The sequence below is a fragment of the Streptomyces sp. NBC_00433 genome (genome assembly GCA_036015235.1).
Classification (GTDB): Bacteria; Actinomycetota; Actinomycetes; order Streptomycetales; family Streptomycetaceae; genus Actinacidiphila.
The window spans coordinates 230,687-288,357 of sequence record CP107926.1; the positions used below are offsets into that span (position 1 = coordinate 230,687).

Annotated in this window: 46 protein-coding genes, 2 pseudogenes and 1 riboswitch (2 of these 49 running past the window's edge); of the genes and pseudogenes, 20 read left to right on the top strand and 28 right to left on the bottom strand. The window is 72.8% G+C overall.

Features of this window, described 5'->3' with window-relative positions; all coding sequences use genetic code 11:
- Nucleotides 1–1,566, top strand: partial view of an iron ABC transporter permease gene (locus tag OG900_00985; protein ID WUH88839.1) — the 3' portion only. Its footprint begins 519 nt before the window's first position; the window shows 1,566 of its 2,085 coding nt (coding positions 520–2,085); its start codon lies off the left edge, out of view; it ends in the stop codon at nucleotides 1,564–1,566.
- A 97-nt stretch (nucleotides 1,567–1,663) separates the two neighbouring features.
- On the opposite strand, the gene OG900_00990 is transcribed toward OG900_00985, so the two are convergent.
- On the bottom strand, nucleotides 1,664–2,689 hold the full coding sequence (locus OG900_00990) for an aldo/keto reductase (protein WUH88840.1): 1,026 nt from the start codon (nucleotides 2,687–2,689) through the stop codon (nucleotides 1,664–1,666).
- Between the two features lie 116 nt (nucleotides 2,690–2,805).
- On the opposite strand from OG900_00990, the gene OG900_00995 reads away from it, so the two are divergent.
- Nucleotides 2,806–3,399, top strand: coding sequence for a TetR/AcrR family transcriptional regulator (locus OG900_00995; protein WUH88841.1), 594 nt, complete (start codon nucleotides 2,806–2,808; stop codon nucleotides 3,397–3,399).
- A gap of 19 nt (nucleotides 3,400–3,418) precedes the next feature.
- Here OG900_00995 and OG900_01000 read toward each other — a convergent pair whose 3' ends face one another.
- From OG900_01000 to OG900_01015, 4 genes are all read right to left on the bottom strand, one after another.
- Nucleotides 3,419–3,664: a DUF6332 family protein gene (locus tag OG900_01000; GenBank protein WUH88842.1), complete on the bottom strand. Its 246-nt coding sequence runs from the start codon at nucleotides 3,662–3,664 to the stop codon at nucleotides 3,419–3,421.
- Between the two features lie 170 nt (nucleotides 3,665–3,834).
- Nucleotides 3,835–5,145 carry a phosphoribosyltransferase family protein gene (locus tag OG900_01005; protein ID WUH88843.1) on the bottom strand — a complete coding sequence of 437 codons (1,311 nt, stop codon included), beginning with the start codon at nucleotides 5,143–5,145 and terminating at the stop codon, nucleotides 3,835–3,837.
- A gap of 125 nt (nucleotides 5,146–5,270) precedes the next feature.
- Nucleotides 5,271–7,655, bottom strand: a complete 2,385-nt coding sequence (locus tag OG900_01010; GenBank protein WUH88844.1) for a glycoside hydrolase family 65 protein — start codon at nucleotides 7,653–7,655, stop codon at nucleotides 5,271–5,273.
- 90 nt (nucleotides 7,656–7,745) lie between these two features.
- Nucleotides 7,746–8,414 (bottom strand): pyridoxamine 5'-phosphate oxidase family protein, encoded by a 669-nt coding sequence (locus tag OG900_01015; protein ID WUH88845.1) that lies wholly within the window; start codon nucleotides 8,412–8,414, stop codon nucleotides 7,746–7,748.
- 214 nt (nucleotides 8,415–8,628) lie between these two features.
- On the opposite strand from OG900_01015, the gene OG900_01020 reads away from it, so the two are divergent.
- A complete protein-coding gene (locus OG900_01020) occupies nucleotides 8,629–9,885 on the top strand; it encodes an APC family permease (GenBank protein WUH88846.1) in 1,257 nt (418 codons plus the stop codon).
- 12 nt (nucleotides 9,886–9,897) lie between these two features.
- On the opposite strand, the gene OG900_01025 is transcribed toward OG900_01020, so the two are convergent.
- Nucleotides 9,898–10,254 carry an STAS domain-containing protein gene (locus tag OG900_01025; protein WUH88847.1) on the bottom strand — a complete coding sequence of 119 codons (357 nt, stop codon included), beginning with the start codon at nucleotides 10,252–10,254 and terminating at the stop codon, nucleotides 9,898–9,900.
- 136 nt (nucleotides 10,255–10,390) lie between these two features.
- Between OG900_01025 and OG900_01030 the strand changes: the two genes are divergently transcribed.
- The 3 genes from OG900_01030 to OG900_01040 are packed head-to-tail and all read left to right on the top strand — an operon-like array spanning nucleotide 10,391 to nucleotide 12,034.
- Nucleotides 10,391–10,840 (top strand): SRPBCC domain-containing protein, encoded by a 450-nt coding sequence (locus OG900_01030; protein WUH88848.1) that lies wholly within the window; start codon nucleotides 10,391–10,393, stop codon nucleotides 10,838–10,840.
- On the top strand, nucleotides 10,837–11,172 hold the full coding sequence (locus OG900_01035) for a helix-turn-helix domain-containing protein (GenBank protein ID WUH88849.1): 336 nt from the start codon (nucleotides 10,837–10,839) through the stop codon (nucleotides 11,170–11,172). The genes OG900_01030 and OG900_01035 overlap by 4 nt, the downstream gene beginning before the upstream one ends.
- A 52-nt stretch (nucleotides 11,173–11,224) precedes the next feature.
- Nucleotides 11,225–12,034 (top strand): SDR family oxidoreductase, encoded by an 810-nt coding sequence (locus OG900_01040; protein ID WUH88850.1) that lies wholly within the window; start codon nucleotides 11,225–11,227, stop codon nucleotides 12,032–12,034.
- An 81-nt stretch (nucleotides 12,035–12,115) separates the two neighbouring features.
- On the opposite strand, the gene OG900_01045 is transcribed toward OG900_01040, so the two are convergent.
- The gene (locus OG900_01045) at nucleotides 12,116–12,541 is read right to left on the bottom strand and encodes an SsgA family sporulation/cell division regulator (GenBank protein WUH88851.1); all 426 of its coding nucleotides are present in this window, start codon (nucleotides 12,539–12,541) and stop codon (nucleotides 12,116–12,118) included.
- A gap of 225 nt (nucleotides 12,542–12,766) precedes the next feature.
- Between OG900_01045 and OG900_01050 the strand changes: the two genes are divergently transcribed.
- Nucleotides 12,767–13,216, top strand: a complete 450-nt coding sequence (locus OG900_01050) for an SRPBCC family protein (protein ID WUH88852.1) — start codon at nucleotides 12,767–12,769, stop codon at nucleotides 13,214–13,216.
- Between the two features lie 96 nt (nucleotides 13,217–13,312).
- On the opposite strand, the gene OG900_01055 is transcribed toward OG900_01050, so the two are convergent.
- Complete coding sequence (locus OG900_01055) at nucleotides 13,313–14,197, bottom strand: winged helix-turn-helix transcriptional regulator (GenBank protein WUH88853.1); 885 nt, start codon at nucleotides 14,195–14,197, stop codon at nucleotides 13,313–13,315.
- A 91-nt stretch (nucleotides 14,198–14,288) separates the two neighbouring features.
- Here OG900_01055 and eno point away from each other — a divergent pair, with 91 nt between their 5' ends.
- Nucleotides 14,289–15,572, top strand: coding sequence for a phosphopyruvate hydratase (eno, locus tag OG900_01060; GenBank protein WUH88854.1), 1,284 nt, complete (start codon nucleotides 14,289–14,291; stop codon nucleotides 15,570–15,572).
- A gap of 24 nt (nucleotides 15,573–15,596) precedes the next feature.
- Here eno and OG900_01065 read toward each other — a convergent pair.
- Nucleotides 15,597–15,829: pseudogene (locus OG900_01065) on the bottom strand (molybdopterin-dependent oxidoreductase).
- A gap of 37 nt (nucleotides 15,830–15,866) precedes the next feature.
- A complete protein-coding gene (locus OG900_01070; protein ID WUH88855.1) occupies nucleotides 15,867–16,235 on the bottom strand; it encodes a VOC family protein in 369 nt (122 codons plus the stop codon).
- Nucleotides 16,236–16,430: 195 nt separating this feature from the next.
- On the opposite strand from OG900_01070, the gene OG900_01075 reads away from it, so the two are divergent.
- The gene (locus OG900_01075) at nucleotides 16,431–17,039 is read left to right on the top strand and encodes a helix-turn-helix domain-containing protein (protein ID WUH88856.1); all 609 of its coding nucleotides are present in this window, start codon (nucleotides 16,431–16,433) and stop codon (nucleotides 17,037–17,039) included.
- Nucleotides 17,036–18,325 carry an MFS transporter gene (locus OG900_01080; GenBank protein WUH88857.1) on the top strand — a complete coding sequence of 430 codons (1,290 nt, stop codon included), beginning with the start codon at nucleotides 17,036–17,038 and terminating at the stop codon, nucleotides 18,323–18,325. The genes OG900_01075 and OG900_01080 overlap by 4 nt, the downstream gene beginning before the upstream one ends.
- Here OG900_01080 and OG900_01085 read toward each other — a convergent pair.
- Nucleotides 18,300–18,722, bottom strand: coding sequence for a hypothetical protein (locus tag OG900_01085; protein ID WUH88858.1), 423 nt, complete (start codon nucleotides 18,720–18,722; stop codon nucleotides 18,300–18,302). The two genes, OG900_01080 and OG900_01085, sit on opposite strands and share 26 nt — an antisense overlap.
- A gap of 204 nt (nucleotides 18,723–18,926) precedes the next feature.
- A complete protein-coding gene (gene metE, locus OG900_01090; GenBank protein WUH88859.1) occupies nucleotides 18,927–21,251 on the bottom strand; it encodes a 5-methyltetrahydropteroyltriglutamate--homocysteine S-methyltransferase in 2,325 nt (774 codons plus the stop codon).
- A 161-nt stretch (nucleotides 21,252–21,412) separates the two neighbouring features.
- Nucleotides 21,413–21,630: riboswitch (cobalamin riboswitch) on the bottom strand.
- Between the two features lie 115 nt (nucleotides 21,631–21,745).
- On the opposite strand from metE, the gene OG900_01095 reads away from it, so the two are divergent.
- From OG900_01095 to meaB, 3 genes are read left to right on the top strand one after another with little or no spacing between them, the layout of a single operon-like run.
- On the top strand, nucleotides 21,746–23,587 hold the full coding sequence (locus OG900_01095; protein ID WUH88860.1) for a methylmalonyl-CoA mutase subunit beta: 1,842 nt from the start codon (nucleotides 21,746–21,748) through the stop codon (nucleotides 23,585–23,587).
- On the top strand, nucleotides 23,587–25,791 hold the full coding sequence (gene scpA, locus OG900_01100; GenBank protein WUH95575.1) for a methylmalonyl-CoA mutase: 2,205 nt from the start codon (nucleotides 23,587–23,589) through the stop codon (nucleotides 25,789–25,791). The genes OG900_01095 and scpA overlap by 1 nt, the downstream gene beginning before the upstream one ends.
- Before the next feature lie 7 nt (nucleotides 25,792–25,798).
- Nucleotides 25,799–26,788 carry a methylmalonyl Co-A mutase-associated GTPase MeaB gene (gene meaB, locus OG900_01105; protein WUH88861.1) on the top strand — a complete coding sequence of 330 codons (990 nt, stop codon included), beginning with the start codon at nucleotides 25,799–25,801 and terminating at the stop codon, nucleotides 26,786–26,788.
- A 160-nt stretch (nucleotides 26,789–26,948) separates the two neighbouring features.
- On the opposite strand, the gene OG900_01110 is transcribed toward meaB, so the two are convergent.
- From OG900_01110 to OG900_01135, 6 genes and pseudogenes are all read right to left on the bottom strand, one after another.
- On the bottom strand, nucleotides 26,949–27,623 hold the full coding sequence (locus OG900_01110; GenBank protein WUH88862.1) for a TetR/AcrR family transcriptional regulator: 675 nt from the start codon (nucleotides 27,621–27,623) through the stop codon (nucleotides 26,949–26,951).
- A gap of 42 nt (nucleotides 27,624–27,665) precedes the next feature.
- On the bottom strand, nucleotides 27,666–28,379 hold the full coding sequence (locus OG900_01115; GenBank protein ID WUH88863.1) for an MBL fold metallo-hydrolase: 714 nt from the start codon (nucleotides 28,377–28,379) through the stop codon (nucleotides 27,666–27,668).
- Between the two features lie 162 nt (nucleotides 28,380–28,541).
- The gene (locus OG900_01120) at nucleotides 28,542–29,027 is read right to left on the bottom strand and encodes a cellulose-binding domain-containing protein (protein WUH95576.1); all 486 of its coding nucleotides are present in this window, start codon (nucleotides 29,025–29,027) and stop codon (nucleotides 28,542–28,544) included.
- Nucleotides 29,013–30,077: pseudogene (locus OG900_01125) on the bottom strand (right-handed parallel beta-helix repeat-containing protein). Before OG900_01125 ends, OG900_01120 begins: the two are co-directional and overlap by 15 nt.
- Before the next feature lie 274 nt (nucleotides 30,078–30,351).
- On the bottom strand, nucleotides 30,352–30,681 hold the full coding sequence (locus OG900_01130; protein ID WUH88864.1) for a hypothetical protein: 330 nt from the start codon (nucleotides 30,679–30,681) through the stop codon (nucleotides 30,352–30,354).
- Nucleotides 30,682–31,114: 433 nt separating this feature from the next.
- The gene (locus OG900_01135) at nucleotides 31,115–31,345 is read right to left on the bottom strand and encodes a hypothetical protein (protein WUH88865.1); all 231 of its coding nucleotides are present in this window, start codon (nucleotides 31,343–31,345) and stop codon (nucleotides 31,115–31,117) included.
- A gap of 296 nt (nucleotides 31,346–31,641) precedes the next feature.
- Here OG900_01135 and OG900_01140 point away from each other — a divergent pair, with 296 nt between their 5' ends.
- The 5 genes from OG900_01140 (at nucleotide 31,642) to OG900_01160 (ending at nucleotide 37,965) form a co-directional block, all read left to right on the top strand.
- Nucleotides 31,642–33,009: a PHB depolymerase family esterase gene (locus OG900_01140; GenBank protein ID WUH88866.1), complete on the top strand. Its 1,368-nt coding sequence runs from the start codon at nucleotides 31,642–31,644 to the stop codon at nucleotides 33,007–33,009.
- A gap of 176 nt (nucleotides 33,010–33,185) precedes the next feature.
- The gene (locus tag OG900_01145) at nucleotides 33,186–34,055 is read left to right on the top strand and encodes a hypothetical protein (GenBank protein WUH88867.1); all 870 of its coding nucleotides are present in this window, start codon (nucleotides 33,186–33,188) and stop codon (nucleotides 34,053–34,055) included.
- A gap of 552 nt (nucleotides 34,056–34,607) precedes the next feature.
- A complete protein-coding gene (locus tag OG900_01150; GenBank protein ID WUH88868.1) occupies nucleotides 34,608–34,919 on the top strand; it encodes a hypothetical protein in 312 nt (103 codons plus the stop codon).
- Nucleotides 34,920–35,023: 104 nt separating this feature from the next.
- On the top strand, nucleotides 35,024–35,731 hold the full coding sequence (locus OG900_01155; GenBank protein ID WUH88869.1) for an ABC transporter ATP-binding protein: 708 nt from the start codon (nucleotides 35,024–35,026) through the stop codon (nucleotides 35,729–35,731).
- 8 nt (nucleotides 35,732–35,739) lie between these two features.
- A complete protein-coding gene (locus tag OG900_01160; protein ID WUH88870.1) occupies nucleotides 35,740–37,965 on the top strand; it encodes an ABC transporter permease in 2,226 nt (741 codons plus the stop codon).
- Between the two features lie 201 nt (nucleotides 37,966–38,166).
- Here OG900_01160 and OG900_01165 read toward each other — a convergent pair whose 3' ends face one another.
- Nucleotides 38,167–39,411: a serine/threonine-protein phosphatase gene (locus OG900_01165; GenBank protein ID WUH88871.1), complete on the bottom strand. Its 1,245-nt coding sequence runs from the start codon at nucleotides 39,409–39,411 to the stop codon at nucleotides 38,167–38,169.
- Between the two features lie 701 nt (nucleotides 39,412–40,112).
- On the opposite strand from OG900_01165, the gene OG900_01170 reads away from it, so the two are divergent.
- Nucleotides 40,113–42,542 carry a ricin-type beta-trefoil lectin domain protein gene (locus OG900_01170; GenBank protein WUH88872.1) on the top strand — a complete coding sequence of 810 codons (2,430 nt, stop codon included), beginning with the start codon at nucleotides 40,113–40,115 and terminating at the stop codon, nucleotides 42,540–42,542.
- 84 nt (nucleotides 42,543–42,626) lie between these two features.
- On the opposite strand, the gene OG900_01175 is transcribed toward OG900_01170, so the two are convergent.
- From OG900_01175 to OG900_01215, 9 genes are all read right to left on the bottom strand, one after another.
- Nucleotides 42,627–44,570, bottom strand: coding sequence for a TetM/TetW/TetO/TetS family tetracycline resistance ribosomal protection protein (locus OG900_01175; protein WUH88873.1), 1,944 nt, complete (start codon nucleotides 44,568–44,570; stop codon nucleotides 42,627–42,629).
- Nucleotides 44,567–45,802, bottom strand: a complete 1,236-nt coding sequence (locus OG900_01180; protein ID WUH88874.1) for an FAD-dependent monooxygenase — start codon at nucleotides 45,800–45,802, stop codon at nucleotides 44,567–44,569. The genes OG900_01175 and OG900_01180 overlap by 4 nt, the downstream gene beginning before the upstream one ends.
- Nucleotides 45,803–45,869: 67 nt before the next feature.
- Nucleotides 45,870–46,619 (bottom strand): thioesterase domain-containing protein, encoded by a 750-nt coding sequence (locus OG900_01185; protein WUH88875.1) that lies wholly within the window; start codon nucleotides 46,617–46,619, stop codon nucleotides 45,870–45,872.
- On the bottom strand, nucleotides 46,616–48,937 hold the full coding sequence (locus tag OG900_01190; protein ID WUH88876.1) for an amino acid adenylation domain-containing protein: 2,322 nt from the start codon (nucleotides 48,935–48,937) through the stop codon (nucleotides 46,616–46,618). Before OG900_01190 ends, OG900_01185 begins: the two co-directional genes overlap by 4 nt.
- Nucleotides 48,934–49,191 (bottom strand): phosphopantetheine-binding protein, encoded by a 258-nt coding sequence (locus OG900_01195; GenBank protein WUH88877.1) that lies wholly within the window; start codon nucleotides 49,189–49,191, stop codon nucleotides 48,934–48,936. The genes OG900_01190 and OG900_01195 overlap by 4 nt, the downstream gene beginning before the upstream one ends.
- The gene (locus OG900_01200) at nucleotides 49,188–50,570 is read right to left on the bottom strand and encodes a class I SAM-dependent methyltransferase (GenBank protein WUH88878.1); all 1,383 of its coding nucleotides are present in this window, start codon (nucleotides 50,568–50,570) and stop codon (nucleotides 49,188–49,190) included. The genes OG900_01195 and OG900_01200 overlap by 4 nt, the downstream gene beginning before the upstream one ends.
- Nucleotides 50,567–53,584 (bottom strand): condensation domain-containing protein, encoded by a 3,018-nt coding sequence (locus OG900_01205; GenBank protein ID WUH88879.1) that lies wholly within the window; start codon nucleotides 53,582–53,584, stop codon nucleotides 50,567–50,569. Before OG900_01205 ends, OG900_01200 begins: the two co-directional genes overlap by 4 nt.
- 111 nt (nucleotides 53,585–53,695) lie before the next feature.
- Entirely contained in the window at nucleotides 53,696–55,855 is a 2,160-nt protein-coding gene (locus OG900_01210; GenBank protein ID WUH88880.1) for a phosphopantetheine-binding protein, read from the bottom strand.
- The gene (locus OG900_01215) at nucleotides 55,852–56,670 is read right to left on the bottom strand and encodes an alpha/beta fold hydrolase (GenBank protein WUH88881.1); all 819 of its coding nucleotides are present in this window, start codon (nucleotides 56,668–56,670) and stop codon (nucleotides 55,852–55,854) included. The genes OG900_01210 and OG900_01215 overlap by 4 nt, the downstream gene beginning before the upstream one ends.
- Before the next feature lie 659 nt (nucleotides 56,671–57,329).
- Between OG900_01215 and OG900_01220 the strand changes: the two genes are divergently transcribed.
- Nucleotides 57,330–57,671, top strand: partial view of an ISAzo13 family transposase gene (locus OG900_01220; GenBank protein ID WUH88882.1) — the beginning only. It continues 855 nt past the right edge of the window; 342 of the gene's 1,197 nt are visible here — the first part of the coding sequence; its start codon is at nucleotides 57,330–57,332; its stop codon lies beyond the right edge, outside the window.

The following is a 57,671-nucleotide window of genomic DNA, read 5'->3' on the forward strand; positions in this document are numbered from 1 at the left end:
GCGCTCGGGCTCGGCTCGGTCACCGACGCGCTGCTCCTGCTGTTCCCCCAGCAGACCGACGGGCTCTACCAGTGGAGCCAGGGCAGCGTCAGCCAGAACGGCTTCGGCGGTGTCCAGCAGATGGCGCCGGTCGCCCTGCTCGGACTCGCCGGGCTGCTGCTGGTCGCCCGCCGCGTCGACGCCCTGTCGCTGGGCGACGACGCCGCCCGCGGGCTCGGCGTCCCGGTGCTGCGCACCCGGGTCACCGTCGTCGTGCTCGCCGCGCTGCTGTCCGCCGCCGCGGTGACGCTCGCGGGGCCGATCGGCTTCGTCGGGCTGTGCGCGCCCGCGCTGGTCCGGCCGCTCGCCCGCCGCGTCCGGGGCCTGGCACGGGCGCGGGCGGCCATGCCCTTCACGGGGCTGGTCGGCGCGGCGCTCGTGCTCGGCTCCGACGTGCTGCTGCGGGCGTCGGTGAGCGCGCAGACCGCGGTCGCGGTGCCGACCGGGGTGGTCACCAGCGTCGTCGGCGCGGTCTTCCTCGTCGTCATGGCGCTGCGCACCCGCGACGGCGGCGCGGCCGCCGCGCCGGACCGGCTGCGTATCCCGAGCCGGGCGGCCTTCACCGCCACGGTGGCCGGGCTCGCGGCGCTGCTCGTCGCCGTGGCGGTCGCGGCGGTGCTGCTGGGAGACACCAAGCTGCTGCTCGGCGACGTCGTCAACTGGGCACAGGGCCGCGGCGACCACGTCGTCACCTTCGTCCTGGACACCCGGGTGCCGCGGGTGCTCGCCGCGCTGCTGGCGGGGGCGGCGCTCGCCCTTTCCGGGACGCTCGTGCAGGCCGTCACCCGCAACCCGCTCGCCGACCCCGGCATCCTCGGCGTGTCCGGCGGGGCGGGCCTGGGCGCCGTACTGCTCGTCACCACCGTGCCCGCGGCGGGCTCGTGGAGCGTGGCCGGTGCGGCCTTCGCGGGCGCCGCGGCGACCGCCGCGCTGGTCTTCGGGCTCGCCGCGCGGGGCGGCTTCCAGCAGGACAGGCTCGTGCTGGTCGGGGTGGGCGCGTCGGCCGGGACGGCGGCGCTGATCAGCCTGCTCATCGTCCTCACCGACCCCTTCAACGCGACGAAGGCGCTGACCTGGCTGTCCGGTTCGACCTACGGGCGGACGCTGCCCGATGTGCTGCCGGTCGCCGCGGTGCTGGCCGCCGGCGCCGCCGTCGCGGTCGTACGCCGCAGGCGGCTCGACCTGGTCTCCCTGGACGACGACACCCCGCGGCTCCTCGGGCTGCGCCTGGCGCCGGCCCGCCTGGGCCTGCTCGCGCTGAGCGTCCTGCTCAGCGCGACGGCCGTGGCCGCCGCGGGCACGATCGGCTTCGTCGGGCTGGTCGCCCCGCACGCGGCCCGCGCCCTGGCCGGACGGCGGCACGTCCGGGTCGTCCCGACCGCGATGCTGCTGGGCGCCACCCTCGTCTGCGCCGCGGACCTGCTCGGCCGTACGGTCATCGCCCCCGCGCAGCTCGGCGCGGGCCTCATGACCGCGGTCGTCGGGACGCCGTATTTCCTCTACCTGCTGGTCCGCACCCGCCGGTAGCGCCACCGGGTCGCGGGAGCACGGCGTCGTCCCTGGTCCCCCGGGGCCGGCACCCGGTCCGGTGCGGCCCGGACCGGTGCCCGCCCCGGGGTGCGTGTCAGGCGGCGGAGCGCTCGGCCTGCGGGCGGCGCAGGGCCTGCTGGGTGAGGCCCGTCGAGGTGTAGCCCATGTCCAGGACGCCGACGTCGCGGCCGGGGGGCACGATCGCGTCGATGCGGTCGAGGACGTCGTCGGACAGGGTGGCCCCGGCGCTCGCGAGGAGGTCGTCGAGGTGGTCCATGGTGCGCGGGCCGATGATCGCGGAGGTGACCGCGGGGTGGGCGATCGCGAAGGCCATGGCCAGGTGGGTCAGCGGCATCCCGGCCTCCTGGGCGAGCGGGATGAGCTGCTCGACGGCGTCGAGCCGGCGTTCGTCGCCCATGTGGGCGAAGCCGAATCCGGCCCGGTGGGTGTCGGGCTCCTGTCCCTTGCGGTAGCGGCCGGTGAGCAGGCCGCCGGCCAGGGGGCTCCAGACCAGGGTGCCCATCCCGTGGCGCCGCGCGACCGGCAGCACCTCGCGTTCGATGGCGCGGTCCAGGATCGAATACGGCGGCTGCTCGGTGCGGAAGCGGTACAGGCCGCGCCGCTCGGCGACCCACTGGGCCTCGACGATGTCGGACGCGAGGAAGGTGGAGGAGCCGAAGGCCCGTACCTTGCCCGCCCGCACCAGGTCGGTGAGGGCGGCGAGGGTCTCCTCCACGTCGGTGTCCGGATCGGGCCGGTGCACCTGGAAGAGGTCGACGTGGTCGGTGCCCAGCCTGCGCAGCGAGTCGTCGAGCGCGCGCTCCAGCCAGCGCCGCGAATTCCCGCGCTGGTTGGGGTCGTCGCCCATGGGCAGATGCGCCTTGGTGGCCAGGACGACGTCGTCACGGCGACCCTTGAGCGCCCTGCCGACGATCTCCTCGGACTCGCCGCGTGCGTAGGCGTCGGCGGTGTCGACGAAGTTGATGCCGGCGTCCAGCGCCCGGTGGATGATGCGGACGCAGTCGTCGTGGTCGGGGTTGCCGATGGCGCCGAACATCATGGCGCCCAGGCAGTAGGGGCTGACCTTGATGCCGGTCCGGCCCAGGGTGCGGTATTTCACGGTGCTCCTCAGGGGTTGGGGTGTCCGCCGCACCGCGATACGCTCGGTAAACGGAACAGCGTTCCACTGGTGACGACAATACGGAACATCGTTCCGGTTAGCAAGGAGGACGACCCGTGGGCGACGAACCGACCCTCGCCGGGCAACCCCGCCCGGCCGTGCGCGCCGACGCGCAGCGCAGCATCGACGCGCTGCTCGCCGCGGCCGCCGAGGTCTTCGCCGAGGCCGGGGTGGACGCCCCCGTACGGCAGATCACCGCGAAGGCGGGAGTCGGCGCGGGCACCCTCTACCGCCACTTCCCGCAGCGCTCAGACCTGATCGCCGCCGTCTTCCGCCATGAAGTCGACGCCTGCGCGGCCGTCGCGCCCACCCTGGCCGCGCGGTACGAGCCGCTCGAAGCCCTCACCCGGTGGCTCCAGCGCTTCGCGGGCTTCATCGCCACCAAGCGCGGCCTCAGCGCCGCCCTGCACTCGGGCGACACCGCCTACGACAGCCTGCCCGGCTATTTCCAGCAGCACTTCGAGCCCGCGCTCTCGGCACTCCTGGACAGCGCGGCGAAGGCCGGCGCCATCCGCTCCGACGCCGACCCGTGGGACCTGCTGCGCGCCATCGGCAACCTCGCCGTGCCCGCCGCCGACGACGACGGCGGCCACACCGAGCGGATGATCGCCCTGCTCGTCGACGGCCTGCGCTTCGGCGCCCGGACCTGACCCGTCAGCCGGTGAGCCGTCAGCTCTCACGCCGGGCGTGCCGCAGCAGCACGTGCACGACCCGGACCACCGCGAGAGCGCAGGCCACTGTGCCGCCGGTGCGCAGCAGGAGGGTGTCGACGGCCGCGGGAAGGTCCCAGACCACGACGGGGCCGACGAGAGTCGCGAAGACCACCGCGCCGAGGAAGCACCCGCTGAGCAGGGCGTAGCCGATCTCGACGGTGGTCGCGTCGCGCTCGGCCTGGCTGTGTGTCCCTGAGGGCATGGGTCAAGGATCGCACCTCCCGCCACCGCCGGTCCATGGCCCGGGAATTCACGGCGTGTCAGGCGGGCCGGCGGGTGCGCGCGGCGCCCCCCGCCGGCCCGGTGGGTCACTCCTCGGCCGCCCCGGCCCGGGACCGCGGGTGTGTCGGAGGCGCCGGGCCGTCAGACCTGTCACCCGGCCGGGACCAGATGGCGGGTGAACCAGTCGGCGGCGAGTTCGCCCACCTCGGCGAGGGTGCCGGGCTCCTCGAACAGGTGCGTGGCGCCGGGCACCAGCGCGAGCCTGTTCTCGCAGCGCAGTTGCCGCTGCGCCTGCCGGTTGAGGTCGAGGACATGGCGGTCCAGGCCGCCGACGATGAGCAGCGTGGGCGCCTGGACACCGGGCAGCCGGGGTGCCGCGAGGTCGGGGCGACCGCCGCGGGAGACGACCGCGGCCACCCGGTCGCCGAGGCCGGCCGCCGCGTAGAGCGCCGCGGCGGCGCCGGTGCTCGCGCCGAAGTAGCCGACGGCCCGGTCCTGGGCCTCGGGCTGCCCGCCCAGCCACTCGGTGACCTGGGTGAGGCGCCCGGCCAGGAGTTCGGTGTCGAAGACGTTGGCCCGGTCGCCGGCCTCGGCCTCGGTGAGGAGATCGAACAGGAGGATGCCCAGGCCCGCTTCGACGAGCGCCGCGGCGACCCCGCGGTTGCGGGGGCTGTGGCGGCTGCTCCCGCTGCCGTGCGCGAAGACCACGATGCCCCTGGCGCTGTCGGGCACGGTCAGCTCACCGGCGAGGCTGCCGCCCGCCGTCGGGATGCCGACCTCCCTGCGCGCCGCCCGGCCGTTTCGCCGGGGCTCGCTCCCGTCGAGGTCGCGCTGTCCCGCCCTGGCCAGGCAGGCGGTGACCTCCGCGTCGGCGGTCTGCGTGAAGTCCTCGTAGAACAGGCCGATCGCGTGGAAGGGGCTCGGTGTGTCCACGCAGATGTACTCGTCGGCGTCGCCGGCCAGCCGGTCGGTCCAGTCGGTGGGGGCCACGGGCACCGCGAGGACGACCCTGCGCGCGCCTCGCTCCCGGGCGATCCGGCAGGCGGCGCGTGCGGTGGACCCGGTCGCGACGCCGTCGTCGACCACGACCGCGGTCCTGCCGGCGAGCGGCGCGGGCGGGCTGTCGCCCCGGTAGCGGTGGGCCCGCTGCCGCAGGACGCCGCGCTCCCGCCGCTCGACGGCGGCCAGGTCGTCGGCGCCGACCCCGGTCTTGCGTACGACCTCGTCGTTGACCACCCGGGTGTCGCCCTCACCGATGGCGCCCATGCCCAGCTCCGGCCGGCGGGGCACCCCCAGCTTCCTGACGACGCACACGTCGAGCGGTGCCCGCAGGGTGCGCGCCACCTCCTCGGCGACGGGCACACCGCCCCGGGGCAGGCCGAGGACGACCACGTCCCGGTCTTCCAGGTGTCCGCAGCGCGCCGCGAGTCTCCGGCCGGCGTCCTGTCGATCGTGGAACACGGCTCTTCGTCTCCCCTCGGCTCAGGGGCCCGTACCGGTGCGGCACGGGACCGCGGCGGGAGCCGGCCTGCCGGCGGACCGGGCGGCGAGGCGGCCCGCCGTGCCCCCGCCCTTTTCCACGCTACTCACCCGGAGAGGTCCGCGGCGACCTCCTGACCGGGCGGTACGGTCAGCGGCCGGTCGCCGAGGACGACGTCGAGCGGCTCTCGGCCGGAGTCGGGGACGCTGATGTGCAGGCGGCCGTCGCGCAGGACGAGGCCGACCCCCCAGTGGCCGCGGTAGCGCAGGGACAGCCGGAAGCGGGAGATCTCCGGCAGCGGCACCGGGTCGAGCCGCAGGGCGTCCGCACACGGCTCCAGGCCGGTCAGCCCCCGCTGGACGAGGTCGAGGGTTCCGGCCATGGCTCCCAGGTGGATGCCCTCGGCGGTGGTGCCGCCCTGCACGTCGGCCACGTCGCCGATGAGCGCTTCGCGGACGTAGTCCCATGCCTCGCCGCGGCGCGAGCGGGCCAGCACCCAGCCGTGCACCAGGCCGCTGAGGGTGGAGCCGTGGCTGGTGCGGGCGAGGTAGTGGTCCACGGTCGCGGTCCACGTGGTCTCGTCCAGCCGGTGGCCGAGCCGCGCGAAGAGGGCGGACAGCTCGGCGGGCGGGAAGAGGTAGCCGAGCATGAGCACGTCGGCCTGTTTGGACGCCTGGTAGCGGTTGACGCTGTCGCCCTCGGCCTCCAGGACGCGGTCGAGCCGGCGGATGTCGCCGTAGCGGGCCCGGTAGCCGTCCCAGTCCAGCTCGGCGAGGTCGCCGTAGCCGTCGAACTGGCTGATGACGCCGTCGTGGAAGGGCACCCGCAGCCGGCGCGACACGTCGTCCCACCGGGACAGCTCCGCCTCGTCCAGCCCCAGCCGCTCGAACAGCTCGTCCCTGCGGACCGCGGGGAGTGCGCCGGCCAGCTCCAGGGCACGGGCGAGGACCCAGGCCGCCGTCACATTGGTGTACGCGTTGTCGTCGACGCCGGGTGCCGGGGCGTCGGGATAGGCGTCGTGGTATTCGTCCGGGCCGACGACGCCCCTGATGCGGTAGCGCCCGAAGGCCGGGTCCCAGGCCGCGGTGTGCGCCCAGAACCGGGCGATCTGGAGCAGCATCTCGGCGCCCTCGGTGTACAGGAACCCGGTGTCGCCGCTGGCGAGGCCGTACTGCCACACGTTGTAGGCCACCGCCGAGCCGACGTGGTGCTGAAGGTGGGTGTGGTCGGGCAGCCAGCGGCCTGATCGCGGGTTGAGGTGCAGGCGCTGCGTCTCCTCGTGTCCGTCGCTGCCGCTCTGCCACGGGTACATCGCCCCCGGGCGCCCGGCGGCGGCCGCGGCACGGCAGGCGGCGTCCAGCCGGCGGTGGCGGTACATCAGCAGGGCCCGGCAGACCTCGGGCAGGTGCAGGCCGAGGAAGGGCAGCACGAACAGCTCGTCCCAGAACACGTGGCCGCGGTAGGCCTCGCCGTGCAGCCCGCGGGCCGGCACCCCCACGTCCAGGGCGGCGGTGTGCGGGGACAGGGTCTGCAGGACGTGGAAGCGGTGCAGCCGCAGGACGTGGCCGGCCTCGCCGGGCACGTCGAGCCGGGTGCTCCGCCACAGGCGGTCCCAGGCCGCCGCGTGCGTGTCGAGCAGGCCGGCGAAGTCCGGCGCCCGGGTGACCCGGTCGAGTGCCGCCTGCCGCGGGTCGCCGATCGCCGGGTCGCGCGAGGTGTGCAGGGCGACGGTCTTCTCGACGGCGACCGCCCGGCCGGGGAGCACGGGCACGGTGATCCGGTGGAAGAGCGCGTTCCCACCCGGCGCGAGCGTGGCGGCGCGGGCCTCGCCCTGCGTGGCGCGGCTGCGGGCGGCCATCGCGATGCCGACGCGTGAGTCGGTGGTGCGGCAGGTCAGCCACACCGTGTCCGTGCCGGTGGCGCCGGTGCGGTGCTCTGTGAGGTGCGCTCCCGCGAGGTCGCTGTAGCGCTCCACCCCGGCATTGCGCACGTTTCCGTCGAGTCCCGCCTCGATCTCCAGCTCGCCGCCCCACCCGTGGGCGGTGACCCGGGCCCGCTGCGCCGCCAGGTGCGGGTCGCCCATGTGGACCAGGCGGGCCTCCTCGATCGTCACCTCGCGCCCGTCGGGGTCGCGCAGGCGGGATCTGCGGGTCAGCACGCCGCGTCGCAGGTCGACGGTCTGCTCGTGGGCGAGCACGGTGCTGTCGTCGGCGCCGAACCAGCGGCCGCCCGCCGCACGGACCCGCAGGGGCAGCCAGTTCGGCAGGTTGACCATGTCCTCGTTGTCCACCTCGCGCCCGGCGACCTCGGAGGTGAGCCGGTTGTAGCAGCCCGCCGCGTACGTACCCGGGTAGTGCGCGGGCCCTGCGGTCGCCTCGGCCATCGCGCCGCGCGTGGCGAAGTATCCGTTTCCCAGGGTGCACAGCGCCTCGCGCAGCCGTTCTTCTGCCGGGTCGTAGCCCTCGTAGCGCCAAGTCCACTCCGGCCCCATCAGCGGTTCCTTCCGGTGGCCGTCGGGTCAGCCGCCCGTCCGGCACGCACGCGTCGCGGGCGGCGCGGTAGGGGGCAGGAGCGGGGGCCGTCACATGGACGAGACGCGGCGGCCCGTGACCTTGCGGGGCCTGATACGTATCCACAGGGGGCGGTCGCCGCCGGCCCACGGCTCGGTGGCCAGCTCCGCGAGCCGCCCCGCCGCCTCCGGATCCCCGACGTGCTCGGGATTGCCGGTGACCAGCACGCTCCAGCCCTGGCGGAGCTGCTCGTCGAACCAGTCGGCCTGGAAGGACATCGCGACGTCGGGCGACGGGTCCGCCGTGGTGCCCGGCGCCGTGCGGTAGGCGATCGTATGGGCGTCGACGGCGTAGTTGACCGGGACCACGGCGGGGCCGGGGTCGACGGGGAAGGCCACCCGGCCGAGACCGTGCGTACCGAGCTTGTCCCAGCACTCGGATTCGGTGAGCCGCACCAGGACGGGGCGGTCGGCGGGCCCGTCCTGGCCGGGAGGCAGGTCCGCGCGCCCCTCCAGCAGCTCCTCGTAGGTCATGTCGAGGGCGGCCGCGATACGGACGTAGCCGCCGCGGTCGAAGTCGGGCCCGGCGTCGAGCACCTGTTGCAGATAGCGCGGGGCCATGCCCACCCGCGTCGCCAGGTCCATCTCGCCCACGCCGAGCTGTCTGCGCCGTTCGCCGATTCGCTGGGCCAGAACCCTCGGCTCGATGCCCTGCTCAGCGGCTTCCGGCTTAGCGTCCACAGCGGACCACCCTCCTGTCCGGCCTGACTACCAGCTTCGCCCACCGAGCCGGCTTACGCCATCCGGGGGGCGGCGCGGGCACCGCGCGGCAGTCCCTGCCGGGCCGCGCACGGCGCGCTCCCACGCACCCGTCCGTACATCTCGCTCCCTTATCGTGCCCCCGGTATCGGGATCCTTTCCGGCCCCGGAAGGGCCGTCGCACCAGGAGTGAGTTATGGACACGTCATCGGCCGGCAGCGCCAGTGGGGAGCTGACGCGGCGCCTCGGGGTGTCCGACGCCGTGCTGATCGGGCTCGGCTCGATGATCGGCGCCGGGATCTTCGCCGCGCTCGCCCCCGCCGCGTCGGCCGCCGGGTCCGGGCTGCTGCTCGGGCTGGCGCTGGCCGCCGCGGTGGCCTACTGCAACGCGACCTCCTCCGCGCGGCTGGCGGCGCGCTATCCCCGGTCGGGCGGCACGTACGTCTACGGGCGGGAGAGGCTCGGGGACTTCTGGGGGTACCTGGCCGGGTGGGGATTCGTCGTCGGCAAGACCGCCTCCTGCGCCGCGATGGCCCTGACCGTCGGCACCTACGTGCTGCCGGGCCAGGCCCACGCGGTCGCGGTGGCCGCGGTGGTGGCGCTGACCGCGGTGAACTACGCCGGGGTGCGCAAGTCCGCCCTCCTGACCCGCGGGATCGTCGCGGTCGTACTGGCGGTGCTGGCCGCCGTGGTCACCGCCTGCCTCACCTCGGGCTCCGCCGAGGCGGCCCGCCTGGACATCGGCACGGACGCCACGGCCGGCGGGGTGCTCAGGGCGGCGGGCCTGCTCTTCTTCGCCTTCGCCGGCTACGCCCGCATCGCGACGCTCGGCGAGGAGGTCCGCGACCCCCGCAGGACCATCCCCCTCGCGATCCCGCTGGCGCTGGGCATCACCCTGGTCGTCTATGCGGCGGTCGCCGTCTGCGTGCTGCTGGTCCTGGGCCCCGGCCGCCTCGCCCACTCCCCCGCCCCGCTGGTCGAGGCGGTCCGCGCCGCCGGGGTGCCCGGCCTGGCGCCGGTCGTGCGGGGCGGAGCCGCCGTCGCGGCCCTCGGCTCGCTGCTCGCACTGATCCTGGGGGTGTCGCGCACCACCCTGGCGATGGCGCGCGACCGGCACCTGCCGCACGCGCTGGCCGCCGTGCACCCCCGATTCGACGTCCCGCACCGCGCCGAAGTCGCCGTCGGGGCGGTGGTCGCCGTCCTGGCCGCCACGACGGACGTGCGCGGCGCGATCGGCTTCTCCTCCTTCGGCGTGCTGGCCTACTACGCCGTCGCGAACGCCTCCGCCTGGACTCTCACCCCGGAAGAGGGCCGCCCGGCGCGTGTCGTGCCGATCGCCGGCGCCGCGGGCTGCCTGGTCCTGGCCTTCGCCCTGCCGCTCTCCTCCGTGCTGGCGGGTGCCGCGGTGATCGCGGCCGGGGCGGCCGTCTACGGCCTGCGTCGCCGCGGCTGAAGGGAGACCGGCCTACCGCTGTGCCAGGTCACCGGCGCGCGGGGGCGCCGAGCGGGCGGACTCTAGGGTCGGGTGGATGTCGAACAGCCGGTCCATGCCGACCAGTTCGAGAAGCTTTCGCAAGGCGGGCTGCGGTGCGGCGATCCGCAGCTCGGTGAGCCGGCTCGCGGCTATCAGCACGCGCAGGAAGCTCGAGTCCCCGAAGGTGACGGCGCTCGCGTCCAGGACGACGACCGGCGACTTCGCGGCGGCGGCCCTCAGCCGGGCGGCGAGGGGCTCCAGGTTCTCCACGTCGAGGTCTCCGTAGGGCGCCACGACGGGGACGGCGGTCTGTTCGGACCGCTGGGGCGGCATGGATTCGATGGTCACGCGTGGCGTATGCCCAGGCCGGGACGTGTCATGCCGGCCGGTTCGCGCGTCGGCCGTCACGCAACATGAGGTTGCGCGTCGTCGGGCGGACGGCTAACGTCATGCGCAACCGTTGGTTGCCCATGGGAGGTCCGTAGTGGAGTTCGGAGAGCTGGCACGCGAGATCCGCATCGACGCGGCGCCGGAGATCGTGTTCGACGTGGTGAGCCGTCCCGAGCACATCAGGATGTGGTGGAGCGACGACGCGTCGTTCGAGCCCGCGGCGGGCGCGGTCGGCGAGCTGGTGTGGGGCGACCGCGCCGCGGTCGAGAAGATAGCGGTGGTCGAGGTCGATCCGCCCCGCAGGTTCGCCTTCCGCTGGGTCGCCCCCGCAGGCCGGCTGCCCGACGCGGGCAACTCCCTCCTGGTCACCGTCGAGCTGGAGCCCTCCGGCGACGGGACGATCCTGCGGCTGACCGAGAGCGGCTGGCGGGAGCGCGGCTGGGAGGCCGCCGTACTCGAGGAGGCCTTCCACGACCACGAGCGCGGCTGGGACGTCTTCCTGTCCAGGCTGCGCGGCTACGCCCCCTCGGTGGTGGCACGGTGACCGCCGTCGACGACGAGCTGTGGTCGGCGATCGGCGACCCGACCAGGCGCCGCCTGCTCGACCTGCTGCTCGCGGAAGGGGTCGGCACCCCGACCGGCCTGAGCGACCGCCTCCCGATCTCGCGCCAGGCGGTGGCCAAGCACCTGGGCGTCCTCGATCGCGCGGGTCTGGTGCACGCCACGCCGATGGGCCGCGAGCGGCGCTACGAGGTCGACGAGGCGCAGCTCGCCCGAGCCGTCCGCCAACTGAACGAAGTCGGCAGGACGTGGGACGCGCGGCTGAACCGCATCAAGCGCATCGCGGAACAGATCCAGCGCCAGGAATCCGACTGACCGTCGGGCCCGCGCACCTTTCCGAAGTACCGACCATCCGTGGAGGACGCACATGAGTGGACCGCTGCTTGCCGACAGGACCGCCGTGATCTACGGCGGCGGGGGCGCCATCGGCGGCGCCGTCGCCCGGGTCTTCGCCCGGGAGGGCGCGAGGGTCTTCATCGCCGGGCGGAGCCAGGCGAGGCTCGACGCCGTGGCGCGTGACATCGCGGCCGCGGGCGGGACGGCCGAGACCGCACAGGTCGACGTTCTCGACCAGCGGGCGGTCGAGGACCACGCCGACGCGGTCGCGGCGGCGGCCGGCGGCATCGACATCGCCCTCAACGCCGTGAGTGTCATGCACGATCAGGGGACCCTGCTGGCGGACCTCTCGCTGGAGGAGTTCATGCGGCCGATCGACGGGTTCCTGCGGACACTGTTCATCACCAGCAAGGCGGTGGCGCGGCACATGGGCCGCGAGCGCCCCGGCGTCATCCTGACGCTGTCCGAGCCGGGCTCCAAGCTGGCCGTCGGCGGCATCCTGGGGCACAGCGTGAGCGCCGCGGGCAAGGAGGCCTTCTCGCGGGTCCTCGCGGCGGAGCTGGCGCCGGGCAACATCCGGGTCGTCTGCATCCGCCCGCACGCCGTCGTGGACGCGCCGGCGGCGGGTTCCTACACCGAGGAACTCTTCGAGCCGATGGCGGCGGCGGCCGGGCGGTCGGTCCAGGAACTCCTCGAAGGCGGCATGGCGCAGGGGACGCTGCTCAAGCGGCTGCCCTCGCTCTCCGACGTCGCGGAGACGGCCGCCTTCCTGGCGTCCGACCGGGCCGGGGCGATCACCGGGACGGTCGCCAACCTGTCCGCGGGGGCACTCGTCGACTGAGCCCGCCGCCGCGGCGCGGTGTCGCACCGAGGTGCCGGTCACCGGTGGACCGTGACACGGTGGAAGGCGTCCCGCGGTGCCTCAGGCCTCGGCCGTGATGACCGCCAGCTCCGAGTCGAGGGCCTCGGCCACCTGGCCGAGGTCGCCCTGCACCCGCGCCCGCAGGGCGTCCACGAACGAGATGACGTCCTGCTCAGGCAGGCGTACGCACACGGCGGGGAAGGGCCCGAGGGTCACCTCCACGCAGCGGATCCCGGTCGAGCCCCAGGACGGCCGCACCTGTACGTCGCCCTCGCCGACGGCCGCTTCCCGGCCCTCGGCGAGCACTTCCCAGCCGAAGGTCCAGGCGATCGGCTCCTCGCCCGGAACGCGCAGGACCATTTCCACCGCCAGCGGGTCCCGGGAGCGGTAGACGAGGTCGACGGCCACCAGCGCCACCCACTCGTCCGGTATGTCCAGTGCCGCCACCGTGTCCACCCGAACAGTCGCTTCCTCGCCACGGCCCATGCCGCATCCTCCCTGGCTCACTGACGCGTCGACGGCCCGCGACGTCGCCCCGGAACGGTTCCGCCCGTCGGCGGTCCACCGGTCGGCTGTCCGCTCGACGCCTCGTCAAACCGGCCTGGAGGAAGCCTCCGGCGCCGCCCGGCGCACCGCGGCCGGGGTGTGTCGGCCGGAGGGATGCGGGCACGCGGGGACGCAACGGAACAACTCACCGGAAGGAGTCCGCAGATGTCGACCATCGAGGAGTCGGTGGAGGTCGCTGTTCCTGTCGGCACCGCCTACAACCAGTGGACCCAGTTCGAGGACTTCCCGAAGTTCATGGAGGGTGTCCACCGCATCGAGCAGCGCACTCCCACCCTGACGCACTGGGTCACCAGCGTGGACGGTGTGCACCGCGAGTTCGACGCCGAGATCACCGAGCAGATCCCCGACGAGCGGGTCGCCTGGACCACGGTCGACGGCGAGGCCAGGCAGGCCGGCGTCGTGACCTTCCACCGGCTCGACGCCTCGCACACCAAGGTGATGCTCCAGATGGAGCACGATCCGCAGGGCATCGCCGACACCGTCGGCGACAAGCTGGGCTTCGTCCGCCGCCAGACCAAGGGCGACCTGCGCAGGTTCAAGTCGTTCATCGAGTCCCGCGGCAGCGAGACGGGAGCCTGGCGCGGCCAGGTCTGAGCACCTCGCGGGCCGCGTGCTCCCCGGACGCCGGGGGCACGCGGCCCCTTGCGGTCTCCCTCGCCGGAGGTGGGCACCCACATCGGCGGCCCCCGGTCACACCGTCCGCCTGACCTCGCGGCCGGCGGCTGCCGTGGCCAGTCGCAGGGTCCGCTCGACCGCCTCGGGGATGTCGCCGACGGGGAAGTGCGCGTGGTGTACGACCCCGTCCGGGCCGGTCACGAGGATGAGCCGCTTGAGGCGGAGCCGGCCCGCGCCGCGGAAGGTGGGCAGGCGCAGGGCGGCGGACAGGTGGTGCCGGGCGTCGGAGAGCAGCGGGTAGGGCACGGACTGGGCGCGGGCGAAGGCGGCCTGTTCGATCGGGAGTTGGGTGCTGACGCCGTGCACGGCCACGCCTGCCCGCCGGAAGTCGGGCCACGCGTCGCGGAAGAGCAGGTTCTCCAGGGTGCATCCGGGGGCGCCGGGGATCGGGTCGCTGCCCCAGTCCACTCCGGTGCCGGGGTAGGTGAACAGCACGGTGGCGGCGGCGCCCGGGTCGGCCGGCGGCCGGTCGGGGCCGTCTGCGGCGGGCAGCAGGAGGTCGGCCGGCAGCCGCGTGCCGGCCAGGGAGTGGACGCGGGAGTGCTCGGCGCCGGACGGCGCGGCCGTCGCGGTGGCGGTGCCGTCGCCCAGGACCCAGCGGTCGCCCCAGTCCTGCATGGCGACCAGTAGCGGCAGCAGGGCCAGGCCCGAGTCGGTGAGCAGGTATTCGTACCGGACGGGGCGGCGCTGGTAGAGGCTGCGGCGCAGGACGCCGCGGGCGACGAGCTTGCCGAGCCGTTCGGTCAGGACCTTGCGGGACAGGCCGAGTTCGGCGGCGAGGGCGTCGAAGCGCACGTGGCCGCGGGCGATCTCGCGCAGCACGAGCACGTTCCACCAGTCGGCCAGGACGACGGCGGCCTGGGCGATCCCGCAGTTCTCGTCGGCGTTGTGCATCTTCATCACCGCAGAGTACATTCCTTTTCGGAACTCACTTTGTTCTCGGGGGGAACTTATATCCCGCCGTGCGGACCGACCGTCGGGAGTAACTGCCATGACCGCCATCACCCGGATCGTCGCGCGCGAGATCATCGACAGCCGGGGCAACCCGACCGTCGAGGTCGACGTCGAACTGGCCGACGGCTCGACCGGCCGCGCCGCCGTGCCCTCCGGCGCCTCCACGGGCGCCAGGGAGGCCGTCGAGCTCCGCGACGAGGACCCGGCCCGCTTCCACGGAAAGGGCGTCCGGCGTGCCGTCGACGCCGTCAACGACTCCATCGCGGACGCCGTGGTGGGGCTGACGGCCGAGGACCAGGCCGCCGTGGACGCGGCCCTGATCGAGCTGGACGGCACCCCGGACAAGGCCAGGCTCGGCGCGAACGCGATCCTCGGCGTCTCGCTGGCCACCGCCAAGGCCGCCGCGCTCGCCCACCGGCTGCCGCTCTACCGCTACGTCGGCGGGGTGGACGCGCGGCTGCTGCCCGTGCCGATGATGAACATCGTCAACGGCGGCGCGCACGCCGACAACCGGCTGGACTTCCAGGAGTTCATGATCGCCCCGATCGGCGCGGCCACCTTCGCCGAGGCGGTGCGGATGGGCTCCGAGGTCTTCCACACCCTGCGCCGCGACCTGCTGTCGGCCGGCCACAGCACCGGCGTCGGCGACGAGGGCGGCTTCGCCCCGGATCTGCGGAGCGCCGAGGAGGCGCTGGACTTCGTCGTCCGCGCGATCGAGCGGACCGGCTACAAGCCCGGCGCGGACATCACCGTCGTCATGGACCCCGCCTCCTCCGAGTTCTTCCGCGACGGGGTCTACGACTACGTCGGCGAGGGTGTACGCCGCAGCGTCGCCGAACACGTCGACTACCTCGCGAAGCTGGTCGCGGACTACCCCGTCGCCTCCATCGAGGACGCGATGGCCGAGGACGACCGCGACGGGTGGCGGCTGCTGATGGCGCGGCTCGGCGAGCACTGCCAGCTCACCGGCGACGACGTCTTCTGCACCAACGAGACGCTGCTCCGCGAGGGAATCCGCGACGGCGTCGCCAACTCGATCCTGGTGAAGGTCAACCAGATCGGCACCCTCACCGAGACGCTGGCCACCGTGGGCACCGCCCACCGCGCCGGCTACACCGTCGTCATGTCCCACCGCTCCGGCGAGACCGAGGACACCACCATCGCCGACCTCGCGGTGGCCACGGGCTGCGGCCAGATCAAGACCGGCTCGCTGTCCCGCTCCGACCGCACCGCCAAGTACAACCAGCTCATCCGCATCGAGGAGGAGCTGGGCACCCAGGCACGCTACGCCGGCCGCGACGCACTCGGCCTGCGCCGCTAGGGCCCGGGAGCCCGTGGTCCCGCCGGCGATGAGGAAGCGCGGCCAGCCTCGCGCCGCCCTGGATCGAACCCGGGCTCCGCGCCGCGCAGCACGTCGGAGAGCAGCGGACCCTCGAACCGGTGGCGCCGCGCCCCGCTGGTGGCGCACTCCAAGCCGACCCGGGCACGCTGCCGGGGCCACGCCCGCAGATCCGCGACGCTGAGCCGGGCAGGTCGGGCGGCGTCCCCGGTCAGGTCGAGCCGCGCGTGCCCGGCCACGGCTCCTGGAGCCGTGCGACACGCCCCCGGAACACCGTCACCCGGCCGGGATCGGCTGCGTGAGGTTCACCGGGTTGCCGTCGGGGTCCTTGATGTGGGCGACACGCTGTCCCCACGGCATGTCGGTGGGGCCGCCGCTGATCGAGCCGCCCAGCGCCACGACCCGGCCGAGGGTCTCGTCGACGTCGTCGACATCGATGCTGAGCAGGATCCGCGGCGCCGCCCCGGTCCCCGGGTCCTCCTTGGCCACCAGGCCGAGGTCGGTGTCGCCGATGCGCAGACCCAGATAGAAGGCCGGGCCTTCCGCCGGTACACGGAAGGTCTCCTCGGCGCCGAACAGTTTCGTATAGAAGCCGAGCAGAACATCCTGGTCGGCGGTCACGATCACGGGCTGGATGGTGGACATGGCACTCCTGTCGAGAACGGTCCTGTCGCTTGATAGACCGTTCGAAGGCGGAGAACTCATCGGCGGAGCCGTCCCGCCGACCGGCCACTGGTCGGCGCCCTCCCACCGGCACACCCAGGCCGGCCCCGCCGGCCCAAGGACGCCGGGGGGCAGGGGCGTTGACTCCCGGGAATCGTGAAAGGATACTTTCACGCCATGGATGCCGACAATCTGCTGGGCGACCTGACGATCACGGACCCCAGGGCGATGCGCGCCCTGTCGCACCCGGTGCGGCTGGCGGTCCTTGACCTGCTTCGCCGTGACGGTCCGGCGAGCGCCACGGAACTCGCCCGGGAGATCGACGCCTCGCCGTCGGGCATCAGCTGGCACCTGCGCCATCTGTCCGGCTTCGGTCTGGTACGTGACAGTGAGCCCGGCCCCGACCGGCGCTACCGGCGGTGGGAGGCGGTGGCCCGCGGTTTCCGGTTCGAGGTGCCGGAGGATACGAACGACGTTGAGGGCAGGTCGGCCGCCCGGCTGCTGTCCGAGCAGATGTTCCTGCAGGCCGGGGAGACGCCGGCCCGCTGGATGGCCGAAGTCGAGCCAGTGCTCGATCCGGTCTGGCGCCGGCTGGCCGGCCTGGCCAACACCCGGGTGGTGCTCAGCGCGGACGAACTCGCCTCCGTCGAGGCGGGGATCGAGCGCCTGCTGGCCCCCTACGTGACCCGCGACGCGGCCGACTGGCCGGCGGACGGCCGCCGCGTGCGGCTGATGCGCTACGTCCTGCCGGAGGGCGCCGGGCTGCCCGCGAGGGGCGACCGGTGAGCGACGCGGCGCCCCTGTCGCTCTGGCGGGACCGGCGCTTCATACGCTTCTGGTCGGCGCAGACCGTCTCCCAGTTCGGTGACCGGATCACCGAACTCGCGCTGCCGCTGATTGCGGTGACGACGCTGGACGCCTCGGCCAACCAGGTGGCCTGGCTGACGGCGCTGGTCTGGACACCGAATCTGGCAGCCGTCGTGCTGGGCGCCTGGGTCGACCAGCGGACCCGCAAGCGCCGGCTGATGGTCGCCGCCGACCTGGCCCGCGCGCTGGTGCTGCTCAGCCTGCCGGCGACATACCTGGCCGGAGCGGTGACGCTGGCGCAGCTCTACGCCGTCGCGGCGCTCACCGGGACCGCGGCGGTGCTGTTCAACACCTCCTACTCGGCCTTCTTCGCCCACCTGGTGCCGCGAGCGTCCTACGTGGACGCCAACAGCAAGCTCAGCACCAGCCGTTCGGCCTCCTTCGTGGCGGGCCCCGCGATCGGCGGCGCGCTGGTGCAGGCGCTGAGCGCCCCGGTGGCCGTCCTCGCCGACGCGGGGTCCTTCCTGGCCTCCGCCTTCCTGGTCGGACGCATCCGCACCGAGGAGCCGCCGCCCTCCGCGGCGCACCCCTCGGTGCTGCGCAGGGCGAGGGAGGGGCTGGCCTTCGTGGTCCGCCACCCGGTTCTGCGGGCCACCCTCGGCTGCGCCGCCACCGTCAACTTCTTCACGTTCATCTCCGGCACCGGTCTGCTGGTCCTGTTCGCCACCCGCGACCTGCGTCTGACGGCCGGCGGGATCGGCCTCGCACTCGGCGTGGGAGCGACCGGGGCACTGCTGGGGGCGGTCATCGCACCCCGGATGTCCCGCAGGTGGGGCGTGGGGCCGAGCATCGCGGTGGGTGCGGTGCTGTTCCCGGCGCCTGTCGCCGTCGCGGCCGTCGCCGGCGGGCCGCTGTGGGTACGCGGCGGAGCACTGGCCCTGGCGGAATTCCTGGCCGGGATCGGGGTGATGTTCTTCGACATCAACCTCAACTCGCTCCAGACCGCCGTCATCCACGACGGCATCCGCAGCCGGGTCTCCGGCGCGTACAGCACCGTGAACTACGGTGTGCGCCCGATCGGCGCCGTCGTGGGCGGCGTGCTCGCCACCGCGGTGGGACTTCGCCCGACCCTGCTGCTGACCGCCGCCGGCGGCGCGCTGTCCGTGCTGTGGCTGGTCTTCTCGCCCGTGGCGCGCATCCGCACCCTGGACCAGGCGCCCGCCGTCGCGGCACAGCGGGCTACGCGGTCTTCAGCGGCTCCTTGAACGCCTTGCGGACCACCGGTCCGGCCAGGGGGATGATCGAGCCCATCACCTTCGCCTTGAGAGAGGTGGGATGCCGTTCGAGTTCGACGTCGATGCGGCTGCCGCCGTCCGTGGGGGTCATGCGGTAGTTCCAGCCGCCCGTTCCGAAGGGAATCGACTCGCGCGTGGTGACGGTGACCGTGTTCTGTGACGGGTCCCATTCGTAGCGTGCCCGCTCCCACGACTTGGCATTGCCCTCGGTGACCTCCGCCCATGTGTCCCCGCGGTCGTGGACCTGGAAGTGGTCGGCGTCGATGGAAGGCCACTCGTCGACACGCGAGGGGCTGAAGTTGGTCAGGACCTCCATCGCCTCGGACGGACTCATCGAGGAATTCAGATGAAAATGCAGGGTTGCCATGACCTGATCTCCTTGATTCGGGGAGACCGACTCGCAGTCCCGCTGCTCTTCTCGGGACGGATTCGGGCAGGCCTGCCTTCTGACGGCCCTCTTCCATGGTGCGCCTCCGCCCGGCTCCGCGCACCGGCAGCGGGATCCGCCGGTGCGCGCAGCCGGCGGGGCCGGAAAGCGCCGTGCGGCTTGCCGGCCCCGAAAGCGGTCGGGTCAGGAGGACCGGTCGGGCAGCTCCGCGCGTACGGTGCGGGCGGCCGCGACGAGGTTCGCCAGGGAGGCGCGGGTCTCGGGCCAGGTGCGGGTCTTCAGGCCGCAGTCGGGGTTGACCCACAGGCGGTCGGCCGGGATGGCCTCAAGACCCTTGCGGAGCAGGGCTGCCGCCTCGTCGGCACCGGGGACGCGCGGGGAGTGGATGTCGTAGACACCGGGGCCGGCTTCGCGGGGGTAGTGGTGGGCGGCGAGTTCGCCGGCGACCTGCATGTGGGAGCGGGCGGCCTCCAGGCTGATCACATCGGCGTCGAGGTCGTCGATGGCCTGCACGATGTCGCCGAACTCGGCGTAGCACATGTGGGTGTGGACCTGGGTGTCCGGGCGCACCCCGGCGGTGGTGAGGCGGAAGGCCTCGGTGGCCCAGGCCAGGTAGGCGGGGCGGTCGGCGGCGCGCAGCGGCAGGGTCTCGCGCAGCGCGGGTTCGTCCACCTGGATGACGGCGGTGCCGGCGGCTTCGAGGTCGGCGACCTCGTCGCGCAGGGCGAGGGCGACCTGGCGTGCGGTCTGCGCGAGCGGCTGGTCGTCGCGGACGAAGGACCAGGCCAGCATGGTCACAGGACCGGTCAGCATGCCCTTGACCGGGCGGGGCGTCAGGGACTGCGCGTAGGCGGTCCAGCGCACGGTCATCGGCTCGGGCCGGGAGATGTCGCCGGCCAGGACCGGCGGCCGTACGTAGCGGGACCCGTAGGACTGCACCCAGCCGTGCCGGGTGGCCAGGTAGCCGGTGAGCTGCTCGGCGAAATACTGCACCATGTCGTTGCGCTCGGGCTCGCCGTGCACGAGGACGTCGAGACCGGCCTGCTCCTGGAAGGCGATCACCTCGGCGACGGCGTCCCGCATCCGCTGCTCGTACGCGGCGGCGTCGATCCGTCCCGCGCGCAGGTCGGCGCGGGCGCTGCGCAGGTCGTCGGTCTGCGGGAAGGACCCGATGGTGGTGGTCGGCAGCGGCGGCAGCCCGAGCCGCTCGCGCTGGGCGGCGGTGCGCCCGGTGTACGGCTGGGAGCGGCGGCCGTCGGCGTCGGTGACGGCCGCCGTACGGGCGCGCACGGCCGGGTCGTGGGTGATCGCGGATCCGGCGCGGGAGGCGAGGTCCGCCCGGTTGGCGGCCAGTTCGGCGGCGACGGAGTCGGTGCCGGCGGCAAGGGCGCGGGCCAGGGTGGCGATCTCGGCGGTCTTCTGCCGGGCGAAGGCGAGCCAGCGCCGCACCTGCGGGTCGAGGTCGGTCTCGGCGGCGGCGTCGAGCGGCACGTGCAGCAGCGAGCAGGACGCGGCGACGTCCACCCGGTCGGCGAGGCCCAGCAGGGTGGCCAGGAGGGACAGCGACTTCCCGTAGTCGTTGATCCAGATGTTGCGGCCGTCGACGACGCCTGCCACGAGCCGCTTGCCGGGCAGGCCGCCGGCGGCCGCGAGGTCGCCCAGGTTCGCCGCCGCCGGTCCGGTGAAGTCCACGGCCAGGCCCTCGACGGGGGCCTTGGCCAGCACCGGCAGGGCATCGCCGAGGCGGCCGAAGTAGGTGGCGACCAGGAGTGCGGGCCGGTCGGTGAGGGCGCCGAGGTCGCGGTAGGCCTCTTCGACGGCCTTGAGTTCGGCCGGGCTGCGGTCCTGGACCAGGGCCGGTTCGTCGAGCTGGACCCATTCCGCACCGGCGGCGCGCAGGTCGGCGAGCACCTCGGCGTAGACGGGCAGCAGCCGGCCGAGGAGCGCGAGCGGGGCGTATCCGCCGCCGACGCCGGGGGCGGGCTTGGCGAGCAGCAGGTAGGTGACGGGGCCGAGCAGCACGGGGCGGGCTTCGAGTCCGAGGGCGAGGGCCTCCTTCAGCTCGGCGACCTGTTTGGCCGAGTCCGCCGTGAAGGTGGTGGCGGGTCCCAACTCGGGCACCAGGTAGTGGTAGTTGGTGTCGAACCACTTCGTCATCTCCAGCGGCGCCACGTCCTGCGTCCCGCGGGCCATCGCGAAGTAGCCGTCCAGGGCGTCGGCGCCGACCGCGGCGCGGTGGCGCTCGGGGACGGCGCCGACCATCACGCTGGTGTCCAGCACGTGGTCGTAGTAGGAGAAGTCGCCGGTCGGGACCTCGTGGACGCCGGCCTCTGCCAGTTGCCGCCAGTTCTCCCGGCGCAGGCCTGCCGCGGCCTCCCGCAGGGCGTCGGCGCCGACCCGGCCCTTCCAGTAGCCCTCGACGGCCTTCTTCAGTTCCCGGTGCCGCCCCTGCCGGGGGTAGCCGTACACGGTGGCCCGTGCTGCCGCGGCTGCGGTCTTCGGTGTCACGGAACTCTCCTTCGCGAGCTGTCTCCTGGGACGTCCCGGTGGCGGGAGGAGGGCGCGAAGGCATGACGACCGGCCGGGAGCCCCGACCGCGCGCGGAGCGCGGCGGACCGCCTGGCGTTCACCGACCTGCCCTCGAGGTCACCGGGAACTCCGCGCACGACCGTCGTACGCGGGCGACAGGCAGGTCTTCGGACTCGCGGGCGCATCCGCCGAAGGCGGACACCTACTGGCCGTCGCTTCCCAGGCCCGGCCGGGCCCAGTGCTCATGACGGCGGTCGTTCCCACTCACCGCTGCGGGGCAGTCCCGGATTTGCACCGGGTTCCCTCTTGCGACGCGCCTGCCTGGCGGGCAGGGCGAACCGGTCACCCCCTCAGGATAGGGGGCCGCCCGCGGTTCCGGGCGCCGCCGCGCGTACGGCGACAGCCGAGGTCAGCCCGGCGCCTCCAGGGCGTCTTTAGAAACCATCAAGGGGGCAGGCCTTAGCATCGGGCGCATGACGGTTCTGCCTGACGACGGAATCCCGCTCGGTGCCGAATTCCCGGCCGGCACCCACGAGGAGTGGCAGCAGCTCGTGGCGGGTGTCCTGCGCAAGTCCGGCAAGGACCTGTCGGGCCCCGAGGCGGAGCAGGCGCTGTCCACCGCGCTGGACGACGGCCTTGTCGTACGCCCCCTCTACGACTCCGGCACCACCGCTCCCGACCCCGGCCTGCCCGGCTTCCCGCCCTATGTGCGCGGGGGCCGGCCGGTGGGCGGCTGGGACGTACGCCAGTGGCACAGGGCGCGCACGGCCGAGCGGGCCAACGAGGCCGTGCTCGCCGACCTGGAGGGCGGCGCCACCTCCGTGTGGCTCTCGCTGGGCGCCGAGGGCCTGCCCCCGGCGGGCCTGGAGCGCGCTCTGGAGGGCGTCTACCTGGACCTGGCGCCCGTCGTGCTCGACGCGGGCCCGCAGCTGCGGGCCGCGGCCGACGGGCTGCTGCGGCTGTACGACCGGCAGGGGGTGGCCCCGCAGGCGGCGCGCGGCAATCTCGGTGCCGATCCGCTGGGCCACAGCGCCCGTACGGGGCAGGCCGCGGACTCCGGCGACGCCGTCGCCCTGGCCCTGCGGATCCACCGGGCCTACCCGGGGCTGCGGGCGCTGACCGTGGACGCCCTGCCTTATCACGAGGCCGGTGCGTCAGCCGCCCAGGAACTGGGCTGCTCGCTGGCCACCGGGGTCGCCTACCTGCGCCTGCTGACCGCGGCGGGACTGAGCGTCGACGACGCCTGCGGCCAGCTGGAATTCCGCTACGCGGCGACCGCGGACCAGTTCCTGACCATCGCCAAGCTGCGGGCCGCCCGCCGCCTGTGGACCCGGGTCGCCGAGGTGTGCGGGGCGCGGGAGGCCGCCCCGCAGCTCCAGCACGCGGTGACCTCGGCGGTGATGATGACCCGCCGCGACCCCTACGTGAACATGCTGCGCACCACGCTGGCCGCCCTGGGCGCCGGTGTCGGCGGCGCCGACTCCGTCACGGTGCTGCCCTTCGACCACGCGCTGGGACTGCCCGACGACTTCGCCCGCAGGATCGCCCGCAACACCTCCTCCATCCTGCTGGAGGAGTCGCACCTCGGGCGGGTCGCCGACCCGGCCGGCGGTTCCTGGTACGTCGAGCGGCTCACCGACGAAGTCGCCCACGCCGCCTGGGACTTCTTCCAGCAGCTGGAGCGGGCCGGCGGCCAGGAGGAGGCGCTCCGCTCCGGCCTGGTCGGCGAACGCGTCGCCGAGGTGTGGGCGGCGCGCACCCGGGCGCTCGCCACCCGGCGCGAGCCGATCACCGGGGTCAGCGAATTCCCGCACCTCGCGGAGCGGCCCGTCGAGCGCGCCGCGCCGCCCGCCCATCCCGCGGGCGGCCTGCCGCGCGTACGCCGGGACGAGGCCTACGAAGCGCTGCGGGCGCGCTCCGACGCCCATCTGGCCGCCACCGGGAGCCGCCCCGCGGTCTTCCTGGCGGCGCTCGGCCCCGAGTCGGCCCATGCCGCGCGGGTCTCCTTCGCCTCGAATCTCCTCCAGGCGGGCGGGGTGCTGCCGGTGCACGACCCGATCACGGTGGACGCGGCCTCGGCCGGCGAGGCGTTCGCCGCCAGCGGCGCCCGTATCGCCTGCCTGTGCTCCAGCGACGCGCTCTACGACGAGCAGGCCGACGCCGTCACGGACGCGCTCAGGGCGGCCGGGGCGGAACGGGTCCTGCTCGCGGGCCGTCCCGGCAAGGGGCCGGACGTCGACGGCCACCTCTTCCTGGGCTGCGACGCGGTCGCCGTCCTGACCTCGGTCCTCGACCGCGTGGGAGTGACGGCATGATGCAGATCCCGGACTTCTCGCAGATCCCGCTGGGCCCGGGAACCCCGCCGGGGGCCACCCACGAGCAGTGGCGCCAGGCGGTCAAGCAGGCCACCGGCAGCAGCGCGGCCGATCTCGTCTGGGAGACCCCGGAGGGGATCGCGGTCAAGCCGCTCTACACCGGCAGCGACCTGGAAGGCCTGGACTTCCTCGGCACCTACCCGGGTGTGCCGCCCTACCTGCGCGGCCCGTACCCGACGATGTACGTCAACCAGCCCTGGACGATCCGGCAGTACGCGGGCTTCTCCACCGCCGAGGAGTCCAACGCCTTCTACCGCCGCAACCTCGCCGCGGGGCAGAAGGGCCTGTCGGTGGCGTTCGACCTCCCCACGCACCGCGGCTACGACAGCGACCACCCGCGGGTGACCGGGGACGTCGGCATGGCCGGTGTCGCCATCGACTCGATCTACGACATGCGGCAGCTCTTCGACGGCATCCCGCTGGACCGGATGACCGTCTCGATGACGATGAACGGCGCGGTCCTGCCCGTCCTCGCGCTCTACATCGTGGCGGCGGAGGAGCAGGGGGTGCCGCCGGAGAAGCTCGCGGGGACCATCCAGAACGACATCCTCAAGGAGTTCATGGTCCGCAACACCTACATCTACCCGCCGCTGCCCTCCATGCGGATCATCTCCGACATCTTCGCCTACACCTCGCAGAAGATGCCGCGCTACAACTCGATCTCCATCTCCGGCTACCACATCCAGGAAGCCGGGGCCACGGCCGACCTGGAGCTGGCCTACACCCTCGCCGACGGGGTGGAGTACCTGCGGGCCGGCCAGGCCGCCGGACTGGACGTCGACGCCTTCGCGCCCCGGCTCTCCTTCTTCTGGGCGATCGGCATGAACTTCTTCATGGAGATCGCGAAGCTGCGCGCGGCCCGGCTGCTGTGGGCCAGGCTCGTCAAGCAGTTCGACCCGAAGAATCCCAAGTCGCTCTCCCTGCGCACCCATTCGCAGACCTCCGGCTGGTCGCTCACCGCGCAGGACGTCTTCAACAACGTGACACGCACCTGCGTGGAGGCGATGGCCGCCACCCAGGGCCACACCCAGTCGCTGCACACCAACGCCCTGGACGAGGCGCTGGCGCTGCCGACCGACTTCTCCGCGCGGATCGCCCGCAATACGCAGCTGTTGATCCAGCAGGAGTCGGGCACCTGCCGGGTGATCGACCCGTGGGGCGGCAGCGCGTATGTCGAGCGGCTGACCAATGACCTCGCCCGGCGGGCGTGGCAGCACATCCAGGAGGTCGAGGCCGCGGGGGGCATGGCACAGGCCATCGACGCCGGCATCCCCAAACTCCGCATCGAGGAGGCCGCGGCGCGCACCCAGGCCAGGATCGACTCCGGGCGCCAGACCGTCATCGGCGTCAACAAATACCGCGTCGACTCCGACGAGAAGATCGACGTCCGGTCGGTCGACAACTCCGCCGTCCGCGCGCAGCAGGTGGACAAGCTGCGCCGGCTCCGGGCCGAGCGCGACGAGGGCGCCTGCCAGGACGCCCTGCGGGCGCTGACCGAGGCGGCGGGACGGGAGCCGGGGCCGGACCTGGAGGGCAACCTGCTGGCGCTCGCGGTCTCCGCGGCCCGCGCCATGGCGACGGTCGGTGAGATTTCCGACGCACTGGAGAAGGTCTACGGCAGACACGCCGGCCGGATCCGTACGATCTCCGGTGTGTACCGCAACGAGGCCGGCCACTCCCCCGCCGTGGACGACACCCGGGCGCTCGTCGAGCGCTTCGCCGAGGCGGAGGGCCGCCGGCCGCGCATCCTCGTCGCGAAGATGGGGCAGGACGGGCACGACCGGGGCCAGAAGGTCATCGCGACCGCCTTCGCGGACCTGGGCTTCGACGTGGACGTCGGCCCGCTCTTCCAGACGCCGGCCGAGGTGGCACGGCAGGCGGTCGAGGCCGACGTGCACGTGGTCGGCGTGTCGTCGCTGGCCGCCGGGCACCTGACGCTCGTGCCCGCGCTGCGTGCTGAGCTGGCCGCCGAGGGCCGCGAGGACATCATGATCGTGGTGGGCGGGGTCATCCCCCCGCAGGACATCCCGGCGCTGCACGAGGCGGGCGCCGCGGCGGTCTTCCCGCCCGGCACGGTGATCCCCGACGCCGCGTACGACCTGATCGGCCGGCTCGGCGCCGCGCTGGGCCACGACGGGGCGTGACCCCGACATGGACATCGACGTCGACGGCTACGTCCGGGGCGTACTCGACGGCAGGCGCGCGGTCATCGCGCGGGCCATCACGCTCGTCGAGTCCCGCCGCCCGGACCACCGGGGAGCGGTCCAGCAGCTGCTGACCGAACTGCTGCCGCACAGCGGCGGCGCCCGGCGGATCGGGATCACCGGTGTCCCCGGGGTGGGCAAGTCCACCTTCATCGACGCCTTCGGCAGCATGCTCACCGCCCGCGGGCACCGGGTCGCGGTCCTCGCGGTCGATCCGTCCTCCACCCTTACCGGCGGCTCCATCCTCGGCGACAAGACGCGTATGGAACGCCTCGCCGTGGACCCGTCGGCCTTCGTCCGCCCCTCCCCGAGCGCGGGCACCCTGGGCGGGGTGGCCAGGGCGACCCGGGAGTCCATGGTCGTCATGGAGGCCGCGGGCTACGACGTGGTGCTGGTGGAGACCGTGGGCGTCGGCCAGTCCGAGACGGCTGTCTCCCGGATGGTCGACTCCTTCCTGCTGCTCACCCTCGCCCGCACCGGCGACCAGTTGCAGGGCATCAAGAAGGGCGTCCTTGAACTGGCCGACGTGATCGCCGTCAACAAGGCGGACGGCCGCCACGAGCAGGACGCGCGCTCCGCGGCCAGGGAGCTGTCCGGCGCGCTGCGCCTGATGCAGCCGGCCGACGCGGAGTGGACCCCGCCGGTCCTCAGCTGCAGCGCCCTGGAGTCGGCCGGCATGGACACCGTGTGGGAGCGGCTGGAGCAGCACCGCACCCTGCTGGACTCGGGCGGCAGGCTCGCCGCCAAACGGCGTGACCAGCAGGTCGACTGGGCCTGGAGCATGGTGCGCGAGGACCTCCTCGGCCGCCTCCAGGGCCACCCGGCCGTCAGAGCCCTGGCCCCGGAGCTGGAACAGCAGGTCAGGGACGGGAAGATGACCGCGGCACTGGCCGCGCAGCGCCTCCTCGGCGCGTTCGACGGCAAGGCGGAGGACTGAGCGCGCCTGCCGCCCGGTCAGCCTGCGGGCACCGCAGCGCATTTAGGCGTCTCGGCTGGTGGTGCGCACCGCGGTGACCGTTCTGCCACTGGACGGTTGGGGAATCGCCTGTTCAACGGGGTTGGCCCAGGCCGGCTTCGTGCCGCTCGGCGATGATCGGTCACGTTCCCGCGGCACCGGACGGCCTGGCTGCGGGCTCGTGGAGTCTCGCGATCGAGCTGATGAGCTCTGTCTCGGCTTGAGCGAGGTCCGGCCACGGGAACTGGTAACCGTTGCGCAACAGAACGAAGCCGTGCATGGCCGCCCACAGCAGCGTCGCGGTGGACAGGACGTCGGTCACGTCGGAGGATCCGTCGGCGACGCAGAGCCGGATGCTCTCCATGAGGTAGGCGAACGGCCCGGCGTCGGGGTCGCGGGTGTCCGGCTCGTCCGCGGAAGTGGGACGGGGTTCCTCTCCGCGAAGGAGCCGGTTGCGCTGGAAGAGCAGTCCATAGAGATTCGGGTTGTCGACTCCGAAGGCCATGTAGGCGCGGCAGCCGGCGACGAGCCGGTCCCGAGGCGCCTCGATTCCCTGTTTCGCCTCCGCGATGCAGCGGCCCAGTTGGGCGAAGGTCTCGACGGTGACGGCCTGCACGATCTCGTCGGGACCGGTGAAATGCAGGTAGATCGACTGCGGTGCGATGCCGATCCGCCGCGCCAGCCCCCGCAGGGTCACCGAGCTCGCGTAGCCGTCCTCGACAAGGATCTCCCGGGCGGCCGACACGATGTCGCCGCGCAGTGCCTGCCCCGCGCCTCGGGCGTTGCGTCGTCTGGTCCCGGCGGCCTCTTCGCTCACGGCCGTAACCTTACGCCGTTGCCGGACCGGGGCGAACCCGCGTCAGCCGAGAGGGTCGGGGACCTGGTCGGCAGTGGCCGCGGCGCGCAGCAAGGCGGTGTCGTCCCCACGGAGCGGCTGCCCGTGGCCGAAGCAGACGGTGTCGACGTCGATGTCGGCGAAGCGGCGGAAAGACGCGCCGGCTCGTGGCCGGTCCAGGTTGAACGGCCCCAGGATGACCTGGCCCTGGTGCTCGGTGGCGATGTCACCGGTGAACAGGACGGCCTCGTTCGGGAAGTGCAGCGCGATACTGCCGTCGGTGTGGCCGGGAGTCGACAGGACGCGGGCGTCTATCGCGTCGAGGACCTCGTCGTCGTCGAGCTCGCGGTCGACGCGGGACGGCGGGGCGTCGGGGATGCCGCCGGCTATGTGGGCGTAGAGCTCCTCCTCGGCATGGCTGAGGGCGGGAAGCGAGCCGTAGCCGTCCCCACGGATGATCGGGGCGTCGCTGCGGTGCGCCCAGATGCGTACATTCCGCCAGCCGGCCAGTTCGGCGGCGGACCCGGCGTGGTCGGGATGCCAGTGCGTCAGGATGACGTGGGTCAGCGACTCCCGGTCCAGGCCCCAGTCACGCAGAGCCTCGGTGAGGATCTTGCCCTGCCCGGCTATGCCGGTGTCGACCAGCACCGCGTCCGGCCCCCGGCGCAGCAGGTATGCCTGTCCGGGCCCGTTGTCGAGCACCATACGCAGGTCAGGACGCAGGTCAACGATCTTCACAGCAGTCTCCCATGATCAAACCCGATGGATGCGTGGGGCAGCCGTGAGCTTCCACTAGCCTCACGCCCTTCACCTCACAGGCGTGATGTTACGCGCGTGATCTTGAGCTTGGCAATGCCCCCCACCTGTACCCGAGCCCGGGACCTGTCGTCGACCGGGTGGTCAGCCCGCGGCGCAGACGGTGCCGTTGAGGGTGAAGGGGGCGGGCTGGGCGAAGTTTCCGGTGTAGGTGCCCTGGAAGCCGAAGGACTGGCTGCCGCCCGCCGGTATCTGGGCGTTGTACGAGACGTTGGTGGCGGTCACCGCGCCGGAGGAGGGGCTGATGGTGGCGTTCCAGGTGCTGGTGACGGCCTGGCCGGAGGGCAGGGCGAAGGCGACCGTCCACCCGTTCACGGCGGTGGAACCGGTGTTGGTCAAGGTGATGTTGGCGGTGAATCCGCCGGGCCAGGTGCTGGGCACGTAGACGGCCGTGCAGCTCGGGCCGGTGCCGGTGCCGCCGGTGGTCGACCCGCCGTTCGTCGAAGTGCCGCCCGTAGTGGCGCCCGTGGTCGTCCCGGTGCTCGTCCCGGTGGTTGTGGACCCGCCGGTGGTGGTCGTTGCGCCGGTGGTCGTGGTGCCACCGGTGGCGGGGTTGCCGCCGAAGGTCACGTTGAGGGTGCCGTCGGAGCCGAAGGACCAGCCCAGCGCCCCGCTGTACTTGCCGCAGCGCGACCCGTTGACGCCGGACCAGAACTGGTTGGAGCTGTCGGCGTCGCCGACGACCTTGTCGTTGGTGCCCGAGCCGCTGCGGCACGAGGTGTTGCTGCGGAAGGTGGACGTGCCCGCGTCGAAGGAGAAGTTGCGCTCGGTGTTGTTGATGCCGACGTTGCCCGAGACCGTCATCGCCCCGGGGTTGCTGTTGTACGTGAAGCCGTGATGGCCGTTGTGGTAGGCGATGTTGTTGCGGACGATGTGGTTGACCTTGATGTCCTCGCCGCCGAGCTTGAAGCCGTTGCGGTCGCCGCTGCCGGCCTGGCCGCCGTTGGACAGCGTGCCGTTGTCGTACGACAGGGAATTCTCGATGGTGACCGGGCCGATCGGGCCGGTGTCGGACTTGGTGTACAGGTCCCAGCCGTCGTCGATGTTGTTGTGCGAGACGTCGTAGCGGAAGACGTTGCCGGTGCCGACGGTGAGCTTGGCGGCGAAGCCGTCCGCGTCCTCGCCGTCGGAGTCGGCGTTGTCGTGCGACTCGGAGCTGATCACCAGGTTGTTGGACGGCCAGCCGCTGATCGAGGTGCTGGAGTCCGCCCGGGATATCTGGAGGCCGGAGTCGCGGTTGAAGGCGGTGACCGTGCGCTCGATGATGTTGTTGCTGCCCCCGACGGAGATGCCGTTGTCGCCGGCGTGCTCGACCGTCAGCCCGTACAGGTGCCAGTACGAACCATTGAGTTCCAGGCCCCGGTTGGCGGAACTCTCGCTCTGCGCGGAGAAGTTCAGCACCGGGGTCTCCCCGGGGTATGCCGAAATCTCCTTGCGGGCGCTGGACGTGCCGTTGTTGCCGGCGGCGATGGTGACCTTCTGCGCGAGGTTGTATGTGCCCCCACGCAGGTAGACGGTGCCGCCGGCGGTGATCCGTGTGACCGCCGACGCCAGCGTGGTGGGGTCGGACTGCGAACCCGACGCGCCGGCCGTGCCGGACGGTGCGACGTAGAGCGCGTTGCTGTTCACGGCAGGGGCCGCCTGCGAGACCGCGGGGTGCAGCACGGTCAGACCGGCTGCCGCGACCACCGCCGCGGCAGCGGCGGCGAGGCTGCCTGTACGCAGCCGGGACCTGGCGGGAGAGCCCCCGGGGTCCGGCGGGCAGGCAGGGAGGATCCGAACATGCTTCATGGTGGCGAGACCTTTCGAAGGGCTGGGTGGGTCCGGGGTGCGACACGGGCCGCCGCCTTCCCGCCGGACGGCCCGGACGTGCCGGTCCGGCCGGAGGCGGCGGTCACTGCGCCGGGTTCCAGCCGTCGCCGCCCGCGAGGCAGGCGGCGGCTGTGAAGGCGGCGGCGTTGGCTGCGGGCAACTGCGAGCGGGCGGAGTCGACGGTCGCGCCGGGGCCCGTGTCGGCGTGCTCGCCGTAGCGTCCCGGCGTCCAGGCGGCGCCGGAGACACCGGTCCACGGCCCCTCGGTCCTGATCGCCGCGGGCAGTGTGCTCTGCCGGTCGCCCTCCGTGGCCAGTGCCACCGCCTGGGTGCCGGTCGCCGAGGGGTTGGCCTGGCGGCTGGACAGGTCGCGGAAAGTGAGGTGCTGCGCGGTGAAGCCGTCGGCCTTCACGTGGACGGTCGCCTACCCCTCCGTGCCGTACGTCCCGCCGCCGGCCGCGTTGACCGCGGCCTGGATGGTGGAGAACTGCGCCCCGGAGCGCGCGACGGCGAGCGCGGCACCGACGGCGGGACGCACCCCGCGTACGCGGGAGCGGCGGTCGGGCCGAGGGCACACAGCGCGCCTGCCGGCGCCGAGGTCAGGGCCGGCCCGCAGGACAGGGAAAACATCTGACCGTCCTCAGAGGTGGGGGGTGAGGCACGATGAATTGCGTGAGCGCTAACACTCACTACTGCCGTATCGCACTGCGAGCGGGCGCGGCACGGACGGAAGCGCTTCAGGTGACGAAGCTAGGACCAACTCCCGCTACTGACAAGACATCGGGCGTAGATCGTCGAAGCGCTTCGACCCCCGGAGTGCTCGACACGCCCGCGACAGGCGCGGCTCAGGCCCAGCGGTGGCGGAAGCCGGCGGCCAGGGCCGACGAGGGTGGGCGGTGGCGCCGGGGTCCGGTCCTTCGGCTGTCGAGCCCGATCGCCGCGAAGGCATGGAGTCGTGCCCCGGAAAGGGTGACGGCCTCAAGGAGGTCGCAGGCGAGGAGGGCGCCGACCTGGGAGCGCGGGAAGTCTGCCGATGTCCGGCGGCGGGCGACCAGGTCGGTGCCGGCGGAGCACACACGGCCGTCGCCGGGTCGCCGCTGGGTGTCTTGGCACCAGGGGGGCGTCCACACCGAGCCGGTGCGAATCCTTGACAGGTCGCGGGCACTGGGGCAGCGTCATTGTCCCGAACCCACTGGGTCACGAGCGTGGAGTGACGGAAGCCGATCACAGAATGTTAGCGCTAACAATCCCGGGCGAACCGACGACGGGCAGGAGGATCCCGGGAGACGAGAACCTCACATCCGCTTCGAGGCGTACCACCCCACGTCCGGACCCAGGTTGGCCAACGACAGCCCGTGGAGGAAGAGATCCCATGCTGCGATCCTGGTATCTGAAGTTCCGCCTGCTCAGCCTGCTCCTGGCGGTCGGCGCCGCGTTCGGGCTGGGTCTGCCCGCCGCGCCGCAGGCTGCCGCCGCCTCACTGACACAGATCACGAACTTCGGCACCAACCCGACCAACCTGCAGATGTACGTGTACGTGCCGAACAACGTCAAGGCCAACCCGTCGGTCCTGCTCGCGCTGCACGGGTGCCAGGGCTCCGGGCCCTACCTCTACTCCAGCACCGATTTCGGATCGCTGGCCGACCAGTACGGCTTCATCGTCATCTATCCCTCGACGAACCCGGGCGGCAGCTGCTGGGACGTCTCGTCCAACCAGGCGCTGACGCGCGGCGGCGGCAGTGACCCGGTCGGGCTGATGTCCATGATCACGTACACCGAGCAGCACTACGGCGGGAACCCCAACGCCGTCTACGTCACCGGCGAGTCGTCCGGCGGGATGATGACCAACGTGATGCTCGCGGACTACCCGGACGTGTTCAAGGCGGGCGCGGCGTTCATGGGTGTGCCCTACCACTGCTTCTACACCGGCACGTCGCGCGGCTGGAACGGGCCTTGCGCCGGGGGCCAGGTGTCCATGACCGCGCAGCAGTGGGGCGACATGGTGCGCAACACCGCCGATCCCGGCTATACCGGGCCGCGCCCCCGCGTGCAGCTGTGGCACGGCACCGCCGACACCACGCTGAACTACAACAACCTGGGCGAAGAGATCAAACAGTGGACGAACGTCCTCGGGGTGAGCCAGACCCCGTCGTCGAACGACACCCCGGTCACCAACTGGAACCGCACCCGGTACAACAACAGTTCGGGCACTACGCAGGTCGAGGCCTACAGCATCGCCGGCGCCGGGCACCAGTTGCCGATCCAGGGCACACCGATGGCCGCCTATGCCATTCACTTCATGGGGCTGGACGGCGGCGGCTCCACCGGCGGCGGAACCGGCGGCGCCACGGGGGCGCTGCACGCGGTGGGTGCGGGCAAGTGCCTGGACGACCCCAACTCGACCACGGTGCTGGGCACCCAGCAGCAGATATACAGCTGCTCCGGTGGGGCCAACCAGACCTGGACGCACAACTCGTCGAACGAGCTGACGGTCACCGTCGGAGGCAGCACGCTCTGCCTGGACGCCAATGCCAAGGGCACCACGAACGGCACCAAGGTGGTCACCTGGTCCTGCAACGGTCAGCCCAACCAGCAGTGGAACATCAACTCCAACGGCACGGTCACCGGCGTCCAGTCCGGCCTGTGCCTGGATGTGACCGGAGCTTCCACCGCCAACGGCGCCCTGGTCGAACTCTGGTCGTGCAACGGCGCCAACAACCAGCGGTGGACTCTCGGATAGCCGATTCCGACGCACCTCTCGTTCAGCCACCCGTAGCCGCCCGACGGCAGGCGCCGGGCGGCAGTCCGGAGGAGGCCGCAGCGACGGTCTCCTCCGGGTACGGGTGCGCGCCTGCTCCGGCGAGCGGGCTTCAGCGGCGGCGCAGGCGTTTGTCGGTGATCGGCGGGGTGGGGTCGATGGAGAAGTCGCCGGGATTCACGTCGACGCCGGACGGGGTGCCGTTCGGCCGCTTCGCCAACGCGGCCGACTACCCGCCGGGCACCAGCAAGTGCACCGGCGGCAGCATGGTCCGCACCGCACAGCAGTGGGGTGACGCGGTGCGGGCGGCCTACCCCGGCTACAACGGCCCGCGGCCGCCGATCCAGTTGTGGCACGGCACCGCGGACAACCTCGTGCCGTACCAGCTGCTGCAGGAAGACATCAAGCAGTGGACCGACGTCTTCGGGCTCAGCCAGACACCCACCTCCACCGACACCCCGCAATCCGGCTGGAACCGCAGCCGCTTCGCCGATTCCTCGGGCAGGGTCGACGTCGAGGCGTACAGCATCCAGGGCGCCGGCCATGAACTGCCGCGTACGGGTATGGCTGCGTACGCCATCCACTTCTTCGGCCTCGACGGCACCACCGGCACGACCGGCGGCACGTCGTCGGGTACCTCGACCGGCACGAGCACGGGCACGTCGACCGGCTCCACGTCGGGCACGTCGAGCGGAACGTCCTCGGGCACCACGTCCGGGACGACCTCGGGTACGAGCACGGGTACATCCACAGGTTCGACCGGGGGGAGCACCGGCCGGGGCTGCACGGCCGCGTACCGGACGGTCTACTCGTGGCAGGGCGGCTTCCAGTCCGAGCCGACTGGTCCGACCGGCTATGTCGGGCCGGTGGGCCGTGAGCGAGGTCAGCGGCGACCAGTCCACCGGGTACTGCCCGGAGGTCACCTCCTGGGCGGAGGTCGCCCGCGCTGCGCCGGCCGATCGTCCTCGGAGGCGGAGTTCTCTGGTGGAGAGAACCACGGGCTCCGGAGGACTCTGCGGTCCGGGTGACCCTGCCGGCTGTCCGGTTCCGCCCGGGACGCGCGGCGCGCCGGCCTCGAACGCGCTGGGACCGCCGTTGAGAACGGTCGCCTGAGTCTTCACCGCGCCACACCACCGGCGAAGTGGAATCCGGCGCCCACCCGACGCGAAAGCCGGGCCCTCCGTCTGCCCCGGCCTCGAATAGAGCCCGCCACGCGGAAACGGAATACACATCGGCGAACTGACGGCTACTCATATTTTCCCCTCCTCCGAAAATATCTTCCCACGGCGGCTGATGCGGCCTAGGATCCTGTGCTGTCGCAAGCCGGACTACTTGGAGCGCCAAATTACTTTCATCAGGTGGCGTCGTTTCCGCCACCTGAATCGCGGACGCCTGGTCCGTCTCAATGCGGCAGATCCGGCTGTGATCGGTGGTCTCCGATCGCACCTACTGGGCAGCACCATCGAACAGGAGAAAACGTGCAGACGGTCAAAAGGTTTGGGACGGTCGCGGCAAGCGTCGCCATCGCGGGAGCCCTGTTGGGGAGCGGTGCCACGGCACACGCCAACGCCGGGGAGAACGTGACCTCCGTGTATGGCCTGCAGTGCTCCGGCAGCGCGTATTCCTACTGGGTGTACAGCTTCAGCCTGCTGAGCAACAACAACGCGAACGTCGGCGTCAGGGACGGCTGCTCCGACGGCAACGGCGTCTACTCGCTCTACGACCGCGTCAGCAATCACGGCCTGCGACTGGACGACACCAACGGCTACGGAACGACCGTGTACAGCAGCAGCAGCACCAGCAACTACGTGCAGAAGGTGACAGGCTGCCTCAACATCTCCCTGACTCCGGACCAGTGCGGCCCGGACGACCGACCGGGCGACGGCCGCTGATGTCATGAACGTCGGGGGCAGAGGCCACGACGCCCTGCCCCCGGACGCTCCTTCGCGACGCGATCGCGGAGGCCGTTCGCAATATCTACCCGAAAGCGCGCCAAATGACCGATCTCGACGCTGGGCTCCCACCCGCTCCCGTATTGAAGATACGGGACCTCCACTTCACCATACGAAAGCGTTCGCTTTTCGATGGCCTGAATCTCAGCGTCAGCCCTGGTGAATCGGTTGCGATCACAGGGCCGAGCGGCTCGGGTAAAAGCACCTTGCTGTCATCGGTCCTCGGCCTGGTAAAGCCCGACAGCGGACGCATTCTTGTCGCGGGCACCGACGTCACGAAGCTGCGGCGCGCGCAACTGGCGAAGCTGCGGAGTGAGACCATCGGCGCCGTCTTCCAGTTCGGCGAACTGCTTCCCGAACTGAGCCCCCTTGACAATGTGGCCCTGGCGGCGCTCCTGTCACGGTCCGACCGCAGGGGGAGCTTCGAGCGGGCCCAAGCCCTTCTCGATGAGCTGGGCGTACCGCGGGCGACCACGACGCAGGAGCTCTCCGGCGGCGAGCACCAGCGCACCGCCGTGGCCCGCGCGCTCATCAACTCACCCACGCTGCTCCTGGCTGACGAGCCCACCGGCGCACTGGACCCGGATACGGCGGAACGCACCGCGGAGCTGCTCTTCGGCCTTCCCCGACGTCACCGCTGCGGACTGCTGCTCGTCACGCATGACAGGCACGTGGCGGCGAAGGCCGACAGGATCCTGCATCTGGAGGGGGCCGCGCTGGTTCCCGTCGGCGGGCGGGCGACAGTGGCATGAAAAAGGTGATGAGAGGCGGTCTCCGGCGGCGCCTGCTGTACATAGGGCGCGAGGCGGGGCGTCGTTCTGAAGCGGCACCCGCGCGGTTCGCGGCCCTCGCTGTCTCGACCTTCGTCCTCGCGCTCTGCATGGGTGCCCTCGTCTTCGCGCACGCCGCTTACCACGGCAAGGAGGTGCGGCGAGAGGCAAGAACTCCGGTCCGGCAGGCCCAGGGGGTCGACGCCAGGGAATCCACCGCATGGCTGGTCGGTTCGGACGACCTGAAGGACCGACGGGGTTTCACCATCGTGTACATCGAGCCGCACACGGCCGATGCCCCGCTCCCTCCCGGGGTGGGCCATTGGCCGAAACCGGGCGAGGCCGTCCTTTCACCAGGGCTGCTCGCGGCCGGCGCGCACGAGGGAATCGCCACCCGCTACGGACGGCTTGCCGGGACCATCGGACGGGAAGGCCTCGAAGACCCGGGCGAGTGGCTCGCCTACATCCGCCCGGCGGTGGACATGAAGGTCGAGCGCCCGGTCGAGCTGGTCACGGGGTTCGGCCCCGAGGCAGGCGTGCCCAACGACGGCCTGCAGCCCGGTACCGCACGCGACGACGACAAGCCGGAGTGGATGTTCCAGGCCCACCTCATGGGCCTCCTGCTCCTTCCGGGCCTCGTCCTGCTGTTCGTCGGCATCTACGCCGGAGCCCACGGCCGTGATCGCAGACGTGCGCTGACGGACGCGCTGGGAGGTATGCGGCGTGACCGAGCGCTGCTTGCCATCGGGGAGACGGCACGGCCGACGATCCTCGGCGCTGTCGCGTCGGTTCCGGCCATCGCCGCGATCATGCTCAACGATGTCAGGATTCCGTACGTCGGCTACGCACTCGCGTCCGCGGACCTGCGCCAGTACGCCGAGGTCGCCCTCCTTGCTCCTCTTGCCGCACTCGCCATCGCACTCGGCTCCGCGGTCATCGCGGACCTGATGACAGGCCGGGCGCGAGGGAACAGGTTCCGCGCGATGCCCCGCGGACTGTGGCAGCGGCGCATCGCGATGCTGTGTCCGCCGGCGATCCTGCTCGCAGCACGCGGGCCGGAACTGGCCGGCCAGAACAGCGAGCACCGGGTGTGGATCACCTGGATCGGTCTTGCGCTTGTCGTGCTCACCATGCCCGCGGCGGTCACCGCCGTCGTCGTCGGGCTGGGGCGGGTCCTGGAGCGAAAGGGCCGGGAGCGGGGCTGGGCCGGCGCTCTGATCGGAGGCCGCCGGATCAGTTCCTATCCGGCGGCCACGGCCCGCCTGATCACGGGTGTCATCGTCGCGCTCATCGTCTTCACCCAGGCCATCGCCTGGCAGGGGCTCTTCGGAACGTACAACACCCAGATCGAGAACGTCCTCGGCGACTCCGACAGGAGCATCTCCGAGATCGGCCCCAGGGGAACGGTGTCCGTACCCGACATCGAGGCCTTTCTCCGGCGTCTGCCCGCGGGAAGCGCACCGATCGTGGTGACCCCGCCCAGTGGTGAGAGCGGCGGACCGATCGCGGTACGGGGTGGCTGCCCCGCTCTGCGGAGTCTCCGTCTGCCGTGTCCGGCCGCCGCGGTTCGCGTCGACCAAGTGCTCGACCGTCGTATGCAGCAGCTGATCCGCTGGGACGGACTGGGTGGTACGTATCTGGAGGTCACGCGTGCCGACCAGGCCGGACTCGCGCGGCAGTCGGATCCACCGAGCCAGACCAGCACCCTGGTGGTGATAGGGACCGGCGCCCGTGGTCCCTCCGCTCCCGCGCTCAAGGAACTCTCGTTCAGGACCTTCCCCCGTGGTGCCCAGGTTCGATTCCCCGGGGAGGAGTGGCTGACCAACAGCATCCCCGACCGCGACCAGGGCCGATGGGTGCGGTTGTGCGGTGTGCTGGGCATCGGAATCCTGGTCCTGGCCATCGGAGTGAGCGCAATGGCCGAATTCCTGCGAAATGGCCGCGCGCTGGCTCCGTTGACGGTTCTGACCGGGGGGCACCGCGTCTTCAGCAGCAGTGCCGCCTGGGCGATCACCGCACCGCTCGCCGTCGCCGGACTCCTGGGTACGGTGGTCGGCTCCTGGCTGGCCAGACCGGTTTCGAGACCGGGAAGCACCACGTACATTTCCGCGGAACTGATGGCATCGACCGTTGCCGTGGTCTTGGCCGTATCCGCCGCGTCGGGCCTGTGGGCGGCCGGTGTCGCCTGGAGACAGGCACGTACCTGGCGGGCATGACATGGACAGCGCCGGCGCTCGAGCGCAGTACGCGAATCGGTGATCCGTCCACGCGCACGGACGGAGGAACAGGGGACTGAGCCGGCGTTTCCAGCCCGCAGGCCATGGCTCGGTGCCCACCTCGGATCGTGACCCAAGAGGTCCTGACCGCGAGCGGCCGGCTGCCCTGCGCGGTCGTAAGAACGCCCCCTGGGGGTCCGCTCAGGCTTGGGACGGGTGACGTGGGGCAGCCCCGTGCCGGTCGCGTTCACCTCCCGCGGTACCGGGACCGTGCCATTCGCAGAACACCACGGTGGCGTCGTCCTCCAGGCGGTCGTGGTGGTACTCCATGACGGCGTGCATGAGGCGGCGCAGGGTCTCGTCGACGGGGAGGTTGTCGGCGTGGTGGCGGATGATGAAGTCGGTGAACCGCTCGACCCCGAACTCCTTCCCGTCGGTGTCGCGGGCTTCGGTGATGCCGTCGGTGAACAGCAGCAGCCGGTCCCCGGGCTCCAACTGCTCGGTTCTCTGCTCGACAGGCAGGTTGAACCCGCTGCCCATCGGGCCGGCAGGCGGGCAGTGCAAAGTGCTGGCCCAGCGGCCGCCGCGGATGAGGACCGGCAGCAGGTGGCCGCGGTTGACCCAGCTGAACTTCCCGGTGTCCAGCTCCAGGTCGGCGAGGATGCCGGTGGCGTAGCGGGTGTGACCGAACTGCTCGACCAGGGTGTCCTCGATGGCTCTGCTGGCGTCGGGGATGGTGGCGCCGGCGCGGCGGTGGCTGCGGCAGGTGGCCATCGCCAGTGCGGCGGTCAGTCCGGCCGAGGTGTCGTGTCCCATGGCGTCGAACACCGCCAGGTGCAGTATGCCGTCGGCCAGCGCGTACTCGAAGGCGTCCCCGGCCACCTGGTAGGCCGGCTCCATGAACGCGCTCACCGTGGCCCGGCGGTCGGAGAACGTGCGCGGCGGCATCATGGACCACTGCAGTTCCGCCGGCACGCCCATCGGTCGGACGCGGGTCAACCGGGCGTGGGAGTCGCTGTTGGCCCGCTTGGAGACCAGCAGCAGCCCGGCCATCGACGCCAGCGCCCGCGCCACCTCCTCATCGGGCCCTCCCCCGCGGCCCGGACCGGACTCGACGTGCAGGACACCCAGGCGGTGGGTGCCGTCGCGCACCGGCACCCAGCACGCCCCGCCGCTCGCCGGCGAGGTGATCTCGGTGAGCTGGTAGGCGCGGCCGGGCAGGGTGCCCTCGATCCGGTACTCCTGGCCGCCTCCGCCGGCGTCCAGGCCGATCCCGGTGACCTCGCGGAGCACTTCCTCCTGGAGGTCCGCGACGAACAGCCGGACGCCTCCCGCGCCCGCTTCCTTCGCCGCGGTGTCCAGCAGGCGGGGCAGCTGGTCGAACGGTGCGGTGTGGCTGGCCTCCAGCAGCCCGGTCAGGGCCCGCGCAAGGCGCTGCGGCGTCATCTCCACCGCCGTAGCCCTGAACTCGTCGCGCCGCTCTCGAACTCTTCCGCCATGACCCCACTCCTTGCAAGCGCAAGACCACCCGGGGCCCGCGTATCGACCAGTACATGCCACCGGGCCCACAGGCCTCCAGCCCGCAAGAACGACACCGGCGCGACCACGCCCGTCCCGGCTCCTCCACGGGCAGCCGGCCGGCCGATCGCCACAAGCCTCTCACCTGGAACCGGCCCCACCAATCAGCCCCCACCACATGGAGTCCCAGAACGGCCGACGGCGTTCGCCGGCTCGGTCTCGCCGGGCGCCACGAACGGGAGCGCCTGCATCACGACGAACCGCCTCCTTCTCCTCCGGCCGTGCGGCCGAACAGCGGAAGCGACCTGCCATTACGCACTGAATCCAACATGGTCGAACAACAGGTCCGGACAAAACCCTTGACCAGCCGTCAGGGGCGCTCCTACGATCAGCCACCGCTTGAGCAACACAGAGCACCACACGCATCGGCTGCCTTATGGCACCAGGCGACGAACACCACGAAAAGCACCGCAGGCAGCAGCCGTCACCCGTGCCGGAAACGCCCATGAGAGCGCTAACACTCGCACGACTCCGCTGGACCCGGATCCGGACGGGTACCGACCCGTGGTCCGGCGCAGGCGCACCTCGGGCCGACCGCCGGGCCATACCTCAGCAAAGGATCGTGGCATATGAACACACCTCGATGGCGACCGCGCCGAGTGACCTCCGGCAGGCGATGGCTGCGCCTGGGGATGGCGCTTCTCCTCAGCGCTGCCGCCGGCACCGGGGCCGTGGTGGCCGCCGCACCCGCGGCACAGGCGGCCACGGCGATCACCGTCAACGGCGCCTCCACCGGCCGGGCCTTCGACGGAGTGGGTGCGATCAGCGGCGGGGGCGGCAACTCCCGGCTGCTCATCGACTACCCGGCGACGCAGCGCTCGCAGATACTGGACTACCTGTTCAAGCCGGGTTACGGCGCCGCCGTGCAGCTGCTGAAGCTGGAGATCGGCGGCGACGCCAACTCCACCGACGGCGCGGAGCCGAGCATCGAGCACGCGCGCGGTGACGTCAACTGCAACGTGGGCTACGAGTTCTGGCTCGGCGAGCAGGCTGTCGCCCGCAACCCGAACATCAAGATCGTCGCTCTGCCCTGGGCCGCGCCCGGCTGGATCGGCGGCGGGAACTTCTGGTCCCAGGACATGATCGACTACGACGTCCAGTGGCTGGACTGCGCCAAGCAGCACGGGCTGCCGGTCAGCTACATCGGCGGGTGGAACGAGCGCGGGCACAACAAGACCTGGTACGAGAACCTGCGCACCGCCCTCAACTCCCACGGCTACAGCGGCGTCCAGATCGTCGCCGACGACAGCTTCGGGTGGGGCGCTGCGGACGACGCCCAGAGCGACCCGGCGTTCAAGGCCGCGATCGGCGTGGTCGGTGCGCACTACCCGTGCGGCTACCTGGGTGCCGCGACTTCGTGCTCATCCAGTTCCAATGCCGTCGCGAGCGGCAAGTCGCTGTGGGCCAGCGAGTTCGGCTCGCAGGACTACATGACCGGTTCGGCCCCGTACATCCGCAGCATCACCCGCGGGTACCTGGACGGGCAGATGACCGGATTCATCAACTGGCCGCTGGTCGCCGCGCTCACCCCGAACCTGCCGTTCGCCACCGACGCGCTGGCGGTGGCCTCCTCGCCGTGGTCGGGCGCCTACCAGCTCGGCAAGAGCCTGTGGGCCAACGCCCAGGTCGCCCAGTTCGCCCAGCCCGGCTGGCGCTTCCTGACCGGCTCGGCCTCCGGCTACCTCGGCGGCAACCGCGCCAACGGCAGCTACATCTCGCTGAAGTCCACCAACGGCACCGACTACTCGACGATCTACGAGACGACCACCGCCTCCGCGGCGCAGACGGTGAACATCAACGTGACGGGCGGGCTCAACACCGGCACCGTCCACGTGTGGTCCACCGACCTGGGCTCGTCCAGCTCGTCGAACTGGTTCGTCAAGCAGTCCGACGTCACGCCGACGGGCGGCAGTTACTCGCTGACGCTGCAGCCCAACCGCATCTACTCGGTGACCACCACCACCGGCCAGGGCAAGGGGACGGAGGCCGGCCCGGCGTCCGCGCCGCTGGCGCTGCCGTACACCGACACCTACGACTCCTACGCCTCCCGCGCCGAGGCGAAGTACTTCTCCGACATGCAGGGCTCCTTCGAGGTACGCCCCTGCGCCGCCGGCAGGACCGGCCAGTGCCTGCAGCAGGTCACGCCGTCGCGGCCGATCGAGTGGCAGGACGACAGCGACGCCTTCGGCCTGCTCGGTGACACGTCCTGGAGCAACTACAAGGTCAGTACCGACGTGAACTTCCAGCAGGCCGGCACCGTGACCCTGCTCGGCCGGGCCAACACCCAGCAGCGGCCGCAGTCGCACCAGGCGGCGTACCAACTGCGGCTGAGCAACACCGGATCCTGGTCGATCGTCAAGAGCACCACCTCCGGCACGCTGACCACCCTCGCGTCAGGCAGCCACGCCTCGCTGGGCCTCAACACCTGGCACACGGCCTCGCTCAGCTTCACCGGCAGCCAGATCAGCGCCACCCTCGACGGCGCCGCACTCGGCTCCGCCTCGGACGGCTCGTACGGCTCCGGCCAGGTCGGGCTGGGAGTCGTCGGCTACCAGACCGACATGTTCGACAACCTCTCGGTCACCGCGACCAGCGGCGACGGCGGCGGTGGCAGCACGGGTCCGATCAGGGGCCAGGCGTCGAGCCGCTGCGTCGACGTCCCCAACGCCACGCAGACCAACGGCACCGTCACCGAGCTGTGGGACTGCAACAGCGGCGCCAACCAGAACTGGACCCTCACCTCCGCCAAGCAACTGACCGTCTACGGGAGCAAGTGCCTCGACGTGAGCGGGCGCGGCACGGCCGACGGCACGGCGGTCGACATCTACGACTGCAACGGCGGCACCAACCAGCAGTGGACGCTGAACTCCGACGGAACGATCGTCGGCACCGGCTCGGGCAAGTGCCTGGACGCCACGGGCAGTGGCACTGCCAACGGCACCCTGCTGGAGATCTGGACCTGCAACGGCGGTGCCAACCAGAAGTGGACCCGCAGCTGACATCCGGGTGATCCCTTCGGAGCGCGCCCCGGGGACGGCCCCGGGGCGCGCTCGCGACGACAGGATGCGAGCCGGCGCCCGCGCTCAGCGGTCCGAAAGGAAGAGCATGTACGCGGTGCGGTCGAACGGGTTCCCGTCGGTTCGGGCGCGGCGCGGGGGCGGGTCGGTCGTGACCGCCTTGTCGCCGTCCGTGTACGACGTCCACGAGGCGCCGCCGTTCGTCAGCGGCGGGAGGAGCCGGCGTACCCCGGGGAGCGTGCGCAGCGGGATCCGGCCCTCGATCAGCCAGGCGTCCGACTCCTGGCGGCAGGATTCGATCTCCGCCTCGCTCCTGGTCAGGAGGCTGGTCACGGCCCCGAAACCGTCCGCGGGCAGCTCCACCCAGAAGCGGTGCAGCGGCTCGTACACCGCGGTGCCGGCCTGCGCCAGCGCCTGCATCAGTACATAGGGCGTGACATCCCTGAAGTCCCCCGCGGCGGAGAACGGGCGCGCCCAGAAGCCGCAGTGGGTCATCGTGACGCGGATGTCGACCACCTGCCAGCCGTAGCACCCCTGGGACAGGGCCGATCCGATCCGGTCCCGCACCGCGTCGTGGAAAGCCGCGGGCAGCGCCCCCGACTCGACGGTCCGGTGGTAGGTCGTGCCGCGGCCCGGCTCGACCCGCAGTCCCACGGTGGCCAGGAAGCCGTTCCCGATCAGCTCGACGGCCGAGCCCGCGCCGACGGGCCTTTCCAGGTGGACGATGGCCGGCAGGTCGAAGGCGGCCTCGACGCCGAACTCGTCCGCCAGGGTCTGCTGGAGCACTTCCTGCTGGACATGGCCGTACAGGTGGAGGACGGAGCCGCCGTCAGGTCCCTGCTCGGCGCGGATCGTCGGGTCCCGCTCGGCCAGCGTGAGCAGGGCCGCGCGCAGGGTCGGCGCGCTCAGCGGATCCGTCGGCCGTACCGCGACCTGAAGGCTCGGCGGCGGGAACTGGCGTCCCCGGACCGGGGCGTCCGCGATCCCGAGCCGGTCGCCGACGCGCAGGTCCGCCGGGCCGCCGACGGCCGCGATGTGGCCGGCGGTGAGCCGCTCGCGCCCGGTGCCGGGCGGGGCGACCACGTCGAGGCCGCGGATCCGCTCGCGGGAGGAGGAGCCGTCGGCCCTGTGGACGTCCACGTGCTGCCGGGCGGTCAGCGTACCGCCGAAGCAGCGCACCAGCGGACGCCTCTCGCCCCGCTCGTTCCGGCCGACGGCGAACACGGAGGCGGACAGGTCACCGCCGCCGGGCGGCGGCTCCAGCAGTTCCGCGAGCACCCGGCGCAGGGTTCGGATGCCGGCGCCGGTGATGGCCGAGCCGAAGACGACCGGGTGGACCAGGCCGGCGGCGGTCTGGCCGCGCAGCGCACGGAGCAGGTCCGCGGGCTCCGGGCAGCGGTCGGCGACGAGCCCTTCCAGGATCTCCTCGTCGTTCTCGGCCAGGGCCTGGGCCCACTGCCACCGCGTACCGGCACCGGTGGGTTCGGCCGGCTCGAAGTCCGCGTCGGCCGTGCCGGTGCGCACCGGTACGCCCATGGCGAGCGGCCGCAGTCCCAGCTTGCCGGACAGCTCGCCGAGCAGTTCGGGACCGGACGCGCCGGGCCGGTCCAGCTTGTTGACGAACACCACGGTCGGCAGCCGCAGCCGCTCGATGACGCGGTACAGCCCGCGGGTCCGCGGCTGCACTCCGTCGGTCGCGGAGACCACCAGGATCACCGCGTCCACCGCCGTCAGGGCACGCTCGACCTCGGCCACGAAGTCGGCGTGCCCCGGGGTGTCGACCAGGTTGTACTGGCGGTCGCCGTCCTGGAAGGACGCGACGGCCGACCGGATGGTGATGCCCCGGGCGCGCTCGATCGCGTCCGAGTCGGTCTGCGTGGTGCCCTGGTCGACGCGGCCCATCCGGCTGATCGCGCCGCACTCGAAAAGCAGCCGCTCCGTCAGACTCGTCTTGCCCGCGTCGACATGGGCGAGGATGCCGAGGTTGAGCACGCCGGCGGCGGGCCTCAACGCTCCGCCCCGCGTGCCGTCACCGGTGGCCTCCCGGGGTCCGGTGCGCCGGGAGCGTCCCGCACCAGCGCCTCCGCCGACCGCATTCCGGCCAGCACGCCGAGGTAGACCTCGGTGAGTTCGGCGGAGTCCCGGATGCGCCGGTGGGCGGCCAGGCGGCGTTCGGTGACGGTGAGGTCGGCGGCGGCGAGGGTCGCCGCGTAGCCTTCCGCCAGCATCCCGTCCCGGCGCCGGGCGAACTCCTCCAGTGCGGCGTCCGCCGCCCGGTCGGACCCGCACCGCCCGGCCAGCAGGCCCGCGAGGGACTCGGCCTGCCGGAAGGCGTCGGTGATGCCGCGGGCGGTGATGCTGTCCTTGTGGTGTCCCGCGTCGCCCACCAGCGCCCAGCCGCGCCCGGCGGGCCGGCGGAAGAAGTTCCGCTGGTCCCCCGTGCCGGTCAGCCGCAGGTCCGGCTGTCCGGACCGGAGCCGGTCGTGGAGGTCGGGCGCCAGGGTGCTGATCGTCCCCAGGTGGAATCCCATCGGATCGGTGCGCGCGCGGGCGAAGTCCGCCTGGGGAGCGTAGGTGGCGACCAGCGAGATGTCGTCATGGGTGGGGATGACGCTGAGGTAGGCGTGCTGGGACTCGGCCAGCCGCACCTGGTCGCCGCCCATCCGCCAGCCGGTGTAGTAGACGCAGGTGCGGCGCGGGTGCTCGGTGGTGGTCGGCGAACCGCACCGGCGGGCCAGCGTCGACCGCATGCCGTCGGCCCCGACGACGACCCGGCCCCGCTCCTCGGAGACGGTCCCGTCGGGACCGCGCAGCAGCGCGCCGACGACCCGGCCGTCCCGCCGTACCACGTCGACCAGCTTCGTCCGGGCCCTGAAGCGCGCGCCGGCCGCCCGGGCCGCGTCGGTCAGGAGCCGGTCGAGTACGTGGCGCCGGGGCGCGAGGGCGTAGTCGATGCCGTCGTAGCCGGGCAGCGGGCCGCCGACGGAGACCGTCCCGATGGTGTGGGTCAGGCGGCGCAGCGGGGGGACGCCGGTTTTCAGCAGTGCCTCCAGGACTCCCCACTCGGCGAGTCTGGCCACTCCCGGTTGGTGGATGTAGAGCGTGGACATGGTGTCGGAGGGGAAGTCCGCCTGGTCGACCAGCAGGACCCGCTGGCCGGACTCGCTCAGGAGGAGGGCGGTCGCCGCGCCCGCGCAGCGAGCGCCGATCACCAGCACGTCGTACATGGCATCGTCCTTCACGGAGCCTCTCCAGCGGGTTGTCGTCGGGGGCGGGCGCGGGCGGGCGCCGAGCCTGCGCGGGCCGGCATCAGTCCCATCCCGAGCGGGAGATGATGGCGTCCGCGACGTCGTCGGTGTGGTCGAGCAGCAGGTTGTGCCCGCCGGGCAGCCGGTGGAGTTCGAGCCCGCCGGTGGTGAACCCGGACCACCCCCGGAAGTCCGGTTCGACGACCGTCGTGTCGGCGGTGCCGAGGAAGCCGACCACCGCGGCCCCGATCCTGGCGCCGCCCTCGGACCGGTAGGTCTCGATCGCCTCGTAGTCGGCGCGCAGGGCGGGCACGAGCAGTTCCAGCAGCTCGTCGTCCTCAAGGATGAAGTCGGGTACGTAGCCGTCGGCGGCGACCCGCCTGATGAACGGGCCGAGGGGCCACCGCCACACCCCGTCGCGGGGGATCCGGTCGGGCGGCTCGTGGGCGGAGACGAACAGCGTGCGGACGTCGGTGTCCGCCAGCCGGCGGACGATCTCGAACGCCACGACGGCCCCGGAGCAGTGGCCGTAGACGGTGATCGGCCGGCCGGCGGCATGCCGGACGAGCGCGTCCGCGGCCTGCTCCGCGATCAGGTGCACATCGCGGAGCGGCTCCTCGTACAGCCGGGCCTCACGGGCCGGCAGCCGCACCGCGACCGCGGTGGCGTGGCGCCCGATCCTGCGGCTCAGGTCGCGCACCGCGGCCGCGCCGGCACCGGCGTGCGGCACGGCGTAGAAGACCTCGTCGCGGCCGGCCCGGGGGGCGGAGGCGATCTCCACCAGCCACGGGCTGCTCTGCGGTCCGGTCATGGCCGCCCCTTCTTCCCGGCGACCAGCGCCGCGAGCGCCGGCCGGTCCACTTTCCCCACCGGGTTGACGGGGAAGGAGGGCACTTCGACCAGGTGGTCGGGGACCATGTAGGCCGGGAGCTCCCGCGTCGCGAAGTCGCGCACCTGCCGCTCGGTGACGCCGCCGGAACGGTAGAACGCGGCGAGCCGCTGTCCGCCGGGACCGGGCACGGCCAGCACCACCGCGGCCCGGACGCCGTCCATCCGGGTCAGCACGTTCCGCACCTCGCCCAGTTCGATCCGGTAGCCGCGGATCTTGACCTGGTCGTCGGCGCGTCCGAGGAATTCGATCAGGCCGCTCCGCCACCAGCGGGCCCGGTCACCGGTCCGGTACATCCGGCCGCCGGGCGCCGGCGACCAGGGGTCGGGCACGAACTTCGCCCCGGTCAGCTCGGCGTCCCCCGCGTAGCCCACGGCCAGGCAGTCCCCGCCGATGTAGAGGTCGCCGGGCACACCCACCGGGCACGGGGAACCGCCCCCGTCCAGGACGTAGTAGCGCGCGTTGTCGATCGGGACGCCGTAGGGCACGCTCGGCCACGCCGGATCGAGGTCGTTGGCCAGGAAGTGGTTCGACCACACCGTGCACTCGGTGGCGCCGCCCAGTGCGACCACGTCCGCCGTCGGGAACTGCGCCCTGATCTCGCCGGGCAGCGTCAGCGGGATCCAGTCCCCGCTCAGCAGCACCAGCCGCAGCGGCGCGCCGTCGAGGTCGTCGCGGAGGCCGAGGAAGGGCGTCACCATCGCGAGCATCGCCGGCGCGGAGTCCCAGATCGTGATCCGCTCCTCGACCAGGAGGTCCAGCAGGACGTCGGGTTCCCGCAGCTCCTCCTCCCCCGCCACGCGGAGGTAGCCGCCGGCGGCGAGGGTGCCGAAGATGTCGAACACCGACAGGTCGAAGCAGAAGGAGGCGACCGCGAGCAACCGGTCCTGGGGACCGATCCCGTAGGCGCGCCGCAGCCAGGCGATGAGGTTGACCACGGGCCGGTGCTGCACGACGACGCCCTTGGGGACCCCGGTGGAGCCCGAGGTGAAGATGACGTACGCGGTCGACTCCGGGGTGGTCGGCGCCGGCAGCGGCACCGCAGGCCGGGTCGCGATGTCGGCGCCCGTCCAGAAGGTCCGCGCCCTGGGGGCGCCGGCCGGGTCCGCCACCGTGACGGCGACGTCGAAACGGTGGCCCAGCGCGCCGCCCAGCCCGGTCCCGGCCCGCTCGTGCACCTCCACCCGCGCCACCGCGGGCAGCACCTCCGCGAGGCGTTCGAACGACGCCCGCGACAGTGCGAGGCCCGCGTTCTCCTCGTGGTCGAGGTCGACCAGATCGCCCAGGAGCACCCGGCCGCCGGGCCGCAGCAGCCGGACCGCGGCGTCCAGCACGTCGTACAGGTATTCGGCGTCGGGGAAGAACTGCACCACGCTGGACATCACCACCAGGTCGAACCGGCCGGTCACCAGCTCGCCGACCCGGTGGGCAGGGCCGACGACCCCCTCGATCGCGGGCCGCCCCTCACCGTGGCGCTCCAGCACCTTGCGCACCGACACCGGGGAGATGTCCATCGCCACGTATCTGTTGGCGCCGCCGGCCAGCTCGTCCACCAGCTCACCGGAGCCGCAGCCGATCTCCAGGACGTCCGGCCGCCGCGGGGCGCCCGCGCGGGCCAGGCCGGCGACGTGCGCGCGGTACGCCTCGACGTCGTGGAGGCGGTAGGCGTCCGTGCCGCGGGCGTTGAACCCCGCGGCGCGGACCCGGTCGGTGTCGTCGACGATGTAGTCGAACAGGTCGGCCACCGCCGTCTCGTCGAGCGCCGCCGCGGGCTCGGGCCGGTCCGGACGGCCGGGGCAGACCACCCCGCGTACGGAGGGCACCTCGGCGGCCAGTCGCTGTGCCTCCCGCTGCCGGCCCGCCCCGGAGACCACGCAGGCCACGCCGAGATCGGTGAGCAGCCGCTCCGTCCTGGCCCGGGGCCACGCGGGATCCAAGGGCACGTACGCGGCCCCCGCTTTGAGGATCGCGACCAGGGAGACCACCGCCCATGTGTCGCGCCGGCTGAACAGCGCGACGTAATCGCCTGGTTCGACGCCGGTCTCGGAGAGCAGGCGCGCCATGCGGTCGGACGCCGCGTCGAGTTCGCGGTACGTGAGCCTCGTTCCGTGGGCATCGCCGACCGCCGGAGCGCCGGGGTCCCGGGCGACGGCCTCCCTGATCAGGTCCGGGAGGGTGGCGCGGTCGGGGAAGGGCGCGGCGGTCTCGTTCCACTCCGGGTCGGGGTAGGTCGTCGTCATCGGATCCCCAACTGCTCCGCGACGGCCCGGCCGACGCCGCGCACGGTGGGGGCGGCGAAGAAGAGCCGCAGGGGCAGCCGGACCCCCACCCGCTTCGACAGCGCGGCCATCGCCTTCGCCACCAGGAAGGAATTGCCGCCGACGGCGAAGAAGTCCGAGTCGGGCCCGAAGTCCCGGTGCTCCAGGACCTCCTCCCAGACGTCCTGGACCATCGACGCCACGTCCTGGAGGCTCATGTCGACTTGCTCGGTCATGGCCGGTCCCCCTCCTGTCCGATCACGCTGCCGTCGGGTGAGCAGAGCCTGCCGACCTGGAGGGCGGGGACGCGGCCGTCCGCCGCCGCTGCCGTACCGCCCTCCGCGACCAGGTATTTCCGCAGGTCGTCCAGCAGGGACCAGATCCGGCCCGCGGGCAGCGCCGGCTGCGCTGTCGCGCCCGCCGCGTCCCGGCTGGGAAGGGACAGCCCGAAATGGGCGTCCGGGGCCTGCTGCGGGCCGGCCCACACCTCCAGCGCGCCGCAACCCGACCCGGGTGCGCACCCCACCCGGACCCTCCAGCCGCGGAGCCCGTCCAGTGCCCACAGGTCCTCCGGGTCGACGGCGTCGCCGCCCAGGTCGCCCGGCCGGGCGTTGGCCAGTCCCCGCCAGACGGCCGGTCCGCCGCCGCTCTCGATGTGGCGGCGGACGGCCGGGACCGGCGCGCCGTCAGCCGTCAGCTCACGCGGGCTCGTCCCGGGCGGCGGGCATCCCACATGCAGGACGGCGTCGAAGCGGAAGACGTTCATCTCGTTGCGGTAGCGGCCCCGTTTGGGCGCGGCCTCGACAGCGGTCACCGCGTCGAGGCCGCCCGCCAGCGACTTGACATAGGCGGGCGACAGGCCGAGTTCGAAGTCCCGGCGCTGGTGCCGTTCGAGGTCGAACTCCGCGCCCGCGTCGCCCGCGAGCTGCCGGTAGTAGGACGGGAGCAGGGTGGCGTCACGCAGGTCCCCCAGGAAGAGGTGCCCCCGCGGCGCCATCAGGCCGATCGCCCTGCCGAGGACCTGCTCCAAGTACCGCACGCTGGGGAAGTACTGGGCCACCGAGTTCACGATCACCAGGTCGTAGCCGCCCGACTCCGAGGCGGGGAGCCCCTCGTGCGCCGCGCCCTGGTGGACGCGCACGCGGACACCGGTGCCGGCCCGGCCGGCGATCGACCGCAGCGCACGGACCGACGCGGCGGCGAGGTCGGTGGCCACGTACTCGTCGAGGGGCGCGGCGGCGAGCAGGGCGCCCATGACCAGCCCGGTCCCGGCGCCGATCTCCAGGACGCGGCGCGGTCGCAGCGCGGTGATCCGGTCCACTGCCGCGTCGGTCCACTCGCGCATCTGGACTTCCGGCACCGGCTTGCCGGTGAGGCCGTCGATCCAGCCGACCAGCTGCCGGGCGGGTGCGTCCCCGCCGCGGTCCGCCCCCTGGTCGTAGAGGTCCTCGAACAGGTAGGACCATCCGTCGACCGTCTCGTCCACGGCGGCCAGCGGCTGGATCTCGATACGCGGCGGCGGACCGGGCAGCAGGCGCGCGGCGGCCACCCGCGGGTGGGCTTCGAGCAGGCGGACCCAGGTGTCCTGGGGCGTCCGCGGTCCGGCGTAGGTCATCGCGCCACCTCCGCGGGCCGGCGCGCCTGCGCGGTCAGCCGCTCGAAGTAGGAGCGCATGGCCGCGAGGAGCTGCCTGATCCGGTCCTCCGCGTACCGGTCCGCGCTGAAGGTGACGGAGAACCAGAGCCGGTCGTCCGCGATCATCGCGCCGATCTCCAGTTCGTGCGGGCGGATCATGCGCGGCGCGCGATCGTGCTCGGGAAAGCCCGCGAAGGTCAGCGCCCTGTCCCTGCGGTCGGCGCCGGTGACCGAACCGAGGTAGGTCACCCCTACGCGGTTGCGGCGCGGGGCCAGGTCCTTGGACATGAAGGCGAGCAGTCCGTATCCGAGGCCGCCGCGGGGGACCCCGCGCAGGGCGCTCATCGCGCCGTCCAGCTCCCGCAGCGGCGCCGGGTCCGGGGCCGGCAGCGCGAGGGGGAACAGGGCGGCGAACCAGCCGACGGTCCGCGACAGGTCGATCGTCTCGGCGATGTCGTTGCGCCCGTGGGTCTCGAAGTCGATCAGCAGCGGTCCGCCGTCGGTGACCGGCCGCAGCGCCGCCGCGGCGCCGGCCAGGACGATCTCGGTGAGCGTCGCCCCGGTCGCGGCCGTCACCTCGGAGCGCAGGGCGCGGGTGGCGTCCAGGTCCAGGGACTCGGCCAGGGTGGCCTGCGAGGCGACGTCGTTCCTGCCGGCCGGGCGGTCGACCAGGACGCGGCTGGGCGCCGACTCGACCACCCGCCGCCAGTAGCGGGCCTCGGACCGTACCTCCGCGGAGCCGGCGGCCGTCTCCAGCGCCCGGCCCCACTGCTGGTAGGTCGATCCCTGCGGGAGGAGCTCGACCGGCTCCTCGCGGGCCAGCTGCTCGCAGGCGGTGACGACGTCGTCGGCGAAGATGCCCATGGAGGCCGGTTCCATGATGAGGTGGTGGGCGGCGACGAGCAGCTTCCTGCGGTCCCCGGGCAGGGTGAACAGCGCGCAGGACACGAGCGGTCCCCCGACCGGGTCCACCGAGGACTGGCAGGTCCGCACCGCGCGGTCGAAGGCCGACTCCGCGCGGTCGGGCGCCATCGGGGAGAAGTCGAACACCCGCAGGACGTCGCCGGGCCGGGCGGCGGCGTAGGACTGGGTCCACTGCCCTGTGGCGGAACGGCGGAACCGCAGCCGGAAGGCGTCGTGGTGGTCGAGGGCCGCGTCGATCGCGGCGCTCAGGAAGGACGCGTCGACTCCGGGGGCGACATCGAAAAGGTTGCTGTAGTTGTAGTGGCCCGCCTCCGGGTCGGGGCCGGTCAGGAACCACGACTGGATGGGGAGCAGCGGCACGACGCTGTCCGCGGCGGCCGCCGCGTCCCCGCCGGCCGCCGGCGCGGCCGCGCCGCTGCCGGGTGCGCCGGCGACCTCCGCCACGAGCAGGGCCGCGAGGTCGGCCACCGTCTGCCCGAGGAACATGTGCCGCGGCCGCATCGGGTAGCCGGCCTTGCGCGCGGAGGCGACGACGCGCAGGCCCAGCAGGGAGTCCCCGCCGATGTCGAAGAAGTTCTCGTCCGGCCCCAGGGTGTCCAGGCCGAGCGCCTCCTTCCAGATGCCGTGCAGCACCGTGACGGCCCGCTCCAGGTCGTCCGCGGCCGGGCGACCGGCGGGCGCCGCGGGCGCGGGGGCCGGCGGCCGTGGCCCGGGTCCGGCCCGGCGCCTCGACGAGCCCAGCTCGACGCCGTCCACGCACTGCCCCGGGTCCTCGGCCAGCGCCCGCAGGACGGCGGCCAGGTCGGCGGTGAAGGTCTCGCCCCAGGGGAGGTCCCACAGGTCCGCTGAGAAGTCCACGACGCAGGCGAGCCGGTCCCCTTCCTGGTGGAAGGACGTCGCGATGTCCAGAGCGCTGCCCTCGGCGCCCGTGTCGACGATCTCGGCCCTGACTCCCTCCAGTTCGAGGTCCTGGCCCGGTGGCTGCAGGGTCACCGCGTGCTGGAAGACGGGGTGGTGGGACAGGCTGCGGGCGGGCGTCACCACCTCGACCAGCCGCTCGAACGGCAACCGGTCGTGGCGGTAGACGTCCAGGGCGGTGCGGCGCACCCGGGCGATCAGTTCGGCGAAGGTGATCCCCGGCTCGTAGTCCGAGCGGTACACGAGCTCGTTGACCAGCGTTCCGATCATCGGGTGGGTCACCGGGTCGCGGCGCCCGGACCCGGCCCCTCCCACGCAGAAGTCCGCCTGCCCGCCCATCCGCCCCAGCAGAACCTGGTAGGCGGCCAGCAGCAGCATGTAGAGCGTCGCCCGCTGCTCACGCGAGCGGCGGTCCAGCGCGGCGGTCAGCCCGGCGTCGAGGTAGCTCCACACCCGGTGGGCCCTGCCGCTGAGCGCGGCCGGCCGCGGGCGGTCGGTGGGCAGGCGCAGGGTCGGCGGCACCGGCGTCAGCCGGCGCTTCCAGAAGTCCTCCTGCTCCCCCCACGGTTCGGCGGCCTCGGCGGCCGCCTCCCGCGCGGCGTACTGGCCGTACTGCAGGGGGAGCGGTTCCGCGGCGGCGGCCGGGCCGCCGTGCCGGTGCCGGCGGTATCCCTCGTTGAGCTCCTCCATCAGCACGCCGCACGACCAGCCGTCGAAGACGATGTGGTGGAACCCCAGGAGCAGCAGGAACTCCTCGTCGGCGCGGCGCAGCAGGACGCCGCGCAGCAGCGCGGCGTCCAGGGCGAACGGCGCGTTCGTCTCGTGGAAGACCACCTCGTCCTCCCGCCGCGACCGTTCCGGTTCGGGGCGGTCGCGCAGGTCGAGGTGGCGCAGGGCGAAGGTCCTGTCGTGGACGACCTGGACGGGCCGGTCGCCGCGGACCGCGATCGTGGAGCGGAGGATCTCGTGGCGGTCGACGACGCCGCCCAGCGCGCCTTCGAGCGCGGCGACGTCCAGCGGTCCGCGCAACCGCAGGTGCACGGGGAAGACGTACATGCCGGCCTCGGTGTCCAGCTGGTGGAGGAAGTAGAGGCGTTCCTGGGCACGCGTCAGCGGATAGGTGCGCTCCACCGGGGGTGCGGAAGTCTGCATTTTGGAGGGTCCTCAACGTCGCGAGCGGGTTTCGTGGCGTGTCCGGTGCGGCGCCGGCTCCGGTCGGGGGCCGCGGCCGGCGCCGTCAGGCGGGCGGCGGCGGGGCGGGGATCACGCGGTCGCCGCCGTGCGGACCGGGCGGCCGGGCGGTGGCGCCTCCTCGGCGGCGGTGGGCGCGGCGTCGATGAGGGCGGCGAGCGCCGCGAAGTCCTCGGCGCCGAGCAGGTCGGCCACGTCGACATGCCAGTCGCGCTCGCGCAGCAGCTCCGCCTGGATCTGCAGGGCCGACAGGGAGGAGCCTCCCAGGCCGATGAAGGAGTCGGCCGCGGCCACGTCCTGGTACCCCAGGGCATGGCCGACCAGCGCGAGCAGCTCGGTCAGGGTGTCGCCGCCCGGTCGCGGCGGGCCCGGGTGCCCGTCGCCGAGCCAGAACGACTGCTCGTCGAAGGGGTACAGCGGCAGGTCGACCAGGCGGGGCGGGGTGCCGCCGTCGAAGAGGTCGCGCCAGCGGACCTCCTCCTCACCCGCCACGAAGGCGTTCGCCAGGGCTCCTTCCGCGGTGTCGCCGGCGCCCGGCCCACCGTCCGATACGCGCACGTCGGGCAGCAGCAGCCACTCGGCGCCGTCCGTCTCCCCCAGCCGCCGGCAGGTCTCGGTGAACTCCGCACGGTCGTGGGCGAGGACGGCCACCCGGTGGGGGTGGTGCTCGCGCCCGGCCCACAGGCTGAAGGCGAGGTCGCGGGGGTGCGCGTCCCGGCCGCCGGTGCCGTGCGCGGTGAGCAGCGCGCGCAGCGAGGTGCGGGAACGCGCCGAGACGGGGAAGACCCAGGGACGGCCTCCGGGGCGCGGCGCCGGGGCGCCGGGCTCGGGCTCCCGGCGGGGTCCTTCCTCCAGCACCACGTGCACGTTGGTGCCGTTGAAGCCGAAGCAGTTGACACCCGCGAGCAGCGGTTCACCGCCGCCGGCATCGCCGCGCAGGTCCCACGGCCCGGTGGGCACGAAGACCGGCGAGTCCAGGAAGTCGATGTGCCGGTTGGGCTCCCGCAGGTTCACCGTCGGGGGCACCACGCCGTGCCGCAGCACGAGCATGGCCTTCACCAGGCCGGACAGGCCCGCCACGCCGTCGACCAGGTGCCCGATGTTGCCCTTGACCGAGCCGACGGCGATGAACTGGCGCCGGTCGGTGCGCCGCCGCACCGCGTCCGTGATGCCTCGTATCTCGATCGGATCGCCCAGCGCGGTCCCCGTCCCGTGCGCTTCGAGGTAGGACAGCGATCCGGCGTCCACACCCGCTCGCTGCCATGCCTGGAGCAGCAGTTCGGTGTGCGCCTTGGGGTCCGGCGCGGTCATCATGGCCGACGCGCCGTCGTTGTTGACCGCCGAGCCGCGGATCACCGCGTGCACCCGGTCGCCGTCGCGCAGCGCGCGCTCCAGCGGCTTCAGCAGGACGGCCACCGCGCCCTCGCCGCGGCCGATCCCGGCGCCGTGGTCGTCGAACGGCCTGCTGCGGTGGTCCTGCGAGGTGATGCCGGCCGCGTCCATCGGGCGGTTGCCGGAGTCGACCGGCAGCGGGAAGAGGTTGACGCCGCCGACCAGGGCCGTCTCGCAGTCGCCGGCCCGCAGGCCCAGGCATGCCTCGTGCACCACCAGGAGGGACGACGCGCAGGTCGCGCTGGAGACGAACGCCGGACCCTTCAGATCCAGCAGGAAGGACAGGCGCGAGGCGGCGAAGGACGCGATCACCCCGGGCACGGCCGAGGGTGTCAGCTCGGCCAGGCCGCCGGGGTAGTCGCCCTCCGCGGCGGAGGCGTAGACGCCGGTGCGGGTGCCGCGGACGCGCCCTGCCCAGCCGGCGTCCTCAAGGCAGTGGTAGGCGACCTGGAGGAAACGCCGCTGCTGCGGATCCATGACGCGGGCGTCGGCGGGGGTGACCCCGAAGAACCCGGCGTCGAAGCGGTCGATGTCGTCCAGCCAGGCGGCGGTGAGGAAGCCGGCAGTGCCGGGCTCGGGGGCGAGCGGCCGGCACAGCGCGCGCCGGCTCTCGGGGGCAGGCTCCACCATGTCGGCCCCCGACATCAGCACGTCCCAGAACGCCTCGTAGGTGCGGGCGCCGGGCAACTGGGCCGCGACCCCGATGATCGCGATCTCCCCCGGGGGCTCCTCGCGCGGCGCGGCGCCGGATCCGACCGCCGCCACCAGTTCCTGGGCGGTGCGGCGGTCGATGTGCCCGGCGGAGAGCAGGCCCATGATCGTGGTCACGGGGTCGGTCATGTCAGTGCCTCCTGGTCGTACGGGGAGGTGAGCTGCCGGAGCTGGGTGTCCACCGCGGCGCGCAGGACGGCACGGGCCTCGGTGCGGTCGGTCAGGTAGAAGTGCCCGCCGGGGAAGACCCGTTCGTGCGGCGGGCGGGCCAGCACGCCGGCCCACTCCTGCGGTTCCTCGGGCGCCGTGGAGGCGTCCTCCCGCCCGCTCCACAGTTCGTAGTCCGCCGCCGGGGGCGGCAGCGCCGGGTCGAGGCGGTAGGAATCCATGATCATCATGTCGTCGCCGAACGCCTCGACCACGCTCTCCAGCAGGTCCGGGGCCTCGAAGACGGCCGCCGGTGTGCCGCCGTAGCCGGTCAGGTGCGCCAGCAGGTCCGCTGCCGGCCGCCGCGGCGGCGGCCAGGGCGGAGCGGCGGCCATCGCGACGGCCCGCCGCGGTGACGGGGCGCTGGACACGATCACCCTCGTGACCATCTCGCGGCGGTCGGCCGGCAGGTTCCGGACCAGCGCGTCGCACAGCAGTCCGCCCAGGCTGTGCCCGAAGAAGATCGCGGGGCGGTCCACCAGCGGTTCCACCTGCTCCGCGAGGGCGCGCCGCGCCTCGTCGAAGGTCGACCGCCTCGGTTCGGCGTCGCGGAGCCCGCGGCCCGGCAGGTCGAACAGCAACGACTCGGCGCCGTCGGGCAGTTCCGAGGCGAGCGGGAGCAGCGAGATCGCGGAACCGCCGGCGTGGGGGAAGAAGAGGACCCGCATCATGGCGTCACTCGCGGACCCGGTGGCGATGCAGCCGTACCGCTGGTCGATCCGTACCTTCGGACTCATCGAGACGGCTCCTCCCCCCTCGGGCGGCTCTCGCAGCCGGTCGGCCGGCCACGGGTGACAGCAGCGGTACCGGTTCGGGCGGCCGGAAACAGACCGGCCGGGCGGCGGGTCGGCCCGCTCGGGAATGGCAGGACGGATAAGCAGGCGACCGCCTGCTCACGGTCGACGGCGCATTTCCTCGTTCGCTCAGACAAACGGGTCGTCAGGGAACTCGAAGCGGCGGTTCCGGCGCCGGCCGATTCCGGGCCGGGAGGCCGGCGGCGGGCGCGAAAGGCTCCACCCGAGCGCTTGGCCGCACCTTCATCTTGCGGAATCACAGATTCCCCCCAATACCTTTCGCTAACCGCTCGACCAACGCCCCTAATCGCCGTACCGCCGGATGTCTGGATCAACGTCTACCCCACGCTTACCGGGCGGGCAAGGCGCTCAAGTTCACGCTCCATTCACAACCGCCCGCGGGACAGAACGGGCCCGGGTTCGGCCGGGATACCGCTCCACCTCCACGACCAGGGGTTTCACGGAAGCCGCCGAGCACGCGTGGTCGCGGCCGGCACACCCGGCGTGACCTGGGTCACCGCCGGAAATCCGACGGCGAATAACTCATCGATTCCCGAACAGCTGGGACGGTAGAATCACGTAGGAAGCGGGAGGTGGGGGTGGTGCTCGCGGACCTCCTCGCGAGGCTGATGCCGCACCTGGACGAGCGGCAGCGGCGGCTGGTCGGCGGGGCGGTGGCGCGTCTGATCGGCCACGGCGGAATCCGCGAGGTCGCACGGGCCACAGGTCTGGCGGAGTCGACGGTGGCCCGCGGGGCGCGGGAGCTCGAAGCGGGCCTGGTGGCGGACGGCCGGGTCCGGGCGGCGGGCGGCGGGCGCAAGCGGCTTCGGGACACCGACCCGGGACTGGTGCAGGCGCTGCTGGCGCTGGTGGAACCGGTCCGGCGCGAGGATCCGGGGTCGGCCCTGCGCTGGACGACGAAGTCGACCCGACGGCTCGCCGCC

What these genes read in the sequence shown, in the direction of transcription:
- OG900_01170 (WUH88872.1), top strand. Translation starts at nt 40,113, where the DNA reads ATGAACACACCTCGATGGCGACCGCGCCGAGTGACCTCCGGCAGGCGA.
- OG900_01145 (WUH88867.1), top strand. Translation starts at nt 33,186, where the DNA reads ATGGAGAAGTCGCCGGGATTCACGTCGACGCCGGACGGGGTGCCGTTC.
- OG900_01215 (WUH88881.1), bottom strand. Translation starts at nt 56,670, where the DNA reads ATGAGTCCGAAGGTACGGATCGACCAGCGGTACGGCTGCATCGCCACC.
- OG900_01000 (WUH88842.1), bottom strand. Translation starts at nt 3,664, where the DNA reads ATGCCCTCAGGGACACACAGCCAGGCCGAGCGCGACGCGACCACCGTC.
- OG900_01210 (WUH88880.1), bottom strand. Translation starts at nt 55,855, where the DNA reads ATGACCGACCCCGTGACCACGATCATGGGCCTGCTCTCCGCCGGGCAC.
- OG900_01190 (WUH88876.1), bottom strand. Translation starts at nt 48,937, where the DNA reads ATGACGACGACCTACCCCGACCCGGAGTGGAACGAGACCGCCGCGCCC.
- OG900_01055 (WUH88853.1), bottom strand. Translation starts at nt 14,197, where the DNA reads ATGAAGATGCACAACGCCGACGAGAACTGCGGGATCGCCCAGGCCGCC.
- OG900_01140 (WUH88866.1), top strand. Translation starts at nt 31,642, where the DNA reads ATGCTGCGATCCTGGTATCTGAAGTTCCGCCTGCTCAGCCTGCTCCTG.
- OG900_01020 (WUH88846.1), top strand. Translation starts at nt 8,629, where the DNA reads ATGGACACGTCATCGGCCGGCAGCGCCAGTGGGGAGCTGACGCGGCGC.
- OG900_01075 (WUH88856.1), top strand. Translation starts at nt 16,431, where the DNA reads ATGGATGCCGACAATCTGCTGGGCGACCTGACGATCACGGACCCCAGG.
- OG900_01045 (WUH88851.1), bottom strand. Translation starts at nt 12,541, where the DNA reads ATGGGCCGTGGCGAGGAAGCGACTGTTCGGGTGGACACGGTGGCGGCA.
- OG900_01165 (WUH88871.1), bottom strand. Translation starts at nt 39,411, where the DNA reads ATGACGCCGCAGCGCCTTGCGCGGGCCCTGACCGGGCTGCTGGAGGCC.
- OG900_01070 (WUH88855.1), bottom strand. Translation starts at nt 16,235, where the DNA reads ATGTCCACCATCCAGCCCGTGATCGTGACCGCCGACCAGGATGTTCTG.
- eno (WUH88854.1), top strand. Translation starts at nt 14,289, where the DNA reads ATGACCGCCATCACCCGGATCGTCGCGCGCGAGATCATCGACAGCCGG.
- OG900_01050 (WUH88852.1), top strand. Translation starts at nt 12,767, where the DNA reads ATGTCGACCATCGAGGAGTCGGTGGAGGTCGCTGTTCCTGTCGGCACC.
- OG900_01200 (WUH88878.1), bottom strand. Translation starts at nt 50,570, where the DNA reads ATGACCTACGCCGGACCGCGGACGCCCCAGGACACCTGGGTCCGCCTG.
- OG900_01205 (WUH88879.1), bottom strand. Translation starts at nt 53,584, where the DNA reads ATGCAGACTTCCGCACCCCCGGTGGAGCGCACCTATCCGCTGACGCGT.
- OG900_01160 (WUH88870.1), top strand. Translation starts at nt 35,740, where the DNA reads ATGAGAGGCGGTCTCCGGCGGCGCCTGCTGTACATAGGGCGCGAGGCG.
- OG900_01185 (WUH88875.1), bottom strand. Translation starts at nt 46,619, where the DNA reads ATGACCGGACCGCAGAGCAGCCCGTGGCTGGTGGAGATCGCCTCCGCC.
- scpA (WUH95575.1), top strand. Translation starts at nt 23,587, where the DNA reads ATGCAGATCCCGGACTTCTCGCAGATCCCGCTGGGCCCGGGAACCCCG.
- OG900_01155 (WUH88869.1), top strand. Translation starts at nt 35,024, where the DNA reads ATGACCGATCTCGACGCTGGGCTCCCACCCGCTCCCGTATTGAAGATA.
- OG900_01010 (WUH88844.1), bottom strand. Translation starts at nt 7,655, where the DNA reads ATGGGGCCGGAGTGGACTTGGCGCTACGAGGGCTACGACCCGGCAGAA.
- OG900_01195 (WUH88877.1), bottom strand. Translation starts at nt 49,191, where the DNA reads ATGACCGAGCAAGTCGACATGAGCCTCCAGGACGTGGCGTCGATGGTC.
- meaB (WUH88861.1), top strand. Translation starts at nt 25,799, where the DNA reads ATGGACATCGACGTCGACGGCTACGTCCGGGGCGTACTCGACGGCAGG.
- OG900_01095 (WUH88860.1), top strand. Translation starts at nt 21,746, where the DNA reads ATGACGGTTCTGCCTGACGACGGAATCCCGCTCGGTGCCGAATTCCCG.
- OG900_01040 (WUH88850.1), top strand. Translation starts at nt 11,225, where the DNA reads ATGAGTGGACCGCTGCTTGCCGACAGGACCGCCGTGATCTACGGCGGC.
- OG900_01085 (WUH88858.1), bottom strand. Translation starts at nt 18,722, where the DNA reads ATGGCAACCCTGCATTTTCATCTGAATTCCTCGATGAGTCCGTCCGAG.